We start from the raw sequence: 54,536 nt of genomic DNA, 5'->3' as shown, positions 1-54,536 counted from the left end.
GGGCTCCGGCGGCCTTGGCCCGGTCCATGGCGGCGTGGCGGTGGGCCCGCTCGGCGGCGTTGATCCGCGGGGTGCTGGTGTCGATCATGTGGTCGGCGTTCATGAAGACGCCGCCGTCCCGGACGAGACCGGCGAGCTGCCCGTAGAGGGCCGTCAGGGGCTCGCTGTGGAGCCAGTGGAGGGCGGTGGCGGTCAGCACGGCGTCGTACGCGCCGTGGGGCAGCCTCGCGGTCCACTCCGGGTCCTTGAGGTCGGCCTCCACCAGGGTGACGCGGGGGTCCCCGGCGAAGTGCCCCCCGGCGATGGCCAGGAGCGCCGGGTCGAGATCCACTCCAGTGCTGGTCGAATCGGGGAACCTCCGGAGGAGCCGATCCGTGATACTTCCCGTACCGCAGGCGAGGTCGAGCACGCGGGGTTTCGGCCCCACGACCGCTTCGACCATGTCGAGCATGACGCGGAACCGCTCCTCGCGGTCCGGCATGTACCACTCCTGCTGACGGTCCCAGCTCTGCTGCCAGGCCGCCCAGTCGGTTCCGGTCATCGCCGCACCGTCCCTTCCCCTTCGTAATACCCTCGAAGGGGACACAGCCGTTACCCAGCCGTTACCCCTCACGACCGAGACCCTAGCCCGCCGGAGTAAGGACTACAAGTGGAACTGGCCTATTACTCGGACTATGCCGTGCGTCTGGTCAACACCGAGGAGCCGGCTCGCAACAAGGACACCCTGACCTCCGTCGAGGTGATCCGGGAGCTCTTCGGCCCCGCCACCCAGATGGCCCGGCGGGTCACCGACCCGGACGTCGCCCGCTTCCGGGCCGTGCGCGCCCGGCTCCGCGCGGTCTTCGCCGCGGCCGACGAGGACGACCACACGGGCGCCGTCGACCTGCTGAACTCGCTCCTCCTGGAGTTCCCCGTCAGCCCCCAGATCTCCGGCCACGACATCCTCGACGACGAGGGCCGCCCCCGCTGGCACATGCACCTCGCCGACCACCCCTCGAACCCCACCGCGGGGTACGCGGCGATCGCGGCCATGGGCCTCGCCTTCCACCTCACCGAGTTCGGCGCCGACCGGCTCGGCCTGTGCCAGGCACCGCCCTGCCGCAACGCCTACCTCGACACCTCCACCAACCGCTCCCGCCGGTACTGCTCCGACCGCTGCGCCACCCGCGCCAACGTCGCCGCCTACCGCGCCCGCAAGCGCCTGGAGGCCGAGCGGTCCGGCCACACCGGCCTGACGGCCGACACGAGCCAGGAGAGCGTCACCGCGGCCGACCGCTGACGCCCCGGCGTCACCGGCCGGTACCGGGCCCGCACCCGCCCGAGGACCAGTTCGGGCGGTACGGCCCCGAAGACCCTGCTGTCCCCCTCGGCGGCCGGGTTGTCCCCCAGCACCCACCAGCCGCCGTCACGTCGCTCGATCAGCCGCTTCACGATGAGCAGATCCTGCTGGAGCGGATGGCGCAGCACGGCCACGCATCCCGGCCGCAGCCGCCCGCCGTAGTGCACGAGCAGCCGGTCCCCGTGGAGCAGCGTCGGCACCATCGACACCCCCGTTACCTCGGCGATCCCGAACGGCGCCCCGGCCTCCGCCACCTGCTCCCGCCCCGATTCCCTCATCCGGCACCTCCCGGTCCGCCCGCGCGCCCGCTCGTCCACTCGTACACGAGTCCCATGGTGACCCTGGACTTTTGGCCTAAGCCCCAGGGGCGCCCGCGAAAACGCCCTTCTCACCGAGTAATGTCCCACCTGAGAAGACGATCACGAGGAAGGACGGCTCAATGCTCTCCCGCCTGTTTGCCCCCAAGGTGACGGTCAGCGCCCACTGCGACCTCCCCTGCGGCGTGTACGACCCCGCCCAGGCCCGCATCGAGGCCGAGTCGGTCAAGGCTGTCCAGGAGAAGTACCTGGCGAACGAGGACGCGCACTTCCGCGCCCGCGCCACGGTCATCAAGGAGCAGCGCGCGGAGCTCGCCAAGCACCACGTCTCGGTGCTCTGGAGCGACTACTTCAAGGCCCCGCACTTCGAGAAGTACCCCGAGCTCAACCAGCTGGTCAACGACACCCTGAAGGCCCTCTCGGCCGCCAAGGCGTCCACCGACCCCAAGACGGGCGAGAAGGCGCTGGAACTCATCGCCGAGATCGACCGCATCTTCTGGGAGACCAAGAAGGCTTGATCCGAGCCTCTCCCGCACACCCGAAGGGGCCCGGCCGCACCACGGCCGGGCCCCTTCGGCGTGTCCGGACACCCCCTGGGTCCGGCCGTGCCCGTCACGGCGCGGTCGTCCGCGACGGGGGCAGGCCGCGTGTTTCGGTGAGCACGGCGCCGTCGAGCCGGGCGTTCGTGAGGTCGGCGCCGGTCAGGTTCGCACCGGTGAGGTCCGCACCCGTCAGATCCGCGCCGGCCAGGTCGACTCCGGAGAGGTCCGCCGCCGTCAGGTCCGCGGTCCGCAGGGAGGCGCACCGGCCTTCGGAGGCGGGGTCCTCGCCACCGACGCGCTGCAGGAAGACGTCCGAGCAGAACACCGCCTTCCGCAGGTCCGCGCCGGGGAAGGAGGCTCCGGAGAGGTCCGCTCCGGAGAGGTCCGTGCCCGTCAGTTCGGCGCACTGGCCGGAGTCGAGGCAGAACCGGACGTCCGTGAGGTCCGAGCCGTTGAAGGCCGTGTCGCGCAGCCGCGCCCGTTCCAGGGACGCCTCCGCGAGGTTCGTGAACGTCATGTCGGCGCCGCTGAGGTCGGCGTGGTCGAGTTCGGCGCCGCGGAGGTCGGCGTCGAGGAACTCCGTGTCCCGCGGGTCCGCGCCCGAGAGCACGGCCTCGCGCAGGTGGACGACGCGGCGGGCGCCCGCGGCGATCGGCTGGGCCGGGGCCCAGCCGCGCAGGTTGACGCCGCTCAGCACCACCGAGAGCCCCTGGTCGTGCTCGGGCCTGCGCCGTACGAGCACGTTCATGGCGGCGACGGCGTCGACGGACGGGTCGGACGGCGCGCCTCCGGGCCGCACCGGGGAGTGGCGCCGCATGTACGCCGACAGGACGGAGACCACGCTGCCCTGGTCCGGGGGCGAGTCCTTCATGATGCGTTCGAGTGCGTAGATCCCGCCCAGCCGGACATCGACGGAGTCGGACCCCAGGTTCACGACGGCGGTGTTGAAGCGGGTGGTGATCTGGCCCTCCTCGATGATCCGCAGCTCCTTGCCGGTCTGACCGACCTGGAGCCAGGTGAAGAGCAGGGCGGCCACCGCGGCGAGGCCCGGCAGGCTGAGGAGCAGCAGGGAGAGGCGGGAGGGGGCGTCGCCGGTCCCGCCCCGTTCCGGACCGGGGCGCCGGGAGCCGCGCCGCCGCAGGATCCGGTGGAGTCGTCCGTTGCTGGGCCTGTCGGTCATGTCCTCATTGGCCCACGTGCCACCGGCCCGTCCCCGGCACCACACCGGGACCCCTCACCCTCGGGAGCCGCGGCCCACGCGATCAGGGGGTGGCGGGGAGGGTGTAGCGGCGCTTCTCCCGGGAGCCGGCGCCGAGGCGGTCGTAGAAGCGGATGGCGCCTTCGTTCCAGACGGGGGTCTGCCATTCGATGCGGGGGAGGCCGAGGGCGCGGGCCTCGGCGCGGACGGCGGCGACGAGGAGCGGGCCGAGGCCGTGGCCGCGGGACGCCTCGGCGAGGTAGAGGCAGTCCATGTGGAGGTAGGCGGCGCCGTCCCAGGTGGAGAGCTCGGGGGCGCAGGTGGCGTAGCCGGCGAGGGTGCCGTCCGGGAGGGCGGCGACGAGGCAGCGGAGGCGGGCCGGTTCGGGGCCGAAGAGGAGGCCGGCGAGGCGGTCGGCGAGACCGGGTGCCGGGGGCGCGGCCTTCTCGTACGCGGCGTGCTCGGCGACGAGTTCCACGACCCGGGGCAGGTCCTCGGGGTCCGCGTGTCGTACCACTGCCCGGCCGGGGCCGCCCTCGTGTGCGCTCATACGGTCATCATGCACGGTCCCACGGACAGCTCGGCGGCGGTCCCCTGGCGGCGCAGCCACTCGCGGTAGGGGGCCGCGCGGAGGGCCACCTCCCGGTAGGCCGCGGCGAGTTCCGCGTACAGCAGGTCGAGGGGCGCGCCGGGGCGGGCGTACAGCAGGAGGCGGACGGCCAGCGGGTCGCCGCGGAGGGGGCGGATGGCCATGTCGTCGCGCGGGCCCGAGGTCGGCTGGCAGGGGGCGACGGCCTCGCCGAGCACGATGAGCGAGGCGGCGGTGTGGTAGTCGCCGTGGAGGAGGGGCGGGTCGATGCCCGCGGCGCCGAGGACCCGGCGCAGGCCGTCCCATTCGCCGTCCACGGTGGGGTCGACCATCCAGTGGTCGTCGGCGAGGTCGGCGAGGTCCACGACGGGGCGGCCGGCGGTGGGGTGGTCGGGGGACATGGAGATGAACTGCGGTTCGCGGGCGACGAGGACCCGTCCGTCGAGGCCGTCGGGGACGCGTAAGGGGCAGCCCTCGACCTCGTGGACGAACGCCACGTCGAGCTGGCCGGCGGCGACCGCCCGCAGCAGCGCGTGGGCGGAGACGTCCATGCGGAGGCCGATGTCGGTGTCCGGAAGCCGCTGGCGGAGCCGGCGCAGCCAGCCGGGGAGGGCCCGGCTGGCCGTGGAGCCGACGCGGAGTCCGGGGCCGTCGGTGCGGGCGGCGGCGGCGCGGGTCTCGGTGACGAGCGCGGCCATGTCCGCGACCAGGGGGCGGGCCCGGCTGAGCAGGGAGCGGCCGATCGGGGTGGGGCGGCAGCCGGTGCGGCCGCGGGAGAACAGTTCGGCACCGAGCGCGTTCTCGATCCGGCGCAGTTGGGTGGTCAGCGAGGGCTGGCTCATGCCGAGTTGCCGCGCCGCCTTGTGCAGGCTGCCCGTGTCGGCGATCGCGCAGAGCGCGCGCAGGTGTCTCACCTCCAGCTCCATCCCCCGAGGGTAGGGCGGCGGCCGGGCGTCGCACCAGATATCCGGAACCCTTCAATCGCCTTGCTTTCCAAGGCAGTTGGGGAGATCGAGCCGGGGTGATGCGGTGGAGCTATCGGGGGTTGGCATCATCCCCGCGCGCCCCGGCTGCCCCGAGACTCTCTCCGACCCCAACAGGAGGAGCCCCCCATGCGTCACCCCAAGGTCCTCACCTCCGTACTGACCGCCACCCTCGGTCTCGGCCTCGCCGCCTCCCTCGGCACCGCTCCGGCGGCCGCCACGGCGCCGGCCGTGACCGCCGGCAGCGCCACCGCGGCGTACGCCGGTTCGGCCGAGGAGGCCAAGGCCAACCAGGCGTTCTTCGACGCCGTCGTGAAGTCGGTGGCGAAGAAGCGCGCCGCCGCCCCCGGCGCGGCCGCCGTCACCGTCGTCTACAGCTCCGCCAACGCGCCGAGCTTCCGCACCCAGATCGCCCGCTCGGCGCAGATATGGAACAGCTCGGTCGTGAACGTCCGGCTGGTCGAGGGAAGCAACCCGGACTTCCGGTACTACGAGGGCAACGACTCGCGCGGCTCGTACGCCAGCACCGACGGCCACGGCGGCGGCTACATCTTCCTCGACTACCGGCAGAACCAGCAGTACAACTCCACCCGCGTGACGGCGCACGAGACCGGTCACGTGCTCGGCCTGCCGGACCACTACAGCGGCCCGTGCAGCGAGCTGATGTCGGGCGGCGGCCCCGGCACGTCCTGCCAGAACGCCCAGCCGAACGCGCAGGAGCGCTCCCGCGTGGACCAGTTGTGGCGCTACGGCCTCACCTCCGCGTTCAAGACCTCCTGAACCGGCGGGACCGGCCGGTGACCACCCGGTGACCGGCCGGCCCGGCAGCGCGTGAACGACGGACGGCGGCGGCCCGCGAAGGGGCCGCCGCCGTTCCGTTCGGGTCCCGCCCGCCGTCAGGCCGTCTGGAGGAGGCGGCGGCCGAAGTCCGCGCCGGGCGGCAGCTGACGCCGGACCCGGTCGAGCGCTCCCTCGAAGTCGCCGCCGGCGACGCACGCCTCGAAGGCCGCGCCGCCGTAGTGCAGGGTCAGGCTGAGGTCCCCCCGCTCACCGAGCGTCAGCAGGCAGGCGAGGGTGGCCTGTTGGGCCGTGCCGTCCAGGACGACGGGGAGGGGCAGGTCCCACTCCAGGACACAGCCGGTGAGGGGACGGGCGCTCGCGCCCTCCCCGGTCGCGCTCAGCGTGGCGAAGCCCTCGCCCGCGTACTCGACCCCCCTGATCCGGGTGGCGACGTGCCGCCCGTCGGCCGTGATGACGATCGCTTCCGCGCCGCTGCGGTCCCGGTACCAACCGGTCCAGACTTCTGTCGACTCCGATGACATGCGCGGACTGTAGCCGTATGACCGGCTCCGGCGCGCGGCCGGTCACCCCGGGGCCGGACTTCTCCCGATCTCGCCGTTCTTGCCGGTCACGTGCGGGGTCGTCGCTTCCGGGGCCTCGTACAGCTCGCACTCCGGATTGCGGCAGGGCTGCGCCTCCCACTCCGGCACCCAGACCCCGAGGACCTTGTGCCGGGTGGCCAGGGTGGCCCGCGGAACGCCGCAGGCCGGGCACTTGGGCTCGATCCCGGGGTCCCGTGTCGTCCGCACCGCCTCGTCACCCATGCATCCAGGGTAGGACGCCCCGCCGGGGCGCGCGTCCCGGCGGTCCGCGCCCTGTCGGCGGCCGTGCGCGGGGGGGGCTACCGCTTCCTGGTGTACGTGCGGACGAGCACGCCGTTGTCGAAGGTGCGCACCTCGCCGAGCTCGAAGTCGCGGGGCTCGAAGCCGGCGCCGAACATCGGCATGCCGGTGCCGTAGACCTGGGGGTACGTCTTGATGATCAGCTCGTCGATCTCCTCGATGAGCTCGCCGGCGATCGTGGAGCCGCCGCACAGCCAGATGTCCAGCGGGCCGTCCTCCGCCTTGAGTTCGCGCACGCGGCCGACGAGGTCGTCGGAGATCAGCTCGACGCGGGGGTCGGGCGAGTCGGTCAGCGAGCGGGTGGCGACGAGCTCGCGCAGGTGGCTGTACGGGCTGGTGACGCCGATGTCCAGCGCGAGGCGGTACGACCCCAGGCCCTGGATCACGGTGTCGAAGTGCCTGTTGTCGGCGCCGTCGACGCCCAGGAACGCGCGGGCCTGGGTGGGGATGCTCTCCGGGTACTCGGTGCCCATCCACTGGGCGTAGGCCCCTTCGGTGAACGCGAACATGCTGGTGGCGTCCCCCTCGGGGTCGCCGATGAAGCCGTCGATGGTGCAGGCGATGTAGTAGGTGAGCTTGCGCAAACCGGTCCTCTTCCTCGGGGTGGCGTGGCCGCGTCCGCAACCACGACAGTTATAGTGCTTCACCTGTAGTGGTTAAGCAAGCCCTATGTTCGAAGAGAACGCGCCCAGCCCGAGAAGGAGCCCGACGTGGCGAGGAACCCGGAACGCAGAGCCGCACTGCTCGACGCCGCGATCGAGGTACTGGCGGACGAAGGCGCCCGCGGACTGACCTTCCGGGCGGTCGACGCCCGGGCGGGGGTCCCCACGGGCACCTCGTCCAACTACTTCACCGACCGGGACCAGCTGCTCTCCCAGGTGGGCGACCGGATCTTCGTCCGGCTGACCCCGGCTCCGGACGCCCTGGAGACCGCCCTGCTGCCGACACCCGGACGGGAGCTGGTCCTGGAGCTGATGCGCTGGGTCGCCCGGCGGCTGGCGGCCGAACGCACCTGCTACCTCGGGCTCTTCGAGCTCCGGCTCGAAGCCGTGCGCCGCCCCGAACTGCGCACCCAGCTCACCAAGGTGCTCCGCTCCGACCTGGACGAGAACATCCGCGGGCACCTCGACGCCGGGATGCCCGGGGACGCCGACACCGTCCGGCTCCTCTACTTCGCCCTCACCGGGCTGCTGCTCGACCACTTCACGGTCCCGGAGCTCCACGGCGACCGGGATCTGGACGACCTGATCGAGACCGTGGTCGCCCGGATCGTCCCCGCGGAGTGAGCGGCGCGGCCGGGGTCAGCGCGTGCGGCGGGTGACGAACTCCGCGAGGGCGAGCAGATCCCCGGCCGCCGCCAGGTCCGGCACCGCCTGGGCCAGGTGCTCCACGGCGCGGCCCATGCGCTCGGCCGCCTGGGCCTGCGCCCAGTCGCGCCCGCCGGCCCGCTCCACCGCGTCCGCCGCCGCCCGCACCGCCGCGGCGTCGAGGGTCGGACGGGCGTAGAGCGCGGCCAGCTCGTCGCCCGCAGGGGTGCCCGAGGCGAGCGCCGCCACCACGGGCAGCGACTTCTTGTGCGCGACGAGATCGGCCCCGGCGGGCTTCCCCGTGCGGTCGGGGTCCCCCCAGATCCCGATGAGGTCGTCGATCAGCTGGAAGGCGAGGCCGGCCTCCCGTCCGAAGGCGTCCATGGCCGCGACCTCCTCCTCGCCCGCGCCGGCGTAGAGCGCGCCGACGGCGCAGGCGCAGCCGAGCAGCGCCCCGGTCTTGGCGGTCGCCATGGCCAGGCACTCGTCGAGCGAGACCTCGCGCGGGCCGCGCTGCTCGAAGGCGCAGTCCGCCTGCTGGCCCGCACAGAGCTCGATGATGCAGGCGGCGAGGCGCGCGGAGGCCGCCGCGGATGCGGGGTGCGGATCCTCGGCGAGCAGCCGCAGGGCCAGCGCGCTCATCGCGTCCCCGGCCATGAGGGCGTCCGGGATGCCGAAGACGGTCCAGGCGGTGGGCCGGTGCCGCCTGGTCGGGTCCTCGTCGACGATGTCGTCGTGGAGCAGCGTGAAGTTGTGCGCGAGCTCGACCGCGGCCGCCGCCTTCACGGCCTGGGCCGTCTCGGCGCCGAGGGCGCGGGCCGCCGCGAGGACGAGCGCGGGCCTGATCGCCTTGCCCGTCTGTCCCGCGTCCGGGGTGCCGTCGGCTCTCTCCCAGCCGAAGTGGTACATCGCCACCCGCCGTATGGAACCCGGCAGGGTCTCGACGGTCGCACGCAGTTGGGGATGGACGGCGGCACGCGTCTGGTCCAGGAGCCGCACGGCCCCCTGGCCGTCGGTCGCGGCGTCCGCGCTGGTCACGGTCACGGTCTCTTCCTTCGCATCCTTCGCGGCAGCGGGTCGGGCGGCGCCCGGGGGCGGGAGGGTCCGGCCCCCGCCCCCGGGGCGTCGCGGGTTCAGCGCCAGCGGCTGACCTCGACGTTCTCCAGGACGCCGAGGGCGTCCGGGACGAGGATCGCCGCCGAGTAGTAGGCCGTGACGAGGTACGAGATGATCGCCTGCTCGTCGATGCCCATGAAGCGGACGGAGAGGCTGGGCTCGATCTCGTCGGGCAGGCCGGTCTGGTGGAGGCCGATCACGCCCTGGTCGGCCTCGCCGGTACGCATGCAGATGATCGAGGTGGTCCGGGCGTCGGAGACCGGGATCTTGTTGCACGGGTAGATCGGCACGCCGCGCCAGGTCGGGATGCGGTTGCCGTTGACGTCGATGGTCTCCGGCACCAGGCCCCGCTTGTTGAGCTCGCGGCCGAAGGCGGCGATGGCGCGGGGGTGGGCGAGGAAGAGCTTGGAGCCCCGGCGGCGGGAGAGCAGCTCGTCCATGTCGTCGGGGCTGGGGGCGCCGTCGTGCGGCTGGAGCCGCTGCCCGTAGTCGCAGTTGGCGAGGAGGCCGAACTCCTTGTTGTTGATGAGCTCGTGCTCCTGGCGCTCGCGGAGCGCCTCGACCGTGAGCCTCAACTGCTGCTCGGTCTGGTTCATCGGCTGGTTGTAGAGGTCGGCGACGCGGCTGTGGACCTTCAGCACGGTCTGGGCGACGCTCAGCTCGTACTCGCGGGGCGAGGCGTCGTAGTCGACGTAGGTGTGCGGGACGACCGCTTCGCCGACGTGGCCGGCGGAGAGGTCGATGGCCGCCTCGCCGTAGGTGTTGGTCCGCTGGTCGGGCAGGGCGGCGACGGTCGCCAGGTGGGCGGCGAGCGAGACGGCCCGGTCCGCGAGGTTGCGCACGTCGTCCCGGGTGAGCTCGAGGACCGTGCAGGCCGTGGCGGCGCGGGCGGTCCACTCCCAGGTGGCGTCCTCGCCGACCAGGGACGCCTCGCCGAGGTAGGCGCCGTCGGCGAGGACGCCGAGGACGGCCTCGTCGCCGTAGGGCCCCTCGCCGATCTGCTCGATGCGGCCGTGGGCGAGGAGGTGGACCCGGTCGGTGGGGGTGCCCGCGGTCGCGATGACCTCGCCGGCCGCGTACTCCCGCTGGGTGCAGCGGGAGGCCAGCTCGGTCAGGGCGTCCTCGTCCTCGTACCCCCGCAGGGCCGGGAGCTCGCCGAGCTCGGCGGGGATGACCGCGACGCGCTCTCCGGTCTGGACGAAGGTGACGCGGCCGTCACCCACGGAGTAGCTGAGCCTCCGGTTCACCCGGTACGTGCCGCCCTGCACCTGGACCCACGGCAGCGTCCGCAGCAGCCACCGGGAGGTGATCTCCTGCATCTGCGGAGCCGACTTGGTGGTCGTGGCGAGGTTCCGCGCGGCGGCGGTGCCGAGACTCTGCTGCGGCGCCTGCTGCTCCGCGCGGACGTCGTCGCCAACCGAACCAACGGACATGGAACTCCCTCTCGTATGACTGAGTTGCGAGTCGAAGCCTTTCAGCACGGAGCGTGTCGGCGCCATTACACAATCGGGTGGGACTGTTCGACGATCTTCGGGGCATGTCACGTGATTTCCATCCGAACAGCCGAACCCCGCGCCACCCCGTGACGCGCTGTCCGGATCGGCTCGCACGCGGTCCGAACGCATGGCGGCGGAGGGGCGGAATCCGGTACTCCGGAAGTTCACCCGTCCCTTGAAGGGAGTCCGCCATGGCCACACCCATGACCGCGAGCAGGTTCCTCCACGCACTGCGCGAGGAGGGCCTCACGGTCGTCCAGGTCGGCGACTGGTCCACCCACAACCGCAACCACAAGGGGCCCTGGGGCCCGGTGCACGGCGTGATGATCCACCACACCGTGACCCGGGGCACCGCCGCGACCGTTCGGATCTGCCGTGACGGCCACGCGGGCCTGCCGGGGCCGCTCTGCCACGGCGTCATCGCCAAGGACGGCACCGTCCACCTCGTGGGCTACGGGCGCGCCAACCACGCCGGGCTCGGCGACGACGAGGTGCTCAGGGCGGTCATCGCCGAGCGTCGCCTGCCGCCGGACGACGAGGCCACCACCGACGGCAACCGCCACTTCTACGGCTTCGAGTGCGAGAACCTCGGGGACGGCGTGGACCCGTGGCCCAAGGTCCAGCTGGAGGCCATCGCGAAGGCCGCCGCCGCCCTCTGCCGGGTGCACGGCTGGACGCACCGCTCGGTCATCGGCCACCTGGAGTGGCAGCCGGGGAAGGTGGACCCGCGGGGCTTCACGATGGGCTCGATGCGGGAGCGGATCGCCGACCGGCTGCGCTGACCGGGCCGCCCGCGCGGACAATGGCCGGGTGAACGCGTTCGACCTCTCCCGCCTGCGGCCCCGGCTCCCCTCGCCCCTGGAGCCGGTGGAGGACGAGCGCTTCGCCCGGCACGGGCTGACGCTGCTGCTCAAGCGGGACGACCTGATCCACCCGGACCTGCCGGGCAACAAGTGGCGCAAGCTCGCGCTCAACCTGCGCGCGGCCGACGGGCGGCCGGTGCTCACCTTCGGCGGCGCCTACTCCAACCACCTGCGGGCGACGGCCGCCGCCGGCCGGCTGCTCGGCTTCCCCACGGTCGGCGTCGTGCGCGGCGACGAGCTGGCCGGACGGCCGCTCAACCCCTCCCTCGCGCGGTGCGCGGCGGACGGGATGCGGCTGGAGTTCGTGGACCGGGCCACGTACCGCGCGAAGCACGAGCCGGCCACCCTCGCGGCGCTCCTGGAGCGGGCCCCCGCGGGCGCGTACGTGGTGCCCGAGGGCGGCAGCAACGCGCTCGCCGTCCAGGGCTGCGTGGAGCTGGGCCGCGAGCTCGTCGGCGAGGCGGACACCGTCGCCGTCGCCTGCGGCACGGGCGGCACCCTCGCCGGTCTGGCGGCCGGGCTCGGGCCCGGGCAGCGGGCGCTGGGCGTTCCGGTGCTGCGGGGCGGCTTCCTGGGCGGGGAGGTCCGGGCGCTCCAGGACGCGGCCTTCGGCGGTCCGCGGGGCGCGTGGGCGCTGGACGAGCGCTTCCACGGCGGGGGCTACGCGCGCACGTCCCCCGAGCTGGAGGCGTTCGCGCAGGATTTCGAAGCGCGGCACGGACTCGCCGTCGAGCGGCTGTATGTGGCCAAAATGCTGTTCGGCCTCGTCGCCTTGGCGCACGAGGGCGCGTTCCCGGCGGGTACCCGGCTCGCGGCGGTGGTGACGGGGGCGCCCGAACCGGCCTGACCGGCGGGACTCAGTCCGTCTCCCGGTAGGCGGCCGCCTCCTCCAGGTCGAGCCGGCGGAGCAGGGTCCGCATCATCTCGTCGTCGATCCGGCGCTCGTCGCGCAGCTGTACGAACACCTCGCGTTCGGCGTCGATCATCTCGCGCGAGAGGCGCCGGTAGGTGTCGTCGGCGGTCTCGCCGGTCACCTCGTTGACGGCGCCGAGCCGTTCCCACACCGCGTTGCGGCGCCGCTCCATGACGGTCCGCAGCCGGTCGGCCAACGGCTCGGGCAGGGCGTTGCGCTCGTCCTCCAGCAGCGCGTCGAGGCGCTCCTCGGCCGCCCTGGACGCCTCGCTCTGGGCCTGTGCCTCGGCCAGCGTCTCGGCGTACGTGTCCCGCCCGGGCAGCTTCAGGAGCCGGATGAGGGGCGGCAGGGTGAGCCCCTGCACCACCAGGGTGCCGATGACGGTGGTGAAGGTGAGGAAGAGGACGAGGTTGCGGGCCGGGAACTCCACGCCGTCGGTGACGACGGGGATGGAGAACGCGATGGCCAGGGAGACCACCCCGCGCATGCCGGCCCAGCCGACGACGAGGGGCGCCTTCCAGTCGACGCCCGGCTCGCGCTGCCGCACCCGGTCCGACAGCCAGCGGGGCAGGAAGGTCGCCGGGTAGACCCAGACGAAGCGGACGACGACCACCGCGACGAAGACCCCGGCCGCGTACCAGGCCGCCTCGCCGATGCCGTACTGGCCCAGGCCCTGGACGACGTACGGCAGCTGGAGTCCGATCAGGGCGAAGACTGCGGACTCCAGGACGAAGGCGACCATCTTCCAGACGGCCTCCTCCTGGAGCCGGGTCGCGAAGTCGACCTGGTAGGCCCGGTGGCCGAGGAAGAGGCCGACCACGACGACCGCGAGGACCCCGGAGGCCCCGACCTCCTCGGCCGCCGCGTAGGCGACGAAGGGGATGAGGAGGGAGAGGGTGTTCTGCAGGAGGGCCTCGCCGAGGCGGCAGCGGAGCCAGTGGATCGGGAGCATGAGGACCAGGCCGACGCCGACGCCGCCGATCGCCGCGAGCCCGAACTCCCGGAACCCGCCCGCCCAGCTGACGCCCTCGCCGACGGCTGCCGCGAGGGCGACCTTGTACGCGGTGATCGCGGTGGCGTCGTTCACCAGCGACTCGCCCTGGAGGATCGTCGTGATCCGGTGCGGCAGGCCCAGCTTGCGGGCGATGGCCGTGGCGGCGACGGCGTCCGGCGGCGCGATCACCGCGCCGAGCACCAGCGCGGCGGTCAGCGGCAGGTCGGGCACGAGGACGTACGCGAGCCAGCCCACGGCCACGGTGGCGAAGAGGACGTACCCGACGGAGAGCAGGGCGACGGGCCGGATGTTGGCCCGCAGGTCCAGGTACGAGGAGTCGAGGGCGGCGGTGTAGAGCAGCGGCGGCAGGATCAGCGGGAGCACGATGTGCGGGTCGAGCGTGTAGTCCGGCACCCCGGGCAGGTACGAGGCGGCGAGGCCGACGGCGACCAGCAGCAGCGGGGCGGGCACGGGGGTCCTGCGGGCGAACCCCGCGACGGCGGCGCTCGCCGCCACCAGTGCCACCAGCTGCAGTGCGTCCATGCCCGACCCCGTCCCGTGCCGCAACGTAACCTGGCCATCATGAGCGAGTGCCCGCACGTTGCCGAAATGCCGCGCCCCGAACCGGCGCCGGTGGCCGCCACCTGTCCCCAGTGCCTGGCGGACGGCACGCACCCGGTGCAGCTGCGGCTCTGCCTGACCTGCGGCCACGTGGGCTGCTGCGACTCCTCGGCGGGGCAGCACGCGACGGGGCACTTCGCGTCGACCGGCCACCCGGTGATGCGGACGTTCGAGCCGGGCGAGGCATGGCGCTGGTGCTTCGTGGACGGCTCGATCGTCTGATCGCCCCGGGGCGCGGCGGGCCGGGAAGCGGGCCGTCGCGGACACCGTTCGCACGGGGGACGGTTCGACCGGCGCGCGGTTGGGTACGTCCTCCCTCCGCCGGTCGCTCGGTTTCGCTCTTCGCACGCCCCCGGCCACCGTCCGCGCCCGTGGGCCTACCATGGGTGACGAGCGTGATCGGGGGTCGAGGGGCTCACGGCGACACGGCGGGACGGATCGCGATAGCGTCACGGCGGACCGCGCAGCCCCCTGCGTACCGCCCGGTTCGGGGGCCTCTCCCCCCGAACCCCGAATGAGCTTGTGCCACCTTGGAGGTGAGGGTGTCCCAGATCGCAGGCGAGCCCGGGACCCAGGACTTCGTGGAAGTCCGGCTGCCCGCTGCGGGTGCCTATCTGTCCGTGCTGCGTACGGCCACGGCCGGCCTCGCGGCGCGCTTGGACTTCACCCTCGACGAGATCGAGGACTTGCGGATCGCGGTCGACGAGGCGTGCGCCATCCTGCTCCAGCAGGCCGTGCCGGGGTCCGTCCTCAGCTGTGTCTTCCGGCTGGTCGACGACTCCCTGGACGTGACGGTGTCCGCACCCACCACGGACGGCCGGGCGCCGGAGCGGGACACCTTCGCCTGGACGGTGCTGTCGGCGCTGGCCGGGAAGGTGGAGTCGTCGGTGGCCGATGACCGTACGGTCTCGATCAGCCTCTACAAACAGCGCGGCGCGGGGCCAGGCCCGGCGTGAGGAGCGGGGACGCGACGGCCGGCATCCCTGAGCAGCAGGCGCGGCCGCATGAGGTCGCTACGGAGCAGGCGGACCAGATGAGCGAGCACGAGCAGCACCACGAGGTTCCCGGCGTCCCGGAGGCCCCCGGGACGCCCGAGGGCGCCGCCACGCTGCCCGGGCTGCCCGGGCAGCCCGGGAGCGAGCAGGCAGGGCAGGGCGAGGCGGCCGGGACCGAGGAGAAGGCCGAGCAGGCCGACGACGCGGACGAGGCCGACGAGCTGCCCGAGCCCGTCCCGAACCCGCACGACCGGAGCGGCGCCCGCGCCCTCTTCTTCGAGCTGCGCGAGCTGCCGGAGGGCTCCCCCGAGAAGGCGGAGCTGCGCAACCGTCTGGTGCGGATGCACCTGCCGCTGGTGGAGCACCTGGCCCGGCGCTTCCGCAACCGCGGCGAGCCGCTGGACGACCTGACGCAGGTGGCCACCATCGGCCTGATCAAGTCGGTCGACCGGTTCGACCCGGACCGCGGGGTCGAGTTCTCGACGTACGCGACGCCCACGGTCGTCGGCGAGATCAAGCGGCACTTCCGCGACAAGGGCTGGGCGGTCCGGGTGCCGCGCCGGCTCCAGGAGCTGCGGCTCTCCCTGACCACGGCGACGGCGGAGCTGTCCCAGCAGCACGGCCGGTCGCCGACCGTGCACGAGCTGGCCGAGCGGCTCGGGATCTCCGAGGAGGAGGTCCTGGAGGGGCTGGAGTCGGCGAACGCCTACTCGACGCTCTCCCTGGACGTCCCCGACACCGACGACGAGTCGCCGGCGGTGGCGGACACCCTGGGCGCGGAGGACGAGGCCCTGGAGGGGGTCGAGTACCGCGAGTCGCTCAAGCCGCTCCTGGAGGACCTGCCGCCCCGCGAGAAGCGGATCCTGCTGCTGCGCTTCTTCGGGAACATGACCCAGTCGCAGATCGCGCAGGAGGTCGGCATCTCGCAGATGCACGTCTCCCGGCTGCTGGCGCGGACCCTGGCGCAGCTGCGGGAGAAGCTCCTCGTGGAGGAGTAGGTCAGACCTCCTGGCCGGGGCGCCGGACGCCGAGCGCCTCGGTCGTGGCCGGGTTCACCAGCAGGACGAGCCCGGCGACCGCGAGGGCGGCGAGGGCGCCGCCGGCGGGGACGATCACGCCGTCGGCCCGGAGCATCTGCCAGGCGACCGGCAGCGCGAGGATCTGGGTGATGACGGCCGGGCCGCGGCTCCACGAGCGGCGCAGCCAGAGGCCGCGGGCCGCGGCGAGCGGGATCAGGCCGAGGGCGGCGAGCGTCACCGCTCCGGTCAGGGCCCCGGTGAGGTCGCCGGACGACTCGGTCAGGGCGTGCACCAGCATGTACACAGCCCCGGCGAGGAGCCCGAGGGCCTCGATGCCGGCCACGACCGCCGCGGCGGCGAGACGGGTGGGGCGGGGGGTCTGCTCCGTACTGCTCATAGAGGGCAGGGTAGCCGGGGTGGGCGCGGGGCCGGACGGCCCGGGTGCGGGCGCCCTGCGACGGCCTGGCCTGCGCCGGGTACCGCCGGGTAGGTACGCTGGCGGGCATGCGCGCACTTCTCGTGGTCAACCCGGCAGCCACCACCACCAGTGCCCGCACCCGTGACGTGCTCATCCACGCGCTCGCGAGCGAGATGAAGCTGGAGGCGGTCACCACCGAGTACCGCGGGCACGCGCGCGACCTGGGCCGACGGGCCGCGGACGCGGGGAACATCGACCTGGTCGTGGCCCTCGGCGGCGACGGCACGGTCAACGAGGTGGTGAACGGGCTGCTGCACGGCGGGCCCGATCCGGACCGGCTGCCGGGGCTCGCGGTGGTCCCCGGCGGTTCGACGAACGTCTTCGCCCGTGCGCTGGGTCTGCCGAACGACGCGGTGGAGGCGACCGGCGCGCTGCTGGACGCGCTGCGCGAGCGCCGGACACGCACGGTGAGCCTCGGGCTCGCATCGGGGACGCCGGGCACGGAGGACGAGGGAGTTCCGTCCCGCTGGTTCACCTTCTGCGCCGGGCTCGGATTCGACGCGAGTGTCATCGGTCGAGTCGAACAGCAGCGGGAGCGCGGCAAGAGATCCACGCACGCCCTCTATCTGCGTCAGGTGGCGCGCCAGTTCCTGGAGGAGCCGCACCGCCGGCACGGCACGATCACCCTGCAGCGCCCGGGGGCCGAGCCCGTCGAGGATCTGGTCCTCTCCATAATCTGCAACACCTCCCCCTGGACCTACCTGGGCAATCGTCCGGTGTACGCGTCCCCGGAGGCGTCCTTCGAAACCGCGCTCGACGTGCTCGGACTGAGCCGTCTGTCCGCTCCGGCGGTGGCCCGGTACGCCACTCAGCTGCTCACCTCGACCCCGGAACGGGGCCCGCGGGGCAAGCACGCGGTGACTCTTCACGACCTGACCGACTTCACCTTGCATTCGAAGGTCCCCCTCCCCCTGCAGATGGACGGAGACCACCTGGGACTGCGTACGAGCGTGACGTTCACAGGCGTACGCCGTGCACTGCGTGTGATTGTGTGAGTGGAAGGGCCCAAAGTCCTTTCACTCGAACGTTTAGGCGCGCATCCACCCCTTAGAAGTACGGCTGTGACCTAGCCGACACCGAGGAATCAAAAAAAACTTTCCGGAAGGGGTTGTATCCGTTGCTGGGGTTTGGGAGTCTCTTCTTGGCGATCGGGACGGCCCGCAAGACCGGCCTCCACTGAGAGCCAGAACCCCTCCTCAGCAACAAGGACCACACCAGTTCACCTGGCAGTCGGCCCTTCCCTTGCGGGGGGATTCGTGAAAGCGTTCACATTCACAAGCAACTGGCACGTAACACTGAGAGAGGTAGCAGCCATGGACTGGCGTCACAACGCCGTTTGTCGTGAGGAAGACCCCGAGCTGTTCTTCCCCATCGGCAACACCGGTCCTGCGCTGCTGCAGATCGAGGAAGCCAAGGCCGTCTGCCGCCGCTGCCCCGTCATGGAGCAGTGCCTGCAGTGGGCGCTCGAGTCCGGCCAGGACTCCGGCGTCTGGGGTGGCCTCAGCGAGGACGAGCGCCGCGCGATGAAGCGCCGTGCCGCTCGCAACCGGGCGCGTAACGCAAGCGCCTGAGCCACCTGCACAGCCTGAGGCACGCGGCGCGTACACCGTGTACGCAATCACCGCTCCCGAGCCGCAGCGCGCAGCAGTAACCCACAGCATTCGAGCCCCGGACCGATCACCTCGGTCCGGGGCTCGCTGCTGTGAACGGCCCGGCCGCCGCTACTTCTGCGGCTGCACGGGAATGTCGAGAACCACCTTCGTCCCGCGCTCGGCACCCGGGAGCATGTCGAAGGAACCGCCCAACTCCCCTTCCACCAGGGTCCGTACGATCTGGAGGCCGAGATTGCCGGCCCGCTGCGGGTCGAATCCCTCGGGCAGTCCGCAGCCGTCGTCCTGGACCGTGATGAGCAGCCGGGCGTCGACCCTCGGCTCACCGCGCACGGCGGAGACCTCGACGGTGCCCTGCTCGCCCTGGGCGAAGGCGTGTTCCAGCGCGTTCTGCAGGATCTCGGTGAGGACCATGGAGAGCGGGGTCGCGACCTCGGCGTCGAGGATGCCGAAGCGGCCGGTGCGCCGGCAGGTCACCTTGCCCGGGGAGATCTCGGCGACCATCGCGATGACCCGGTCGGCGATCTCGTCGAACTCGACGCGCTCGTCCAGGTTCTGGGACAGCGTCTCGTGCACGATGGCGATCGAACCGACGCGCCGCACGGCCTCGTTGAGCGCCTCGCGGCCGCGGTCGGAGTCCATCCGGCGCGACTGCAGGCGAAGCAGGGCGGCCACCGTCTGGAGGTTGTTCTTCACCCGGTGGTGGATCTCCCGGATGGTGGCGTCCTTGGTGATCAACTCTCGCTCGCGACGGCGCAGTTCGGTGACGTCACGGAGCAGGACGAGCGAACCGATCCGGGTGCCCTTGGGCTTGAGCGGGATGGCCCGCAGCTGGATCACCCCGCCGTTGCCCTCGACCTCGAACTCGCGCGGCGCGTAGCCGGAGGCCAGGGTGACCAGCGCCTCGTCCACCGGCCCCCGGGAGGGGGCGAGTTCGGCGGTGATCTGGCCGAGGTGCTGGCCGACGAGGTCGGCGGCGAGCCCGAGCCGGTGGTAGGCGGAGAGCGCGTTGGGCGAGGCGTACTGGACGACGCCCTCGGCGTCGAGGCGGACCAGACCGTCGCCGGCGCGGGGCGAGGAGTCCATGTCGACCTGCTCGCCCGGGAAGGGGAAGGTCCCCGCGGCGATCATCTGGGCGAGGTCGGAGGCCGACTGCAGGTAGGTGAGCTCCAGCCGGGAGGGGGTGCGCACGGTCAGCAGGTTGGTGTTGCGGGCGATGACGCCGAGGACCCTGCCCTCGCGGCGCACGGGGATCGACTCGACGCGCACCGGGACCTCCTCGCGCCACTCGGGGTCGCCCTCGCGGACGATCCGGCCCTCGTCGAGCGCGGCGTCGAGCAGCGGACGGCGGCCGCGCGGGACCAGGTGGCCGACCATGTCGTCCTGGTAGGAGGTGGGGCCGGTGTTCGGCCGCATCTGCGCGACGGAGACGTACCGCGTGCCGTCGAGGGTCGGGACCCAGAGGACGAGGTCGGCGAAGGACAGGTCGGAGAGCAGCTGCCACTCCGACACCAGCAGGTGGAGCCACTCGAGGTCGGAGTCGCTCAGGGCGGTGTGCTGGCGCACGAGGTCGTTCATGGAGGGCACGGTGCGAGCGTACCCGCGGAATTCGGAGGCGGTGAACCTGGATCTCCGGCGCTCCGTGTTGGAGGATGGGCCGGGAAGCACCGCGTTCCTGTGGATGGACAGACAAGAATGGTCTAGTCCACAATGAACGCGATAGACCTCCACTCTCCCCGCACAGGAGAGTGGACGAGGTACCCGACGCTCTCTGCCCTGACTGCGTCGAGACCTCCCCACGGCCGAGGGACCGCACACCCCCGGCCGAGTAACTCCGGGCTGCGGTGCCGGACGGGCTGAGGGTCCCGTCAGGCGCCGCGGCCCGCGGGTGTTTCCGGGGCCGTTCCGCCGCCCCGTCACGGCCGAGGGTTCGCGCTCGCCCACCCCGCACTCCCCGGCTCCGTCGGCCGCTCACGGGCCGCACCACTCCCCCGCCGCCGCTGCCCCCGTCGCAGCTACTCCCCCGCGGGCCAGGCGCGCATCGCCGCCTCGGCCACGGCCGTGAGCTCCTCCGCCGTCGCGCCGTCGCGGGCCTGCTGGGAGAGGCCCTGGAGGACGGCGCCGCTGAAGCGGGCGAGGGCGACGACGTCCGTGTCCGGGGGCAGCTCGCCCGACTCCACACCCCGGCGGATCCGGTCCTCGAAGGACGCCAGGTTGGCGTTCCGGCGATCCCTGAGGGCTTCCTCCACCTCGGGGGTCGAGCAGTTGACCGCGGCCGAGATCATCAGGCAGCCGCGGGGGTGGCCGGGCTCGGTGAAGAGCGTGGCGGCCTCGCGCAGGACTCGGCCGACGGCGGCGCGGGCGGTCGGCTCCTCCGCGAAGGCCCGGCCGCCGTAGGCGCCGTAGGACAGCACGTACGCCTCGACGACCTCCTCGAAAAGGGTCTTCTTGTCGCCGAACGCCGAGTAGAGGCTCGGCGCGCTGATGCCCATGGCCCGGGTGAGGTCGGCGACGGAGGTCGTCTCGTAGCCGTGCTCCCAGAAGGCCATGGTCGCCTGTTCCAGCGCCGTGAGGCGGTCGAAGGAGCGGGGGCGGCCGCGGGGTCTCGTCACCATGGAGTGAATTCTATAGCGCGCGCTACGAAAGGTGGGGTACGGTCATTTTCGTAACGACCGCTAGGAAATTGAGGGGGCGTGCCATGAGCGTGCGCGCAGCAGGGTCCACGGGGAAGCTGGCCGGGAGGACGGCGCTGGTCACGGGTGGCGGCCGGGGCATCGGACGGGGGATCGCCGAGCGGCTCGGCCGCGAGGGCGCACGGGTCGCGGTGCACTACGGATCCGACGAGGCGTCGGCGAAGGCGACGGTCGCGTCGATCGAGGAGGCCGGCGGCGCGGCCTTCGCGATCGGCCAGGAGCTGGGGGTGCCGGGGGACGCGGCGGCTCTGTGGGAGGCGTTCGACGCCCACGCGGACGGCCTCGACATCCTGGTGAACAACGCGGGGATCGGGGCGTCGCGACCGTTCGCGACGATCGAGGAGGCGGAGTACGACCGGATCTTCGCGGTCAACACCAAGGCGCCGTTCTTCCTGGCGCAGCTGGGCGCGGAGCGGCTGCGGGACGGCGGCCGGATCGTCAACGTCTCCAGCGGGCTGAGCAAGGCGGCGGCGATGCCGGAGCTCATCGCGTACGCGATGTCCAAGAGCGCCCTGGACGCCTTCACGCGCTATCTGTCGAAGGTCCTGGGGCCGCGCGGGATCACGGTGAACGCGGTGGCGCCCGGGATCGTGGACACCGACATCAACGCGGGCTGGCTGCGGGGCGACGCGGACGCCTGGGCCGGGGCGGCGGCGATGGCGGCGCTCGGTGGGGTCGGGACGCCGCCGGAGATAGCGGACGTGGTGGCCTTCCTGGTCTCGGACGACGCCCGCTGGGTGACCGGCGACTGGATCGACGCGACCGGGGGCTCGCTGGCCTGAGGGCGGACCGGGCGGGCCCCACGGTGTGACGGGAGGGCTTCGAGTGGCTGGGGGGTCAGGGGCGGCAGACGATGGAGTCGGCGGCCGTCCGTGGGGTGGAACGGCATGAGGAGAAGGGCTCTCCTCTGCTAGATTTGGCCTTAGATTGGTCTATACCACACGACCCCTCACCAGCCCCTCACCAGATCGGCAGGCACAGCGTGGAAGTTGTCATCGTCAAGGACGCCAAGGCGGGCGGCGAGCTCATCGCGGACGGCATCGCCGGCCTCCTGCGCCGCAAGCCCGACGCGCTGCTCGGCGTGGCCACGGGTTCGACTCCGATCCCGATCTACGACGCCCTTGTCGCCCAGGTCACGGCTGGTTCCGTGGACGCCTCGCGGGCCCGGATCGCCCAGCTGGACGAGTACGTCGGCCTCCCCGCCGGCCACCCGGAGTCCTACCGCTCCACGGTGCTGCGCCAGGTCGTCGAGCCCCTCGGGCTCTCCCCGGAGGCGTTCATGGGCCCCGACGGTTCGGCCGAGGACGTCCAGGCTGCCTGCGAGGCTTACGACCGGGCGCTGACCGAGGCCGGCGGTGTGGACCTGCAGATCCTCGGGATCGGCACCGACGGGCACATCGGCTTCAACGAGCCGTGCTCCTCGCTCGCCTCCCGCACCCGGATCAAGACGCTCACCGAGCAGACCCGGGTGGACAACGCGCGCTTCTTCGACGACGACATCGAGCAGGTGCCGCACCACGTCATCACCCAGGGCATCGGCACCATCCTGGAGGCCCGTCACCTGGTGCTGCTCGCCACCGGCGAGGGCAAGGCCGAGGCCGTGGCGCAGACCGTCGAAGGCCCGGTGGCGGCGCTGGTGCCGGCCTCCGCGCTCCAGCTACACCCGCACGCCACGGTCGTCGTCGACGAGGCCGCCGCGTCCAAGCTGAAGCTCGCCGAGTACTTCCGTCAGACCTTCGCCGCCAAGCCCTCCTGGCAGGGCATCTGAGCCGGCCGGCTCCCCGGGGTCCCGCCGACGGGAGACCCCCGGACCACCGAAGGGGCCCGGCACCTGTCCAGGTGCCGGGCCCCTTCGCGTACGGGCGACGGGAGCGCCGGTCAGGCGCCGGTTCCCACCACGGCCTCCGCGGCGGCGCGGCCGCAGACGCGGGCCGCACCGTGCGTGGCGATGTGCAGGGCCCCGCGGGGCTCCGCCTCGTTGAGGCCCATCTCGACCACGACCGTGTCCGGGCGGGCGGCGAGGAGGGCGTCCAGCGCCCCCGTCATCCACGCGTACCGGTGGACGTCCCGGACGACCGCCACGATGCGCCGCTCCCCCGCGGCGGCGAGCACCGTGTCCACGGCAGACGACTCGTCGTACGAGCCGGTCTCCGTTCCGGGCAGCAGGCGCTCCAGCTCCGCCGCGATGCCCCAGGGCGTCTCGTCGCCGACCGCGAAGTTCGCGACCGGGGTGAAGGAGGCCACGTAGGGGGCGTCGGTGAGCGGCGTGTGCGGGTGCGCCCCGCGGGTCACCTTCAGGGCCCGGCGGGCGGCGACGAGTCCGATGTCGGTGCCGGGCGCGGTCCCCTCCTGCACTGCCGCGCCCGACACCGTCTCAGCCCCGCCCCCAGCCCGGTGCGCCTGGGTCCAGGCCGCCAGGGCGCGCACGCGCGCCGCGGCGTCGGCCAGCCGCTCCTCGGGCAGTTCACCGGTCCGTACGGCGTTCACCAGCGCGTCGCGCAGTCGCAGCACGGTGTCCTCGTCGCACAGCCCGCCGCCGACGCAGATGGCGTCGGCGCCCGCGGCGATCGCGAGGACCGATCCGCGCTCGATGCCGTACGTCGCCGAGACGGCCTGCATCTCCATGCCGTCGGTGACGATCAGCCCCTCGAAGCCCAGCTCCTGGCGCAGCAGACCGGTGAGGATCTGCGGGCTCAGGGTGGCCGGACGGTGGGGGTCGAGCGCGGACAGAAGGATATGCGCGCTCATGACCGCTTTGGTACCCGCGGCGATGGCGGCGCGGAAAGGTACCAGCTCACGGGCGTGCAGTGTGGCGAGGTCCACATCGATCCGGGGCAGCGCGTCGTGGGAGTCCACGTTGGTGTCGCCGTGTCCCGGGAAGTGCTTCGTGCAGGCCGCGACCCCGACGCCCTGGAGGCCGTCGACGTACGCCACGGTGTGCCGGGCCACCAGGTCCGGGTCCGGCCCGAAGGACCGGACGCCGATGACCGGGTTCTCGGCGTTGGAGTTGACGTCCGCCGAGGGCGCCCAGTTGAGGTCGACACCGCACTGGACGAGCCGGCGGCCCAGCTCGCGGGCGACGGCCCGGGTGAGCTCGACGTCGTCGACGCTGCCGAGGGCGTAGTTGCCGGGGAAGGACGAACCCTCCTTGACCTCCAGGCGGGTCACGTCGCCGCCCTCCTCGTCGATGGCGACGAGGACGTCGTCCCGCTCGGCCCGCAGCTGCGCGGTGAGCGCGGCGAGCTGGCCGGGGCCGACGATGTTCCGGCCGAAGAGGCCGACCGAGGACAGGCCCTCGCCGATGCGGCGGAGCAGCCAGTCGGGGGCGGTGGTTCCGACGAAGCCGGGCTGGAGGACCGTGAGCGCGTCACGCGTCAGGGTGTCCGAGCCGTGTACGAGAGTGGTCATGGGGCTCGGTTATCCCTTCACCGCGCCGGCGGTCAGGCCGGCGGCCATCTTGCGCTGGACGAGCAGGAAGAGGATCACGATGGGGACGGCCATCATGGTCGAGCCGGCCATCATCGGGGCGTACTCGGTGCCGTTCTTGGTGATGAAGTTGCTGAGCCAGACGGTGGCCGTCTGGTTCTGCTGGCTCATCAGCATGAGGGCGTAGAGGTACTCGTTCCACGCCTGGATGAAGCCGTAGACCGAGGTGGCGACCATGCCCGGGGCGAGCAGCGGGAAGACGACCCGGACGAAGGCGCCGGTGCGGGTGCAGCCGTCGACCATGGCCGCCTCCTCCAGCTCCTTCGGGATGTTGACGATGAAGCCGCGCAGCGTCCACACCGTGAAGGGGAGGATGAAGGTCAGGTACGTGATGATCAGGCCGCTGAGCCGGTCGTACTGGCCGAGGTCGTTGAGGAGCAGGAAGACCGGGATGATCATGGCGACCAGCGGGACCATCTGGACCGCGAGGATGCCGACGATCACGATCTTGCGGCCGCGGAAGGCGAACCGGGAGATGGCCAGGGCGGCGAGCAGTCCGACCGCGATGCCGATGACGACCACGACGAGGGAGACCACGAGGCTGCGGAAGACCGGGCCCCAGAAGTCCGCGATGTCGAGGGCACGCTTGAAGTTCTCCAGCGTGAAGGTCGACGGGAAGAAGTGCGGGTCGGGGTCGATCGCGTCCTTGGCCGGCTTGAAGGCCGTGTTGATCATCCAGTAGACCGGGAAACCGGCCGTGAGGACGACGAGCAGACCGAGGAGGTTCCAGCCGAGCTTGGACTTGCGGCGGTGGGTGACGGCGGGCGCCGGCGACTTGGCCGGGGCTGCCGCGGCGTTGGCGGCGCTCACTCCACATCTCCGATCTTGAGCATCTGGCGCATGTAGACGGCGACGACGCCGAGCAGCAGCAGGACCGTGACGAGCGCGATCGCGGAGCCGGTGCCGTAGTCGTTGACGACGAACGCCCGGTCGAAGGAGTACGTGGTGAGCAGCTGGAACTCGGGCTCCGGGTGGCCGTTGCGCATCACGTAGACCTGCGGGAAGACGCCCATGTCCCAGATCACCGACAGCGTGGTCAGCATGACGATGATGGGCTTGAGGATGGGCAGGGTGACGAAGCGGAAGACGCCCCAGGCGCCGGCTCCGTCGAGACGGGCCGCCTCTTCGAGCTCCTTGGGCACCTGCGTGAGGCCGGCGCTCAGGGTGATGACCACGAAGGGCACGGCGCCCCATACGACGAGCAGCATGATCACGGCGAGACCCTGCGGGCCGCTGGCGAACCAGTTGTGGCCGATCATGTCGACGCCGGGGATGCGGCTGAGCAGCCAGTTGAGGACGCCGTAGTCGGCGTCGAAGAGCCACTTGAAGATGGCGGTGGCGACGATGATGGGCATGCCCCAGCTCGCCACGAGCACGATGTTGATCAGGGCCTTGACCCAGCCCGAGACCTTCTGCAGCAGCAGGGCGATCATCATGCCGAGGACCATGGTGACGATCACCGCGCCGCCCGCGAAGAGCACGGTGCGCAGGACGACCGACCAGAACTCGGAGTCACCGAGGATCTTGGTGAAGTTGTCGAAGCCGGCCGACTCCGCTTCCTGGAAGCCCCACAGCTGGGGCTGGCCGAACTTCTGGAACGAGAGGGTGACCAGGCGGACCAGCGGATAGCCCAGTACCAGGAGCAGGACGAGGAGACATGGCGCGAGCAGCAGCCATGGGACGCCTGCCCCGCCGTTCTTCTTGCCGGGCTTCCCCGGGCCGCCGGCTGTGGAGCCGGAGGGTGGCGATTGCCGCACCGGCGGCACCTTCGCGGTGGTTGTGTCTGCGGCACTCATCCCGTGCTCCTCAGCGATCCCTCTCCTGGTACGGGCGGCAGGGCCCCGTCCTGAGACGGGGCCCTGCCCATAGGTCACTTGGTGTTGATGACCTTGTCGATCGCGGTGTCGGCGGCCTTGGCGGCCTCCTCGACGGACTTGCCCTTGGCGATGTCGATGAGCATCGTCTTGAGGATCTGGGCCTTCTCGACCTGGCCCCAGCCCGGAGCGGTCGGGACGAAGTAGCTCGACTCGGCGGCGGTGGCCGCGACGGTCGTGGCCGGGTCGCTCTTCAGCGGCGCGAGGTCGGCCTTGTTGTTGGGCAGGTTGCCCTTGGCGATGAGGCCCTTCTGGCCCTCGGCGCCGGTGAAGGCGGCGATCCACTCGCCGGCGACGCCCTGCGCCTTGGACTTGACCGGGATGGCCAGGTCCGAGCCGCCGAGGAAGACCGGGAGGTTCTTGCCGGACGGGCCGGGCATCACGAAGTTCTCGAGCTTGTCCGCCAGGCCGCCGACCTTGTCGGTCTTCGGGTCGGCCGCGGTGGCGCCCTCCCAGCCGGCGGCGAAGATCGTCGCGGACTTGCCCTGGCCGAAGACGACGGGACGGTCGGACTCGTCCTTCGTCTTGTCGCCGTGCATGTACTTGTCGAGGATGGCCTTGTACGCCGTGAGGCCCTTGAGGGACTCGGGCGAGGACAGGTTCGACTTCCAGGTCTCGCCGTCCTGCTTGGCGATGGAGCCGCCCGCGTCGTAGACGAAGGACATGGCGGCGTACCAGTCGGGCGACGGCTGGTACCAGGCGCTGAACTTGTCGCCCTTCTTCGCCTGGATGGCGTCGAGGGCGGCGGTCAGCTCGGCCCAGGTCTTCGGGGCGGCCTTGACACCGGCCTCGGCGGCGACGTCCTTGCGCCAGGTGCCCACGCGGCCACCGGCGTAGTAGGGGACACCGTAGGTCTTGCCGTTGTAGGTGACCGAGTCCTTGAGGGCGTCGAGCCACTTGTCGGAGTTGTCGAACTTCGACGCGTCGACCTCGGCGAAGGCACCCTTGGCCATGTAGCTGATCATCTCGGAGTTGCCCATCTCGACAACGTCCGGGGCCTTGTCCGTGGCGAGCACCGCGTCGAGCTTGGTGTTCTTGTCCGGCCAGCCGTAGTACTCGTGCTTGATCTTGATGCCCGGGTGCTTCTTGGTCACCGCGTCGTCGGCGGCCTTGACCAGCTCGGGCCAGTTGTTCTGGGCGTCGACCGTCAGCCAGACGGTGAGCTCCTTGGCGTCGCCGCCGGCGTTGTCTCCGGACTTGCCGTCGGAGCCCCCACACGCCGCGATCGAGACCATCATGCCCGCGACGCCGATCGCCGCGATGAGCTTGCGCTTCACGCCACCCTCCTCAGGGATGCCTGCAACCCCTGCCCACCGCGCGAAGACATACGTCGGGTAGTGCTCGTGGGGCTGGGACCTGGTCTTTAATGGTTTAGACCAGTACCCGGAGCTTGGCCTAGACCTTTTGGGGTGTCAAGAGTGTGTAAGACGGGTAGTGGCGTCCGTTATCGGACCGACACCTCACCCCGGCGCGGCTCGCGCGGGTGGCCGGCGGAGGCCGGTGGAGGAGGCGCTCACCTCTCGGCCGGAATGGCCTAGACCAACGGGGCGTCCCTCGGTGTATAAGAAGCAGGGAACGACTCCTCCTCGCCGAACCGGCACATATCGGCAGGAGAAACGGTGAGGGCACACGAACCGTGCCACCATGTGAGCCGCGACAGACGGAGGAGCCGGTGACGGCAGCAGCACAGGAGTCGGGAAGGCAGGCCATGGCCACGGACGCGGGCGGCACAGAGACAGAGGGCGGGGCAGTCACCCGCACCGCGCGCGTGCCCAAGTACTACCGGCTGAAGCGTCACCTGCTCGACATGACGGAGACCCTGCCGCCCGGCACGCCGGTGCCCCCGGAGCGCACCCTGGCCGCCGAGTTCGACACCTCGCGGACCACCGTGCGCCAGGCCCTCCAGGAGCTGGTCGTCGAGGGGCGCCTGGAGCGCATCCAGGGCAAGGGCACCTTCGTGGCCAAGCCCAAGGTCTCCCAGGCCCTCCAACTCACCTCGTACACCGAGGACATGCGGGCCCAGGGGCTCGAACCGACCTCCCAGCTCCTCGACATCGGCTACGTCACCGCGGACGACACCCTCGCCGGCCTCCTCGACATCTCGACCGGCGGCCGCGTCCTGCGCATCGAGCGGCTGCGGCTGGCGAGCGGCGAGCCGATGGCCATCGAGACCACCCACCTCTCGGCCAAGCGCTTCCCCGCGCTGCGCCGTTCGCTGGTGAAGTACACCTCTCTCTACACCGCCCTCGCCGAGGTGTACGACGTGCACCTCGCCGAGGCCGAGGAGACCATCGAGACCTCCCTCGCCACCCCGCGCGAGGCCGGGCTGCTCGGCACGGACGTCGGCCTGCCGATGCTGATGCTCTCCCGCCACTCCCTGGACGGCCAGGGCGAGCCCGTGGAGTGGGTGCGCTCCGTGTACCGCGGCGACCGGTACAAGTTCGTCGCCCGCCTCAAGCGCCCGAACGGCTGATCCCCCGCGCCACCCGGCCCGCCGCTTTCCACCACCCGGCCCGCCGCTCCCGCATCCCGGGACGGCGGGCCGGACTGCGTCCGGAACCGGCCATCATTGGTCTAGACCCTGGCGATTCCGCTTCCCGCCGCAGCGCGCGACACGGAAGGCGACACGGAAGGCGTCACGGAAGGCTCCGCGGAAAGGCCGCGGGCGCCCCGGAGCAGCCGGTTGTGACGAATTCCCGAAGAATCGACTCCGTTATGCGGACGGGGGTTCCCTGCGGCGAACGCGTCCCCTAGATTTCCCCAGCATTACCGAGGTGATCAGCGAGGGGACGAATCGCCATGTCAGAAGCGACACAAGGGAAACAACCGGCCATCACCCCCTTGAGGGTGGTGATCGGGCTCTGCCTCTTCGCCCCGTTCGTGGCGATGCTCTGGGTGAGTTCCTATGCGAAGACCGAACCTCTCTTCGCCGGAATTCCGTTCTTCTACTGGTACCAGATGCTCTGGGTGCTGATCTCCACCGCGCTCACCATGGTCGCGTACAAGCTGTGGCAGCTGGACCAGCGTGCCCGCAAGGGAGGTGACGCGCGATGAAGGACGGCGTGAACGGCGTGGCGCTCGGCGTCTTCGTCTTCTTCTTCGTGGCCGTCACGGTCATGGGCTTCCTGGCCGCGCGCTGGCGCAAGGCCGCGGACGAGCAGAGCCTCGACGAATGGGGCCTGGGCGGCAGATCGTTCGGCACCTGGGTGACCTGGTTCCTGCTGGGCGGCGACCTCTACACCGCGTACACCTTCGTCGCCGTCCCGGCGGCCATCTACGCGGCGGGCGCGGCCGGCTTCTTCGCCGTGCCGTACACGATCCTGGTGTACCCGCTGATCTTCACCTTCCTGCCCCGCCTGTGGTCGGTCTCGCACAAGCACGGGTACGTGACCACCTCCGACTTCGTCCGCGGACGCTTCGGGTCCAAGGGCCTGTCGCTGGCGGTCGCGGTCACCGGCATCCTCGCCACCATGCCGTACATCGCGCTCCAGCTCGTCGGCATCCAGGCCGTCCTGGACGTGATGGGCGTCGGCGGCGGCGAGAACACCCACTGGTTCGTCAAGGACCTGCCGCTGCTGCTCGCCTTCGGCGTCCTCGCGGCGTACACGTACTCCTCCGGCCTGCGCGCCCCCGCGCTCATCGCCTTCGTCAAGGACACGCTGATCTACATCGTCATCGCGGTGGCGATCATCTACATCCCGATCAAGCTGGGCGGCTTCGACGAGATCTTCGCCAAGGCCGGCGAGGCGTACGCGCAGACGAACCCGGCGACCGGCAAGCCGCGCGGCACGCTCGTCCCCGGCGACGCGGGCCAGTGGACGTACGCGACGCTCGCCCTCGGCTCGGCGCTCGCGCTCTTCATGTACCCGCACTCCATCACGGCGACCCTGTCGTCCCGGAGCCGCGAGGTCATCCGCCGCAACACCACGATCCTCCCGCTGTACTCCCTGATGCTGGGCCTGCTCGCGCTCCTCGGCTTCATGGCGATCGCCGCCGGGATCCAGGTCAAGAACGGCCAGCTCGCCATCCCGCAGCTCTTCGAGACCATGTTCCCGGACTGGTTCGCGGGCGTCGCGTTCGCCGCCATCGGCATCGGCGCGCTCGTCCCGGCCGCGATCATGTCGATCGCCGCGGCCAACCTCTTCACCCGCAACATCTACAAGGACTTCATCAAACCGGACGCCACCCCGGCCCAGGAGACCAAGGTCTCCAAGCTGGTCTCGCTCCTGGTGAAGGTCGGCGCGCTGGTCTTCGTCCTCACCATGGACAAGACGGTCGCGATCAACTTCCAGCTGCTCGGCGGCATCTGGATCCTGCAGACCTTCCCCGCGCTCGTCGGCGGCCTGTTCACCCGCTGGTTCCACCGCTGGGCCCTCCTGGCCGGCTGGGCCGTCGGCATGGTCTACGGCACCTTCGCCGCGTACGGCGTCGCCAGCCCGACCCAGAAGCACTTCGGCGGCTCCTCCGCCGAGATCCCCGGCATCGGGGAGATCGGCTACATCGGCCTCACCGCCTTCGTGCTCAACGTCGTCGTCACCGTCTTCCTCACCTTCGTCCTCAAGGCCGTCAAGGCCCCCGAGGGCGTCGACGAGACCTCGCCGTCGGACTACACCGCCGACGCCGGCGACCCGGGCGTGGAGAAGGAGCTGCCGAAGCTCGGCTCCACGACGCACTGACCCGACGAACATCCGTCCGCACAGGGCCCGGGACCTCGCCAGGAGGTCCCGGGCCCCTCGCGTGGCCCGCGGGGGGAGACTGTCCCCATGGACTTCACGATCAGGGCGGTACGGCCCGAGGAGCACGAGGAGCTCGGCGAGCTCACCGCGGGCACCTATCTGAACGACGGGCTGCTGAAGTACGGGGCCGAGGACTCGTACCTGCACGTGCTGCGGGACACCGCGCGGCGGGCGCGCGAGAGCGAGGTGCTCGTCGCCGAGGACGGCGAGGGGCGGATGCTCGGCGGGGTGACCTTCGTCCGGGGCGCCACCCCCTGGGCCGACATCGCGGTCGAGGGCGAGGCCGAGTTCCGCATGCTGGTGGTCTCGCCGGAGGCGCGCGGCCGGGGTGTCGGAGAGGCCCTCGTGCGGGCCTGCGTCGAGCGGGCGCGGGAGCTCCCGGGGTGTGCGCGTCTCGTGCTCTCCACGGACGTCTCGATGGCCGCCGCGCACCGGATCTACGAGCGTCTGGGCTTCGTCCGCACCCCGGAACGGGACTGGGAGCCGATCCCCGGTCACTCTCTGCGCACCTACGCCCTGGAGTGGTGAGCCGAGGCGACGACACAACATGTGGGGGGTGCCAAGAGCGGCGCCCCCCACATGTATGCTCGTCCTCGCTGTCGACGCAGGGGAATCCGGCGCGAATCCGGAACTGTCCCGCAACGGTGTGCTTCGTGCGGATTCGTACGGAGTGAGTCCGAGGACCTGCCGACGGCGCGCCCGGTCCTTCCGTTCCGGGTGCCACTGACTTCCGGGCCTCGCGGAGTGGGCCGGTGGACACGGCGCGTCCGACGACCCAGGACGTCCCCCTGCCCGCCTTCCCCCGTCGCGGCCCCGGCCGAGCGAGGGAGAGCCCCCACGTGACCATCGCGCCCGCCGATCCGGCTTCGGCCGAGGCTTCCGCGGTCGAGAGCGACGGCCCCGGGACCGTACTGCTGCGGACCCTGACCGACCTCACCGCCGATCTCCCCGACACCGACCCCGGCAAGGTCGCCGCCGCCGCGCTCCGCGGCCGCAGCGCCGCGTCGGACGAGGCGGAGCTGCGCGAGCTGGCCACCGAGGCGGCCGCGGGCCTGATCGCCGAGGACCCGGCGTACTCCCGGCTCGCCGCCCGGCTCCTGACGATCACCATCGCCGACGAGGCCGCCGGCCAGGGCTCGGTCACCTTCTCCTCCTCCGTCGCCGTCGGCCACCGCGAGGGCCTGATCGCCGACCGCACCGCGGAGTTCGTCACGCGGCACGCCGAGCGGCTCGACGCGACCATCGACGCGGCCGGCGACGACCGCTTCGGCTACTTCGGTCTGCGCACCCTCTACTCGCGCTACCTGCTGCGCCACCCGATCACCCGTCAGGTGATCGAGACCCCGCAGCACTTCATGCTCCGCGTCGCCTGCGGCCTGGCCGAGGACGACAGCGTCCGCGCGCTCGACGAGGTCGCCGCGCTGTACGGGCTGATGAGCCGCCTGGACTACCTGCCGTCCTCCCCCACGCTCTTCAACTCCGGCACCCGCCACCCGCAGATGTCCTCCTGCTACCTGCTGGACTCCCCGCAGGACGAGCTGGACTCCATCTACGACCGCTACCACCAGGTCGCGCGCCTCTCGAAGCACGCCGGCGGCATCGGGCTCTCCTACTCCCGCATCCGCGCCCGCGGTTCGCTGATCCGCGGCACCAACGGCCACTCCAACGGCATCGTGCCGTTCCTGAAGACCCTCGACGCCTCCGTCGCCGCGGTGAACCAGGGCGGCCGCCGCAAGGGCGCCGCCGCCGTCTACCTGGAGACCTGGCACGCGGACATCGAGGAGTTCCTGGAGCTCCGCGACAACACGGGCGAGGACCAGCGCCGTACGCACAACCTGAACCTGGCGCACTGGATCCCCGACGAGTTCATGCGCCGGGTCAACGCGGACGGCGAGTGGTCGCTGTTCTCCCCGGCGGACGTCCCCGAGCTGGTCGACCTGTGGGGCGACGAGTTCGACGCGGCCTACCGCGCCGCCGAGGCCAAGGGCCTGGCCCGCAAGACGATGCCGGCCCGCGACCTGTACGGCCGGATGATGCGGACCCTGGCGCAGACCGGCAACGGCTGGATGACCTTCAAGGACGCGTCGAACCGGACCGCCAACCAGACGGCCGAGCCGGGCACCGTCGTCCACTCCTCGAACCTCTGCACCGAGATCATCGAGGTCACCGACGACGGCGAGACGGCCGTCTGCAACCTCGGCTCGGTCAACCTCGGGTCCTTCGTGACCGGCGGGGACATCGACTGGGAGCGGCTGGACGCGACCGTCCGCACGGCCGTCACCTTCCTCGACCGGGTCGTCGACATCAACTTCTACCCGACCGAGCAGGCCGGGCGTTCCAACGCCCGCTGGCGTCCGGTCGGCCTGGGCGCGATGGGCCTCCAGGACGTCTTCTTCCAGCTGAAGCTGCCGTTCGACTCGGCCGAGGCGCGCGCGCTGTCCACCCGTATCGCCGAGCGGATCATGCTCGCGGCGTACGAGGCGTCCGCCGACCTCGCCGAGCGCAGCGGCCCGGTCCCCGCCTGGGAGCAGACGCGTGCCGCCCGCGGCGTGCTGCACCCGGACCACTACGACGTCGAGCTGAACTGGCCGGAGCGCTGGGCCGCGCTGCGCGAGCGGATCGCCGCCGTGGGCCTGCGCAACAGCCTGCTGCTGGCGATCGCGCCGACCGCGACGATCGCCTCGATCGCCGGTGTCTACGAGTGCATCGAGCCCCAGGTCTCCAACCTCTTCAAGCGCGAGACGCTGTCGGGCGAGTTCCTCCAGGTCAACTCCTACCTCGTCGACGAGCTGAAGAGCCTCGGCGTGTGGGACGCGCAGACCCGGGACGCGCTGCGCGACTCCAGCGGCTCGGTGGCCGGCTTCACCTGGATCCCCGCCGAGGTCCGCGAGCTGTACCGCACGGCCTGGGAGATCCCGCAGCGCGGCCTGATCGACATGGCCGCGGCCCGCACCCCCTTCCTGGACCAGTCGCAGTCGCTGAACCTGTTCATGGAGACGCCGACGATCGGCAAGCTGTCGTCGATGTACGCGTACGCCTGGAAGCAGGGTCTGAAGACGACGTACTACCTGCGCTCCCGCCCGGCGACCCGGATCGCCCGCGCCGCGCAGGCGTCGACGACGGCCGCTGCCCCCATCCCCGTCCAGCAGGCGGCCTCCGACGCGGACGCCCTCGCCTGCTCCCTGGAAAACCCCGAGTCCTGCGAGGCGTGCCAGTAATGAGCTCCACCGAACAGAAGAACCTCCTGGACCCGGGCTTCGAGCTGACCCTCCGCCCGATGCGCTACCCGGACTTCTACGAGCGGTACCGGGACGCGATCAAGAACACCTGGACGGTGGAGGAGGTCGACCTGCACTCCGACGTCGCCGACCTCGCCAAGCTGACGCCGGCCGAGCAGCACATGATCGGCCGTCTGGTCGCGTTCTTCGCGACGGGCGACTCGATCGTCTCGAACAACCTGGTGCTGACGCTCTACAAGCACATCAACTCCCCGGAGGCGCGCCTGTACCTGTCGCGCCAGCTGTTCGAGGAGGCCGTGCACGTCCAGTTCTACCTGACGCTGCTCGACACCTACCTGCCCGACCCGGACGACCGCGCCGCCGCGTTCGACGCGGTCGAGGAGATCCCCTCCATCCGTGAGAAGGCGCAGTTCTGCTTCCGGTGGATGGACTCGGTCGAGAAGATCGAGCGCCTGGAGACGGCCGCCGACCGCCGCCGCTTCCTGCTGAACCTGATCTGCTTCGCGGCGTGCATCGAGGGCCTGTTCTTCTACGGCGCCTTCGCGTACGTGTACTGGTTCCGGTCGCGCGGTCTGCTGCACGGCCTGGCGACCGGCACCAACTGGGTGTTCCGCGACGAGACGATGCACATGAACTTCGCCTTCGAGGTCGTGGACACCGTCCGCAAGGAGGAGCCGGAGCTCTTCGACGACGAGCTCCGCGGGCAGGTCACCGACATGCTGCGGGAGGCCGTCGAGGCCGAGCTCCAGTTCGGCCGCGACCTGTGCGGCGACGGCCTGCCCGGCATGAACACCGAGTCGATGCGCGAGTACCTCCAGTGCGTCGCCGACCAGCGCCTCCAGCGCCTCGGCTTCGCCCCGGTGTATGGCTCGGAGAACCCGTTCGCGTTCATGGAGCTCCAGGGCGTCCAGGAGCTCACCAACTTCTTCGAGCGCCGTCCGTCCGCCTACCAGGTGGCGGTCGAGGGCTCGGTGGACCTGGACGAGGACTTCTAGGCCGGACGAGGAAGGGCCCCGCACTCGGCGAGTGCGGGGCCCTTCCCGTTTCGCGTCGCGTCCGGCGCGGGAGCGCATAGGGTGCCCGGCATGGGCGATCTCGTGCGGGTGCGTGTCCTGGCCGGGGGCGCCGCCCTGGCGACCGTCGGGGCGGGGCTGGGGATCAGGGCGACCGGGTCCGGGGACCTCGCCAAGTACGCGGGGGACGCGCTCTACACGGTGCTGGTCGCGGCCCTGGTCGTGCTGGTCGCGCCCCGGGTGCGGCCGGCGGTCTCGGCGGGGGTCGCCCTGGGGTTCAGCTGGGGGATGGAGCTGTTCCAGCTGACGGGCGTACCGGCCGAGCTGGCCCTGCGCAGCACGATGGCGCGGCTGGTGTTCGGTACGACGTTCAACGCGCCGGACCTGTTCTGGTACGCGATCGGCGCGGCGGTCGGCTGGGCCGGCCACCGCGCCGTGTGCGCGAGGAGCGACGGGCGCCGTCAGGCGTTGGGGACCGTGTCGTAGCGCGGGGTGCCCTCTTCCATCTGGCGCAGGGCGTCCTTGCGGTCGCGCTTGGAGAGGCGGTCGATGTACAGGTAGCCGTACAGGTGGTCCGTCTCGTGCTGGAGGCAGCGGGCGAAGTAGCCGGTGCCGCGGACCTTGATCGGGTTGCCCTGGGCGTCCTGGCCGTGGACCTCGGCGTAGTCGGGGCGGGCCAGCTCGGCGTAGGCCGTCGGCACGGAGAGGCAGCCCTCGTTGGACTCGTCGAGGACGCGCAGCTCGGCGGGGAGCTCCTGGAGGACCGGGTTGACGACGACGCCGGTGTGCCGGACGCCCTCGTCGTCGGGGCAGTCGTAGACGAAGACCTTGAGGTCCACGCCGATCTGGTTCGCGGCCAGGCCCACGCCCTCGGCGGCCTTCTGGCTGGCGAACATGTCGTCGATCAGCTGCGCGAGTCCGGCGTCGAACTCGGTGACGTCCTTGCACTCCTTGTGGAGCACGGGGTTGCCGACGACCGTGATCGGGCGGGCCGTGCCGCGCTCGCGGTAGGCGAGCTCACGCGCCTCGCAGTCCTCCGTGTCCACGACGAAGCCGTCGTTGATCGCCTGCTCGTCCGTCTCCTGCTGCGCCATGTCCGGCCGCGCCCTTCTGAAAACCCGATTCCGTCGGAGGACAGCCTACGGGCCCGCGGCCGTGGCCTCAGCAGACCTCTTCGAGATCACGCCACTCCCGGCTGTCAGGGCTGTCCGCCACCCAGCCGTCCAGCAGTCCGCGGACCAGGCCCGCGGGGGCCGCGATGCCGCACTCCCGCTCGGGCACCCACAGCTCGCCGGGCGAGCGGTGGCCGAGCGGCCCGGGGTGCCCCGGCTCGCTGTGGTCGTGCGGGTCGGAGTGCTCGCCCTCGCCCTCGGCGCTCGGCATGGTCGACTCGGAGCAGGCGCGACAGAGCAGCCGCACGGACGAGGACCAGTCCTCGGCGGCGAAGCCGGCCTCGGCGGCGAGCTGCTCCAGGGCGTCCCGGTCGTCCTCGGTGGCGGCCTCCAGGAGGACGACCCAGGTGGGTACGGGGGACGGCGCCCACAGCTCGATCTCGTCGAAGACCGGGTAGGAGGGGCCGGCGGTGGTGGTCCGCTCGCCGTTCGGCACGCCGTCGTGGAGGACGACCTCGCCCCAGCGGCGGCCCGAGGACGGCAGCGGGATGGAGAGGACCTCGATGCGGGCCGGGTCGAGGCGGCGGCCCCACACGACCTCGGCCTCGCCCTCCGGGGAGAGCCGCACGGCGGCACTGCCGAGCTCCATGCCGGCGGGCTCTCCCGTGCCGGCGGCGGCCCCGGGGACCTTCAGTCCGTACGCCTGCCAGGCCCGGCGGGCCAGCGGCCAGTCCTGGAGGGCGGTGGCGGCGATGCCGACGTTCCACCAGTCGGGGGCGCCGCTCTCCTTGTCGAGCAGCGCGACCGCGCGCAGGCCGGCGGCGCGTGCCTGCTCCCAGTCGTGGCGGAACTTGTGCAGCAGCGCGAGGTTGAACCAGGACTCCGAGAGCCAGGGCTCCAGGTCCGCCGCGCGGGTCAGGAGCGCGCCCGCGTCCTCGTACCGGCCGTCGCCGATCAGCGTGAACGCGCGGTCGGTGGCCTGCCGCCATGAGGCGGAGGGCCGATGCCGTACCTTCCCGAAGATCTTCACGATTCCCGCCTGCCGGTCGCTTCACCCTCTTGTTCGCATCCAACCATGCCCGGTCGGACGCGCGCTCATTACCCATGGGTTACCCCGTGGGGACGGAGGTCACCCCAGTGGCTCCGCCCCGTGCGAGGACCCTGGCCAGGCATTCGACCACATCCGGGTGATAGTCGCGGGCGGTGCCCAGTCTCAGGCGTTCGAGCGCGGCCAGGGCCGCGCCCGCCCCGTCGCCCGCGAGGTCGTCGTAGGCGTTCACCGCGCGGACGATCCGGGCGGGCACCGGCTGCTCGCGGTAGGGGTCCGCCTGCCGCTCGACGATCACCGCCACGGAGACGGGGACCCCGGTCCTGCGGACGACCTCGCCGCCCAGGAGGGCGATCCTGCGCTGCTCCTCGGCGGGCAGGAGGGCGGTGGCGCCGCCGGTGACCGGGTCGACGAGGGAGAGCTGTCCGATGTCGTGCATCAGCGCAGCGTGTTCGAGGACGGTCAGCTCGGGCCCGGACAGGCCCAGCTCGCGCCCGACGGCGGTGCTGAGGGCGGCGACCCGGCGGGCGTGGCCGGGCGGGGTGCAGCCGGCGATCTCGGTGGCACGGGCGAGGGACGCGATGGTCTGCCGGTTGACGGTCCGGACCGACTCGTAGCGCCGGAAGGAGACCTGGGTGAGCAGCAGGGGCACGGCGAGGACGGGCAGGGCCCACAACCCGGCGGCGGCGACGCCGAGCGCCATGACGGCGCCGGTGGCGCAGACGGCGGAGCCGATGCCGAGGAGGGCGCGCAGTTCGTCGCGGAGGAGGGGGCCGTACGGGAATCCGCTGCGGGCACGGAGCAGGAGGGCGGCGAGGACGGCGTCGCACAGGGCGGTGAGGGCGAGCAGGAGGAGCAGGAAGACGGCGTAGCCGGGGCCGTGGCCGAGGTACCGGACGACGGCGCCCGTGTTGTAGAGGGGCTGGAAGCAGAGCGCGGCGAAGCCGACGGTGAGGACGCGGCGGGCGAGGTGGTCGAGGCCCGCGCGGCGGCCCCGGGCGAGATGGGGGACGAGCCCGGCGAGGCCGGCGGCGACGACGACGGCGGTGATCTGGAGGACGCCGTGGGTGGTGGCGGTGCCCGCGCTCTGGCCGAGGAGGGCGTAGGCGAGGGCTCCGGCGGCGGCGAGCGGTGCGGGCTCCCTGGCCGGGGGCTCGTCGGCGGCGGTCCCGCTGCGGGGCTCGGCGCCCCAGCGGGCGAGTTCGCCGAGGAGGACGAGGATGCCGAAGGCGAGCGCGTTGCCGGGCTCGTCGACGCCGTACCAGAGGGTGGAGCCGAGGCCGGCGAGGCTCAGCAGCAGCGCGGCCCCGTGCACGGCCCCGACGGTGCCGGTTCCGGGCCTCACGCGCGCTCCTTCGACCGGGTCTGCGCGGGGTCGGCCCCGCGGGGCGTGGGCACCCGGTCGGTGGTCGCGGTCTCGTCGGCGGTGACGGCGGGCCGCCAGCCGTGCCGGTCCAGGGCGCGGACGAGGGCGGCGACCATCCGGGGGTCGAAGTGGGTGCCGGCGCACCGCTCCAGTTCGGCGACGGCGGTCGGCACCGGGCGGGCCCGGCTGTACGAGCGGGTGGAGGTCATGGCGTCGAAGGCGTCCGCGACGGCGACCACCCGGGCGAATTCGGGAATCTGCTCGCCGTGCAGTCCGTACGGGTAACCGCTGCCGTCCATGCGTTCGTGGTGGTGGAGGATCGCGGCCCGCGCCTCGCCGAGGAAGCCGATGCCGCGGACCATCTCGTGGCCGTACTCGGGGTGGAGTTCGATGATCCGGCGCTCCTCGGGGGTGAGGGGGCCGTCCTTGCGGAGCACCCGGGTGGGCACGCCGAGCTTCCCCACGTCGTGCAGGATGCCGGCGAACCGGACGACGTCGAGCCGGTCCTCGGCCAGGCCGAGCTCACGGGCGATCAGGACGGAGGCGTGGCCGACCCGTTCGCTGTGGCCCCGGGTGTAGCGGTCCTTGATGTCGACGGCCTGCACGAGGGCGCGGATGGTGGCCTGGTGGGCGGCGCGTTCCCGGTGGTACTGGGCGAAGACCCAGCAGGAGATGTACATGGGGAGCAGGACGAACAGCGCCGCGACCGGTCCGTACGTGCTGCGCCAGAGCACGGCCATCATCAGTCCGGCCAGGCCGTGCACGGCGTGCGGGGCGAGCGCCCGCCCGAGCAGGCCGCGCCAGGCCGTCCGCGGCGGGATTCCGTCGGCGGTGGCCCGGATGCCGCCGTCGAGTGCGGTGAGGACCAGGCAGAAGGCGAGCGCGGCGGCGCCGGCGGGCAGCAGGGCGTACGGCAGGTCGGGGGCGTCCGGCCCGCGGCCGAGGGCGGCCGGCCCGCCGAGGGCGCCGGCGGTGACCGCGGCGGCCCAGACGGCGAGTCCCGTCGCGGCGGCCCGCCAGACGCGGCGCGGCCCGGCCGGGGGCTCCTCGACGCGGGCGAGGAGACTGCCGGGCAGCGCGGTGAGCACGGCGGCGGCGGGCGGCAGGAGGAGGGCGGCGGTGAGCAGGACGGGGAAGAAGGAGCCGGTGCCCAGGGGGACGGAGCCGCCGAGCGCGCGGCCCAGGAACGGGCAGCGGGCGGGCAGTTCGCAGAGCGCGTAGAGGGCCGCGAGGAGGGCGACGGTGACCCAGGGGACGGGCGCACCGGGTCGCAGCGCGGGCAGGGCGCAGGCCCCGGCGCCGGCCAGGGCGCAGCCGATGTACACGCGGGCCGCTCGCGGAATGCCCTTCACGCCCATCACGGCTGTCACGCTAGCGAGTCGGGGGGCGCGGGACGGCGCGGTACGAGCTATTCGCACCATCGGGTGATACAAGCTGATGTATGCGCGGAGCCGCCGCGATCGTGTCGCGACGGCTCTCCACTCCTCGGCGGGAGTGCTACTCCTGGGGGGCCGGCGTCGCCGGGGCGCTCGCCGTGATCTCCTGCTCGGGCACCGTGTGCCCGGCGCGGATCAGGTCGATCCGGCCCATCACCTTGGCCCTGAGGTCGGTGGGGACGTCGTCGCTGCCGCAGCAGCGCTTGACGAGCTTCTTCACCGCCTGCTCCAGGCCGTACTTCTCCAGGCAGGGGGAGCACTCCTCGAAGTGCACCTCGAACTTGGTGCAGTCACTGTCGGGCATCTCGTTGTCGAGGAACTCGTAGAGATGATCCAGGACCTCTGAGCAATCCGTCTCGTGCGGCTCTCCGCAGCTCATGAGCCCGAGCCTTTCAGATCGTTCGACGACTCTCCGGCGCCCGCGGGTACCAGCCCGCGGTCGCGAGCGTAGTCCTCGAGCATGCCGCGCAGCTGGCGGCGTCCCCGGTGCAGTCGGGACATCACCGTACCGATGGGTGTCCCCATGATGTCCGCGATCTCCTTGTACGCAAAGCCCTCGACATCGGCGAGATAGACGGCGATGCGGAACTCCTCGGGAATCGCCTGCAGCGCTTCCTTCACGTCGGAGTCGGGCAGGTGGTCGAGGGCCTGCGACTCGGCGGAGCGCAGACCGGTCGACATGTGCGACTCGGCGCGGGCGAGCTGCCAGTCCTCGATCTCCTCGGCGGCGCTGCGCTGGGGCTCACGCTGCTTCTTGCGGTACGAGTTGATGAAGGTGTTCGTGAGAATCCGGTACAGCCACGCCTTGAGGTTGGTGCCCTCGCGGAACTGGTGGAAGGAGCCGTACGCCTTGGCGTAGGTCTCCTGCACCAGGTCCTCCGCGTCCGCGGGGTTGCGCGTCATGCGCAGCGCGGCGGAGTACATCTGGTCGAGGTAGCCGAGGGCGTCCCGCTCGAAGCGCGCGTTGCGCTCAGCGGTCGTCTCCTCGGGGCCGTCGTCGGTCCCTGTGTCGGTCCCAGTGACCGGACCCACCTCCTCCAGCGCGGCGGCGAGCCCGGGGGCGGACCCGCTCGTTTCGGAGGATAGACGAGGAAGCACTCCGCCCGCCGCCCGAATCGGGGCGGCCTTGGGCGCGGGCAGCACTGTCCAGTCGAGGTCAGCGGCCTGCGCACGCTCCGGGCAGATGGTCGAACCCATGCGACGGACTCCCTCTTCCTTGCTCTCAACCGACGCACCGAACAACCACGGCCCCCCGCTCGGCATTCCCGCGCGGCGGCGGCATGTCAGCGGAGTCCGGCGGTCCACTCCGCGACCGCGTCCACCAGGAGACCCAGCGCCTCCTCCTGGCCGAGGGGCGCCCGCTTGGGCAGCGCGAAGCCGTGGTCCCCGTGCGGGATCTCCACGAGTCCGTACGGTCCTTCGGGGTACTCGTCGGGCCGGCCGAAGGGGTCGTTGCCGCCCTGCACGACGAGGGTGGGCAGGCCGGTGCCGAGCAGTTCGTCGGCGCGGGACCGCTCCGGCCTGCCCGGCGGGTGCAGCGGGAAGCTCAGCGCGAGGACGGCGTGCGCGCCCAGTTCGCGGCCGGTCCGGCAGGCGACCCGGGCCCCGGCGCTGCGGCCGCCCGCGATCACGGGGAGGCCCGGCTCCACGAGGGCGGGCCACACCCCGCGCCAGCCGGTGTCGAGGGTCCTGGGCGCGGGCGCCACCTTCTTCCCGGCCACCCGCCACGGCTGCTCGACGAGGGCCACGGTCACCCCGCGCGCGGGGAGCGCGCCGGCGAGCGCCTGGAGGTCGCGGGCCTCGACGCCGCCGCCGGCGCCGTGTCCGAGGGCGAGCACGGCCCACGGCCGCTTCCCCGGATGCCAGTGGACACGGGCCTCGCCCGCGTCGGTGGCGACGGTCTCGTACTGTGTCACGTCCTTGGTCACGCCCCCATCCTGCCGCCCGTCCCACCCGGACCGCGGGAACCCCGGACGGTCAGAACAGGGTGCCGACCTCGGGGCCGTCCAGCTCCGTCAGGAGCTCGGGGCCGTTGTTGCGGACGTTGCTGACGGCGGTGGCCACGGGATAGGCCCGCATCAGTCCCTCCGGCGGCGGGGCGAGCAGCCCGTGCAGCTCCTCCGGGTCCGTGCGCGCCGGATCGAGCCAGGCGTCCCAGCGCTCCGGGGTCAGCATCAGCGGCATCCGGGGGTGGATGTCCCCGAGCGAGCGCGGGCCCTCGGCGGGGGCCACGCCGAGCGGCCCGGTCTCGGCCTCGGTGGTGATCACCGAGCAGGTCACCCACCAGGCGGACGGGTGCCCGGCGGGCATCGTCGCGTCCCGCCAGAACTCGTAGAGCCCGGCCATCGCGAAGACGGCGCCGTCGACGGGGGTCACGAAGTACGGCTGCTTGCGCGCCCGCTTCCGCTTCCCCTCGACCTCCAGGTCCCGCTCCTGTGCGCCGGTCACCCATTCGTAGTAGCCGTCGGCGGGCAGGATGCACCGGCGCGAGGCGAACGCCTGCTTGAAGGAGGGCTTCTCGTGCACGGTCTCCGCGCGCGCGTTGATCATCCGGGCGGCGCCCTCCGGCGACTTCGCCCAGGACGGCACGAGCCCCCACTTCAGGGCGCGCAGCTGGCGAACCGGCCGCGGCGATCCGGCGTCTTTCACAGGACGTTCCAGCACGGCCCAGACGTCCTTGGTGGGAGCCACGTTCCAGTCCGGGGCCAGGGCCTCCGCCGGTTCCCACTTCTCGATCCCGAAGACTCCGACCAGGTCCTCGGGCCGCCGACTCGCTGCAAACCGTCCGCACATACGTGCCACACTGCCACGATCCCGCACACCACCGAGGAGCCGTCCGAGAAATGACCGAGATCCTCGGAACCCAGCCCGCTCCCGACCTGTGGCTGGTCTGCGCCACGGCCGCCTGCGCCCTGGCCCTCGTGCTCTTCCGCGGTCTGTGGCTGCCGGCGCGCAACGCGATCACCATCGCCCACGAGGGCGGCCACGGCCTCGTCGCGATCGCCACCGGCCGCCGTCTGGAGGCGATCCGGCTGCACTCGGACACCAGCGGCCTGACCGTGACCCGGGGCCGGCCGACCGGCGTCGGCGTGGTCCTCACCCTGGCCGCCGGCTACCCCGCGGCCCCCCTGCTCGGCCTCGGCGGCGCCGCCCTGCTCGGCACCGGCCGCACCACCCTGCTGCTCTGGGCCGCGACGGCCCTGCTGCTGGCGATGCTGGTCATGGTCCGCAACGCGTACGGCGTCCTCACCGTCGTCCTGACGGGCGCGGCCTTCCTCCTCGTCGCCTGGCTGACCGGCCCCGACGTGCAGTCGGCCTTCGCCTACGCGGTGGTGTGGTTCCTGCTGATCGGCGGCGTCCGCCCGGCCTTCGAACTCCAGGCGAAGCGCCGTCACGGCGGGGCCCCCGACTCGGACGCCGACCAGCTCGCGCGGCTCACCCACGTGCCGGCCGGGGTGTGGCTCCTCTTCTTCCACACCGTCGCGATCTGCTGTCTGATCGGCGGCTGCCGCTGGCTCGTGCGCTTCTGACACCCCCGTACAGTGAGTCCATGACCGCAGCAGCTTCCGCGCACACCGACCCGTCCACCGACCTCTGGCCCGCCCCGTACGCCCGCGGCGCCGTCGACGCGACCGTCACCGTGCCCGGATCGAAGTCGGTCACCAACCGGGCCCTGGTGCTCGCCGCGCTCGCCTCCGAGCCCGGCTGGCTGCGCCGCCCGCTCCGCTCCCGCGACACCCTGCTGATGGCCGAGGCGCTGCGTACCCTCGGCGTCCGCATCGAGGAGGGCGTCGGCCCCGACGGCACCGGCGAGGCATGGCGGATCATCCCGGCCCCGCTCCGCGGCCCCGCGACCGTCGACGTCGGCAACGCGGGCACGGTCATGCGCTTCCTGCCGCCGCTCGCGGCCCTCGCCGACGGCCCGGTCCGCTTCGACGGCGACCCCCGCTCCCACGAGCGGCCGCTGCACGGCGTGATCGACGCGCTCCGCGCGCTCGGCGCCCGCATCGACGACGACGGCCGGGGCGCGCTCCCGATGACCGTGCACGGCGCCGGCGGCCTGGACGGCGGCACCGTCGAGATCGACGCCTCCTCGTCCTCCCAGTTCGTCAGCGCCCTGCTGCTGTCCGCACCCCGCTTCAACCAGGGCGTCGAGGTGCGGCACGTGGGCACCCGGCTCCCCTCCCTGCCCCACATCCGGATGACCGTCGACATGCTGCGCGCCGTCGGCGCCCGGGTCGACGAGCCGGAGCACGGCGGCGCCCCGGACGTGTGGCGGGTGGGTCCGTCCGCGCTGCGCGGCCGGGACCTGGTCGTCGAGCCCGACCTGTCCAACGCCCAGCCGTTCCTGGCGGCCGCGCTGGTGACCGGCGGCCGGGTGACCGTCCCCGACTGGCCCGAGCGGACCACCCAGCCCGGTGACGCGCTGCGGGAGATCTTCACCGAGATGGGTGGCTCCTGCGAGCTGACCGACGCCGGCCTGACCTTCACCGGCACCGGCCGGATCCACGGCATCGACGTCGACCTCGGCGAGGTCGGCGAGCTGACCCCCGGCATCGCGGCGCTCGCGGCGCTCGCGGACTCCCCCTCCACCCTGCGCGGCGTGGCCCATCTGCGGCTCCACGAGACGGACCGCCTGGCGGCGCTCACCAAGGAGATCAACGAGCTGGGCGGCGACGTGACCGAGACGGAGGACGGTCTCCACATCCGCCCGCGGCCGCTGCACGGCGGCGTCTTCCACACGTACCACGACCACCGCATGGCGACGGCGGGCGCGCTCATCGGCCTCGCGGTCGAGGGCGTGGAGATCGAGGACGTGGCGACGACGGCGAAGACCTTGCCGGACTTCCCGGGGATGTGGACCGAAATGCTCGGGGCCTGAACCATGCGGCGTTACGGCAAGCACACCGACGAGGACGACATCCGCCAGCGGCCCAACCGCAAGGGCACCCGTCCCCGCACGACCATCCGCCCCAAGCACGAGGACGCCGTCGAGGGCATGGTCCTCACCGTCGACCGGGGCCGGCTGACCTGTCTGGTCGACGACCGGATCATCACCGCGATGAAGGCCCGCGAGCTGGGCCGCAAGGCCGCCGTCGTCGGCGACCGGGTCTCGATCGTGGGCGACCTCTCCGGCGAGAAGGACACCCTGGCCCGGATCGTGCGGATCGGGGAGCGCAGCTCCGTCCTGCGGCGGACGGCCGACGACGACGACCCCTTCGAGCGGGTGGTCGTGGCCAACGCCGACCAGCTGGCGATCGTCACCGCGCTCGCCGACCCCGAGCCCCGCCCCCGGCTGATCGACCGCTGCCTGGTCGCCGCCTACGACGGCGGCCTCTCCCCGCTGCTCGTGCTGACCAAGTCGGACCTGGCCCCGCCGGACGCGCTCCTGGAGATGTACGGCGCGCTCGGCGTGCCGCACGTGGTCACCACCCGCGACGAGTTCGTCGACGGGGTGGCCGCCGAGCGTGTCCACGAGCACCTCAAGGGCCGTACCACCGCCTTCGTGGGCCACTCCGGCGTCGGCAAGACGACGCTGGTCAACGCTCTGGTCCCGGCGGACCGGCGGCGGACCACCGGTGTGGTCAACGCGGTGACCGGCCGCGGCCGGCACACCACCACCTCGGCGCTGGCGCTGCCGCTGAACGACAAGGAGGGCGGCTGGGTCATCGACACCCCCGGCGTGCGCTCCTTCGGTCTGCACCACGTGGACCCCTCGCGGGTGATCCTCGCCTTCCCCGACCTCGTCCCGGGGACGGAGAACTGTCCGCGCGCGTGCAGCCACGACGAGCCGGACTGCGCGCTCGACGCGTACGTGGAGGAGGGGCACGCCGATCCGGCGCGGCTGTACTCGCTGCGCCGTCTGCTGGCGACCAGGGAGCGACGCGAGGGCGACTGAGCCGCCGCGGGTTTACGGCCGTCCGCCGCAGGTAAGGGCATAATCGCACCAAGTGCGACGAAGCAGTCACCGACGGCGTGGGAGGCACTGACGATGGCGTGGCTGCTGGTGGTGGTCGCCGGGCTCCTGGAGACGGGGTTCGCGGTCTGCCTCAAGCTCTCGCACGGCTTCACGCGGCTGTGGCCGACGATCGCCTTCGCGGCCTTCGCCCTCGGCAGCTTCGGTCTCCTCACCCTCGCGCTGCGCAAGCTGGACGTGGGCCCCGCGTACGCCGTGTGGACCGGGATCGGCGCGGCGGGGACGGCGATCTACGGCATGGTCTTCCTCGGTGACGTGGTCTCCACGCTCAAGATCGTCTCGATCAGCCTGGTGATCGCGGGGGTCATCGGACTCCAGCTCTCCGGCTCGGCGCACTGACCGGACACCGGCGGCGCCGGTGCGACGACATGGCTGAGGGCGAGCCGTACGACGAGTTCGCAGACCGGCGCCCATCGCTCCCCCGCACAGGCCGCGGTCTGCTCCACGAGTTCGCCGGGCGCCGGCGGCCCGGCGTCGGCGCGCCGCTGGGCGGGGACGGGCGCGGGCCGGGCGCCGGGCCGGGCCGGCCGGGGCTCGGGCAGCCGTTCGCTCCAGGCGCCGGTGAGCAGGGCCCGCAGTATCGGGCGGGTGGCGGCGCGGGACACGATCCACTCGGCGACGGCGACGACGTTCCGTTCGGGCGGTGCCGGGGCGGCGAGGAGCCGCCGGACGTCCTGGAGGTAGGCGTCGGCCTCCCGGCGCACGAGGGCCCGGGCGAGCCCCTCCTTGCTGCCGAACTCGTTGTAGAGGGTCTGGCGGGAGACGCGCGCCGAGGCGGCGAGGTCGGCCATGCGGATCGCGGACCAGGGGCGGTGCGTGAGCGCGGCGAGCGCGGCGTCGAGCAGGGCGTCGCGGGCGTTCGCCATCGTCACCTCCCGGAGGGAACGGTTCTCCGCTCAGCGTCGGCAGCCGCCCCCACCGTGTCAAGAGCTCTCCCGGCGGGTCGCGGAGGCGTCCTTGGACGGCCCTCGTGGACGGTTCTCCGCGCGTTCACGCAGCGGGGATAGAGTGCCGACCATGGCCGATTACCACGATGATCTGCGTCTCGCCCACGTCCTCGCGGATGCCGCCGACGCGGCCACCATGGACCGATTCCAGGCGCTGGACCTGCAGGTCGAGACCAAGCCGGACATGACCCCGGTCAGCGAGGCCGACAAGGCCGCCGAGGAGCTGATCCGCGGTCAGCTCCAGCGGGCCAGGCCGCGTGACGCGATCCTCGGCGAGGAGTACGGCGTGGAGGGCTCGGGCCCGCGCCGCTGGGTGATCGACCCGATCGACGGCACCAAGAACTACGTGCGCGGGGTGCCCGTCTGGGCGACCCTGATCGCGCTGATGGAGGCCGGCGAGACCGGCTTCCAGCCGGTGGTGGGCGTGGTGTCGGCCCCCGCGCTCGGCCGGCGCTGGTGGGCGGCGAAGGGCAGCGGCGCGTACACGGGCCGCAGCCTGGCCTCGGCGACCCGGCTCGGGGTGTCGAAGGTCGCGTCCCTGGCGGACGCCTCCTTCGCGTACTCCTCGATCGGCGGCTGGGAGGAGCAGGGCCGGCTCGACGGCTTCCTGGACCTCACGCGCGCGTGCTGGCGGACCCGCGCGTACGGCGACTTCTGGCCGTACATGATGGTCGCCGAGGGCTCGGTGGACCTCTGCGCGGAGCCGGAGCTCTCGCTCTGGGACATGGCCGCGGTGGCGATCGTGGTCCAGGAGGCGGGCGGCACGTACACCGGCCTGGACGGCCGCCACGGTCCGCACAGCGGGAACGCCGCCGCGTCCAACGGCCTGCTCCACGGCGAACTGCTGAGCTACCTCAACCAGGAGAGCCCGCAGGACTGAGTCCGCGGCCTCGCTCCCGGGGCGCCCGGCGCGGGGCGGGCCCGCCCGCCGCACCCCCCGGGAGCGCCTCGCGCGCCCCCTTGTCGGCCCTGTCCCCCGGTGCCACTCTGAGAGTCCCCCCACTTGTGAACTTGTGAATTCCTTCTTCTTGAAGGTTCACCAAGGAGGTGGCTCCGTCCATGCTCGTCCGTGACGCCATGAGCACCGTGGTCCTCACCATCGGCCCCGCCCACACCCTCCGTCAGGCGGCCCGCCTGATGTCGGCACGCCACGTCGGCGCGGCCGTCGTCCTCGACACCGACGCCGGCGGGCTCGGGATCCTCACCGAACGCGACGTCCTCAACTCCCTCGCCCGCGACCAGGACCCCGACCTCGAGACCGCCGGCTCCCACACCACCCGCGACGTCGTCTTCGCCGCGCCCTCCTGGACCCTCGCGGAGGCGGCCGAGGCCATGACGCGCGGCGGCTTCCGCCACCTGGTGGTCCTCGACGACCTGGGGCCGGTCGGCATGGTCTCCGTCCGGGACATCATCCGCTGCTGGATCCCGGTGCACAGCGTCACCGGCTGACACGAGAGCGGGCCGGACTCCCGTACGGAAGTCCGGCCCGCCCTCTATCCACGGCAAGCGGTCTCAGCCACGCAGGGCCTGGACCGCGGCCTCCAGCCGCTTGCCGAAGTCGCCGTCCGCCTGGCGGAAGTTGTCGATCGCCCGCTCGGCGATGTCGTCGCGCGAGACCTTGGCGATGAAGCCGGCCAGGTTCCCGACGAGGCGGCCCTTCTCGTCCTCGGACATCAGGCGGTAGAGGGTGCCCGCCTGCACGAAGTCGTCGTCCTCGGAGTGGACCGGGGCCGCGTGGTCGCCGGTGACACCGGTGACCGGGACGGGCTGCCACAGCGGACGGTCCGTCTGGAACGGGCCGCCGAAGCTGTTCGGCTCGTAGTTCTTCGCGCCCTTGTGGCGGCCGTCGTACAGGTGGCCGTCACGGGAGTTGGTGCGCGCCTCGGTGGCGTGCGGGCGGTTCACCGGCAGGTGGTCGGCGTTGATGCCGACGCGGTAGCGGTGGGCGTCGCCGTAGGCGAAGAGGCGGCCCTGGAGCATCTTGTCCGGGGACGGGCCGATGCCGGGCACGAAGTGCGCCGGGGAGAAGATCGACTGCTCGACCTCGGCGAAGACGTTCTCCGGGTTCCGGTTGAGCTCCAGCTTGCCGATCTCGATCGGCGGGTAGTCCTCGTGCGGCCACACCTTGGTGAGGTCGAACGGGTTGAAGCGGTACGCCGCCGCGTCGGCCGCGGGCATGATCTGGACCTGCACGGTCCAGGTCGGGAAGTCGCCGCGCTCGATGGCCTCGCGCAGGTCGCGCTGGTGCGAGTCCGGGTCCTCGCCGGCGAGGCGGTTGGCCTCGTCCTGGGTGAGGTTCTTGATGCCCTGGTCGGTCTTGAAGTGGTACTTGACCCAGAAGACCTCGCCGGCCTCGTTGTTCCACTGGAACGTGTGCGAGCCGTAGCCGTTCATGTGCCGGTACGAGGCGGGGATGCCGCGGTCGCCGAAGAGCCAGGTGACCTGGTGGGTCGACTCCGGGGAGAGGCCCCAGAAGTCCCAGACGTTGTCCGCCTCCTGCGAGCCCGAGTACGGGTCGCGCTTCTGGGTGTGGATGAAGTCGGGGAACTTGATGGCGTCCTTGATGAAGAACACCGGGGTGTTGTTGCCGACGAGGTCGTAGTTGCCCTCCTCGGTGTAGAACTTCAGCGCCCAGCCTCGCGGGTCGCGCACCGCGTCGGCCGCGCCGAGGTTGCCCGCGACGGTGGAGAACCGGAGGAAGGTCTCGGTCTCCTTGCCGACCTCGGAGAGGAACGCGGCGCGCGTCCACTGCGAGACGTCCCGGGTGAGCGTGAAGGTGCCGTAGGCGCCCGCACCGCGCGCGTGGACCACGCGCTCCGGAATGCGCTCGCGGTTGAAGTGGGCGAGCTTCTCCAGGAGGAGCTGGTCCTGGACGAGGACCGGACCGCCGACGCCCGCCGTCTCGCTGTTCTGGTTGTCGGCGACCGGCGCTCCGGCCTCCGTGGTGAGCGGTCCCTGCGTCACGTGCGCCTCCTGCGTCATTACTGCGAGTCCTGTCCGTCGGCCCCGGGTCGAGCCTGCCCTGACCCTTGGCCAATGCCGGGTTCGATCCTACGATAGACAATGTCTAAGTCAAGTGAACTTCCAAAGTCACACCCGTTCGGGGCCCAGGCCCCCCGACTGTTAGGCTGGCCCCCATGAGTGACCTGTTGGAACGACTCCGCGGACGCGGCTGGCGGATGACCGCGCAGCGGCGCGTCGTGGCCGAGGTCCTCGACGGGGACCACGTACACCTGACCGCCGACGAGGTCCACGCCCGCGCGGTGTCGCGGCTGCCCGAGATCTCGCGCGCGACCGTGTACAACACGCTGGGCGAGATGGTCACCCTCGGTGAGGTCATCGAGGTCGCGACCGACGGGCGCGCCAAGCGGTACGACCCCAACGCCCACCGGCCGCACCAGCACCTGGTCTGCGGTCGCTGCGGCGCGATCCGCGACGTCCACCCGGCCGGCGACCCGTTGGCGGACCTCCCGGACACCGAGCGCTTCGGCTTCACCATCTCCAACGTCGAGGTGACCTACCGGGGCGTCTGCCCGAGCTGCGCCACCACCGCCTGAGACCCGCGCGCGCAAAGGCCCCCGCCGTCGGCGGGGGCCTTTGCCGTGTCCGGACACCCGCCGCACCGCGAGGCGGGAACGACGAAGGCCCGGATCCGAGAGAATCGGATCCGGGCCTTCGTGCTACTGAGTAGCGGGGACAGGATTTGAACCTGCGACCTCTGGGTTATGAGCCCAGCGAGCTACCGAGCTGCTCCACCCCGCGTCGGCGAACACAACCTTACGGCTCACCCGTCACCGACGCAAATCCGTTAACGCGGAGCGGGCCAGGAGCGGCCCTACGCGGTCAGCTCCTGGTGGAGCGCCTCGCTCAGACGGGCCGCCCGCTCGGCGACCTCGGCGGGGCCCAGCTCGACGGCGCGGGCGCACCAGTGGCGGCCCTCGGTGAGCTCACCCCGGCGTGCCGCGAGCAGCGCCAGCCGGAGCGCGGCGCGGCCGTGGCCGGCCCGGGCGGCGCGGGTCCACCAGAGGGCGGCCTCGCGCTCGCTGCCCTCGCGGGCGAGGAGCAGGCCGAGGTTGAAGGCGCCGTTGCGGCTGCCCGCCTCCGCCGCCTCCCGGTACCAGCGGTCGGCCTCCGCGAGGTCGCCGCGCCCGGCGGCGAGCATCCCGACCCGCACCTGGGCGCGCCGGTGGCCCTGCTGGGCGGCCCGCTCGTACCACTCCTCGCACTCGCTCTTCTCCTCGCGGGGCGCGCCGAGGACGGCGGGGCCGGGCTCGGGGCGGCGCGCGTCGAGGACCGAGGCCAGCCGGAAGGCCGCCTCGGCGCTGCCGCCGCCGGCCGCGCACCGCAGATGGCGCTCGGCGGTCCGCTCGTCGCCGTCCCTGAGGGCCGCGATGCCCACCTGGAGCGCCGCCTCGGTGTGCCCGGCGGCCGCGGCCCGCTCGTACCAGACCAGGGCCGTACGGTCGTCGTCGCGGCCCGCGTGGAGGATGCCCAGGTTGAAGGCGGCGTCCACGCTGCCGGCCTCGGCGGCCTTGGAGAACCAGGGCTCGGCGCCGTTGGCGTCGCCGGCCTGCAGCAGCAGGACGGCGAGGGCGTTGGCGGCCTCGCGGTGGCCCGCGTAGGCGGCGCGGCGGTACCACTGCTCGGCCTGCGGGATGCGGTCCTGGGCGGCGCAGAGCAGCCCGAGGTTGTAGGCGCCGTTGACGTCGCCGGCGTCCATGGCGGCCCGGTACCAGCGCTCGGCGGTCTGCTGCTCGCCTCGGGCCGCGTGCAGGGCTCCCAGGGCGTTGGCGGCGTTGCCGTCGCCGTCCTGGGCGGCGCGCAGCCACCACACGGCGGCGCTCTCCTCGTCGCCGGCGTCACGGAGCAGGAAGCCGAGGGCGCAGGCGGCCTTGGCCTCGCCCTCCTTGGCGGAGCTGAGGTACCAGCGGCCGGCCTCCTTGAGCTCGCCGCGGTGCTCCAGGATCGCGCCGAGGTGCAGCGCGGCCCGCCGGTGACCGCGCGCGGCGGCCTGGCGGAACCACTGCTCGGCCTCGGCCGGCTCTGCCCCGGGCTCGCCGGCGGTCAGGCCGGGCGCGGGCACCGGCGGTCCGCCGTCGGCGGCCGTGGCGGCCGGTACACGGAGCCGGGTGCCGGTCTCGTGGGGGCCGCGGACGGTCTCGGTGGCGCGGCGCTCCAGGGCGAGGGCGAGGCGGTAGGCGGCCTCGCGGTGGCCCTGCTCCGCGGCGGCGCGCAGCCAGCGCTCGGCCCCGACGTCGCTGCGGTGCTCCAGGAGGTCGGCCAGGGCGTACGCGCCGAGCGCGTGGCCCTGCTCGGCGGCCTGGCGCAGCCAGTACTCGGCGGCCGGCTCGTCGCCGCGCTCGCGGTGGTGGCGGCCGAGCGCGTGGGCCGCGGGCGCGGAGCCGGCGACGGCGGCGACCCGCCACCAGCCGGCGGCCTCGTCGGCGTATCCGCGCTGGTGCAGCAGGACGCCCAGGTTGTTGGCGGCGGCACGGTCCCCCTCGGCCGTGGCGCCGCGCAGGAAGGGCTCGGCGCCGTCGAGGTCGCCGCGGCGCAGCAGCAGCGCGCCGAGGGCGCTCATCGAGGCGAGGTCGCCGCGCTCGGCGGCGCGGCGGTGCCGGGCCTCGGTCTCGGTCTCGTTCTCCGCGTCGGCGTCGCCGGTGGCGTTCGTGGCGGTGGTGTCGACGACCGCATCGACGGCCCCTGCTGCCTCGATGATCTCGTCTGCGGCATTTCTGGCGTGCCGCTGCACAAACCGCCCTGTCTCCAACAGAGTTGCCCTGTCCCCCATAAATACCATCGTCGCACCACCCGCAACCCGAGCACACCTGGTATAGCCCAGCCAGTGAGGTCACTCAGCGTTTTGTCGACATGCCCACAGAGAGACAAGTCAAACACGCCTCACGCGAACTCGCCCCTTCCGTACCGCTCTTCGCCGCCCCCATGCAACGCCGACACACGACGAGGGCCCGGATCCTTATGGATCCGGGCCCTCGTCCTCTGAGTAGCGGGGACAGGATTTGAACCTGCGACCTCTGGGTTATGAGCCCAGCGAGCTACCGAGCTGCTCCACCCCGCGTCGGTGAACCAACAGTATCACGACGCGGAGTGGAAACCCTCAGGTCAGCCGCCCGACGGGGTCGGCTTCGGCTTCGCCCCGGCCTCGGCGGCCCGCTGGAGCGCCGCCTGCAGGTCCTCCTGGGCCTTGCCGTACGCGGTCCAGTCGCCCTTCTGGAGGGCGGCCTCGCCGGCGTCGTACGCCTTCTGGGCGTCCGCGATGGCCTGCTGGAGCGCGGCGTCGCCGGTCGCCGGCGGCTGGGTCGTGCCGGGCGGCTGGGTGGTGCCCGGCGGGGTCGTCGGCGTGGTGGGCGCCTCCACCCCGAAGACCGCGTTGAGCGCCTTGGTGAGGTTGTCCTCGAACACCGTGGTGTCCTTGGTCGTGTCACCGTCCGGCTGGTCCGCGTCCACGTACGACACCGCGACCTTCTTCAGGAGCGGGTAGAGCGCGTTGCGTCCCTGGGCGTAGACCGGCTCGACGTACAGGAACCCGCCGTCGAGCGGCACGGTCAGCAGGTTGCCGTACTGGATGTCGGAGTCGGCGCCCTTCATGTCCCGGACGAAGGTGGCCACGGAGGGCAGACCGTTGAGCTTGCTCTGCACCTGGGCCGGGCCCGGCACGTCCTCGGTGACCCGCAGCAGTCTCAGCCGGCCGTACTCCTTGCTGGTGGCGTCGGCGTCGACCGCCATGAAGCCGCCCAGGTTGGGCCGGCCGTTCGGCGTGAACGTCGTCGTCAGCGAGAAGCGCTGGGACGTGTCCCCGGGCATCTTCATGCTCAGGTAGTACGGCGGGACCGCGTTGCCGTCCTTGTTGGTCGGGTCGTCCGGCACCTGCCAGGCGTCCGAGCCGCTGTAGAACTGCGCGGGGTCGGTGACGTGGTAGCGGGTGAGCAGCTCGCGCTGGACCTTGAACATGTCCTGCGGGTAGCGCAGGTGCGCCATCAGGTCGCCCTTGATCGCGGACTTCGGCTTCACCGTGTCGGGGAACGCCTTCATCCAGGTCTTGAGGACCGGGTCCTGCGTGTCCCACTCGTAGAGGGTCACCGTGCCGTCGTAGGCGTCGACGGTGGCCTTCACCGAGTTGCGGATGTAATTGACCTGGTTCTGCTGGGCGACGACGGCACGCTGCTGGTTGCCGACGGTCAGCGAGTCGGCCGTGGTGTCGCCGAGCGTGGTGCGCGAGGCGTACGGGTAGCCGTTGGTCGTCGTGTAGGCGTCGATGATCCACTGGATCCGGCCGTCGACGACCGCCGGGTAGGCGTCGCCGTCGATGGTCAGCCACGGCGCGACCGCCTCGACGCGCTCCTTGGGCGTGCGGTTGTAGAGGATCCGGGAACCCTCCCCGATGGCGCCCGAGTAGAGGATCTGCGGCTCGCTGAAGGCCACCGCGTACGCGGCGCGGTTGAAGGTGCTGGAGAGGCTGACGCCGCTCTTCTCCTTGTAGCTGGTGGTCTTCTCGCCGTTCTCCTCGTAGTCCAGCTCCTTCTGCG

Annotated in this window: 57 protein-coding genes, 2 tRNA genes and 1 riboswitch (2 of these 60 cut by a window edge); of the genes, 27 read left to right on the top strand and 32 right to left on the bottom strand. The window is 72.2% G+C overall.

The features are described 5' to 3' along the window. Positions 1-541, bottom strand: partial view of a class I SAM-dependent methyltransferase gene (locus AB0424_RS20810; protein WP_366307482.1) — the 5' portion only. The gene continues 209 nt to the left of window position 1, outside the view; the window shows 541 of its 750 coding nt (coding positions 1-541); its start codon is at positions 539-541; its stop codon lies off the left edge, out of view. 108 nt (positions 542-649) lie between these two features. Between AB0424_RS20810 and AB0424_RS20805 the strand changes: the two genes are divergently transcribed. After that, positions 650-1,279 carry a CGNR zinc finger domain-containing protein gene (locus AB0424_RS20805; protein WP_366307480.1) on the top strand — a complete coding sequence of 210 codons (630 nt, stop codon included), beginning with the start codon at positions 650-652 and terminating at the stop codon, positions 1,277-1,279. Here the strand turns inward: AB0424_RS20805 and sodX are convergent. Then, positions 1,183-1,617: a nickel-type superoxide dismutase maturation protease gene (gene sodX, locus AB0424_RS20800; RefSeq protein WP_366307478.1), complete on the bottom strand. Its 435-nt coding sequence runs from the start codon at positions 1,615-1,617 to the stop codon at positions 1,183-1,185. The genes AB0424_RS20805 and sodX overlap by 97 nt on opposite strands. Positions 1,618-1,778: 161 nt before the next feature. On the opposite strand from sodX, the gene sodN reads away from it, so the two are divergent. Beyond that, complete coding sequence (gene sodN / locus AB0424_RS20795; RefSeq protein WP_360786109.1) at positions 1,779-2,174, top strand: superoxide dismutase, Ni; 396 nt, start codon at positions 1,779-1,781, stop codon at positions 2,172-2,174. 94 nt (positions 2,175-2,268) lie between these two features. On the opposite strand, the gene AB0424_RS20790 is transcribed toward sodN, so the two are convergent. The 3 genes from AB0424_RS20790 to AB0424_RS20780 form a co-directional block, all read right to left on the bottom strand. After that, the gene (locus AB0424_RS20790; protein ID WP_366307476.1) at positions 2,269-3,378 is read right to left on the bottom strand and encodes a pentapeptide repeat-containing protein; all 1,110 of its coding nucleotides are present in this window, start codon (positions 3,376-3,378) and stop codon (positions 2,269-2,271) included. An 82-nt stretch (positions 3,379-3,460) separates the two neighbouring features. Next, on the bottom strand, positions 3,461-3,946 hold the full coding sequence (locus AB0424_RS20785) for a GNAT family N-acetyltransferase (RefSeq protein WP_366307474.1): 486 nt from the start codon (positions 3,944-3,946) through the stop codon (positions 3,461-3,463). Next, positions 3,943-4,911 (bottom strand): LysR family transcriptional regulator, encoded by a 969-nt coding sequence (locus AB0424_RS20780; protein WP_366307472.1) that lies wholly within the window; start codon positions 4,909-4,911, stop codon positions 3,943-3,945. Before AB0424_RS20780 ends, AB0424_RS20785 begins: the two co-directional genes overlap by 4 nt. Positions 4,912-5,097: 186 nt before the next feature. On the opposite strand from AB0424_RS20780, the gene snpA reads away from it, so the two are divergent. Next, positions 5,098-5,748, top strand: a complete 651-nt coding sequence (gene snpA / locus AB0424_RS20775; RefSeq protein WP_366307470.1) for a snapalysin — start codon at positions 5,098-5,100, stop codon at positions 5,746-5,748. Positions 5,749-5,864: 116 nt separating this feature from the next. On the opposite strand, the gene AB0424_RS20770 is transcribed toward snpA, so the two are convergent. From AB0424_RS20770 to AB0424_RS20760, 3 genes are all read right to left on the bottom strand, one after another. Beyond that, positions 5,865-6,290, bottom strand: a complete 426-nt coding sequence (locus tag AB0424_RS20770; RefSeq protein ID WP_366307468.1) for a DUF6304 family protein — start codon at positions 6,288-6,290, stop codon at positions 5,865-5,867. Positions 6,291-6,332: 42 nt separating this feature from the next. Further along, a complete protein-coding gene (locus AB0424_RS20765) occupies positions 6,333-6,572 on the bottom strand; it encodes a hypothetical protein (RefSeq protein ID WP_366307466.1) in 240 nt (79 codons plus the stop codon). Between the two features lie 77 nt (positions 6,573-6,649). After that, positions 6,650-7,234: a dihydrofolate reductase family protein gene (locus tag AB0424_RS20760; protein ID WP_366307464.1), complete on the bottom strand. Its 585-nt coding sequence runs from the start codon at positions 7,232-7,234 to the stop codon at positions 6,650-6,652. Positions 7,235-7,360: 126 nt separating this feature from the next. Between AB0424_RS20760 and AB0424_RS20755 the strand changes: the two genes are divergently transcribed. After that, entirely contained in the window at positions 7,361-7,936 is a 576-nt protein-coding gene (locus AB0424_RS20755; RefSeq protein ID WP_366307462.1) for a TetR family transcriptional regulator, read from the top strand. A gap of 15 nt (positions 7,937-7,951) precedes the next feature. On the opposite strand, the gene AB0424_RS20750 is transcribed toward AB0424_RS20755, so the two are convergent. Both AB0424_RS20750 and AB0424_RS20745 read right to left on the bottom strand, forming a co-directional pair. Next, positions 7,952-9,001 (bottom strand): family 2 encapsulin nanocompartment cargo protein polyprenyl transferase, encoded by a 1,050-nt coding sequence (locus tag AB0424_RS20750; protein ID WP_366307460.1) that lies wholly within the window; start codon positions 8,999-9,001, stop codon positions 7,952-7,954. Positions 9,002-9,090: 89 nt separating this feature from the next. Continuing rightward, positions 9,091-10,506 (bottom strand): family 2B encapsulin nanocompartment shell protein, encoded by a 1,416-nt coding sequence (locus tag AB0424_RS20745; protein WP_366307458.1) that lies wholly within the window; start codon positions 10,504-10,506, stop codon positions 9,091-9,093. A gap of 254 nt (positions 10,507-10,760) precedes the next feature. Between AB0424_RS20745 and AB0424_RS20740 the strand changes: the two genes are divergently transcribed. Then, the gene (locus AB0424_RS20740) at positions 10,761-11,351 is read left to right on the top strand and encodes an N-acetylmuramoyl-L-alanine amidase (RefSeq protein WP_366307456.1); all 591 of its coding nucleotides are present in this window, start codon (positions 10,761-10,763) and stop codon (positions 11,349-11,351) included. A 28-nt stretch (positions 11,352-11,379) separates the two neighbouring features. Continuing rightward, the gene (locus AB0424_RS20735) at positions 11,380-12,279 is read left to right on the top strand and encodes a pyridoxal-phosphate dependent enzyme (protein WP_366307454.1); all 900 of its coding nucleotides are present in this window, start codon (positions 11,380-11,382) and stop codon (positions 12,277-12,279) included. 10 nt (positions 12,280-12,289) lie between these two features. Here the strand turns inward: AB0424_RS20735 and AB0424_RS20730 are convergent, their stop codons facing one another. Beyond that, a complete protein-coding gene (locus AB0424_RS20730; RefSeq protein ID WP_366307452.1) occupies positions 12,290-13,882 on the bottom strand; it encodes a Na+/H+ antiporter in 1,593 nt (530 codons plus the stop codon). 39 nt (positions 13,883-13,921) lie between these two features. On the opposite strand from AB0424_RS20730, the gene AB0424_RS20725 reads away from it, so the two are divergent. The 3 genes from AB0424_RS20725 (at position 13,922) to AB0424_RS20715 (ending at position 15,953) form a co-directional block, all read left to right on the top strand. Next, positions 13,922-14,182 carry a UBP-type zinc finger domain-containing protein gene (locus AB0424_RS20725; protein ID WP_366307450.1) on the top strand — a complete coding sequence of 87 codons (261 nt, stop codon included), beginning with the start codon at positions 13,922-13,924 and terminating at the stop codon, positions 14,180-14,182. Positions 14,183-14,502: 320 nt separating this feature from the next. Beyond that, a complete protein-coding gene (locus AB0424_RS20720) occupies positions 14,503-14,916 on the top strand; it encodes an anti-sigma regulatory factor (RefSeq protein WP_019889334.1) in 414 nt (137 codons plus the stop codon). Beyond that, the gene (locus AB0424_RS20715) at positions 14,913-15,953 is read left to right on the top strand and encodes an RNA polymerase sigma factor SigF (protein ID WP_366307448.1); all 1,041 of its coding nucleotides are present in this window, start codon (positions 14,913-14,915) and stop codon (positions 15,951-15,953) included. The genes AB0424_RS20720 and AB0424_RS20715 overlap by 4 nt, the downstream gene beginning before the upstream one ends. 1 nt (position 15,954) lies before the next feature. Here the strand turns inward: AB0424_RS20715 and AB0424_RS20710 are convergent, their stop codons facing one another. Beyond that, positions 15,955-16,371, bottom strand: coding sequence for a hypothetical protein (locus AB0424_RS20710; RefSeq protein WP_366307446.1), 417 nt, complete (start codon positions 16,369-16,371; stop codon positions 15,955-15,957). 107 nt (positions 16,372-16,478) lie between these two features. Between AB0424_RS20710 and AB0424_RS20705 the strand changes: the two genes are divergently transcribed. Both AB0424_RS20705 and AB0424_RS20700 read left to right on the top strand, forming a co-directional pair. Then, a complete protein-coding gene (locus tag AB0424_RS20705) occupies positions 16,479-17,447 on the top strand; it encodes a diacylglycerol kinase family protein (RefSeq protein WP_366307444.1) in 969 nt (322 codons plus the stop codon). A gap of 318 nt (positions 17,448-17,765) precedes the next feature. Then, on the top strand, positions 17,766-18,023 hold the full coding sequence (locus tag AB0424_RS20700) for a WhiB family transcriptional regulator (protein ID WP_003953983.1): 258 nt from the start codon (positions 17,766-17,768) through the stop codon (positions 18,021-18,023). Between the two features lie 150 nt (positions 18,024-18,173). On the opposite strand, the gene AB0424_RS20695 is transcribed toward AB0424_RS20700, so the two are convergent. Together AB0424_RS20695 and AB0424_RS20690 are read right to left on the bottom strand one after the other, a co-directional pair. Next, positions 18,174-19,640 (bottom strand): PAS domain-containing sensor histidine kinase, encoded by a 1,467-nt coding sequence (locus AB0424_RS20695; protein WP_366307442.1) that lies wholly within the window; start codon positions 19,638-19,640, stop codon positions 18,174-18,176. 437 nt (positions 19,641-20,077) lie between these two features. Further along, positions 20,078-20,677 (bottom strand): TetR/AcrR family transcriptional regulator, encoded by a 600-nt coding sequence (locus tag AB0424_RS20690; RefSeq protein WP_366307440.1) that lies wholly within the window; start codon positions 20,675-20,677, stop codon positions 20,078-20,080. A gap of 83 nt (positions 20,678-20,760) precedes the next feature. Between AB0424_RS20690 and AB0424_RS20685 the strand changes: the two genes are divergently transcribed. Further along, complete coding sequence (locus AB0424_RS20685; protein ID WP_366307438.1) at positions 20,761-21,537, top strand: SDR family oxidoreductase; 777 nt, start codon at positions 20,761-20,763, stop codon at positions 21,535-21,537. Positions 21,538-21,737: 200 nt separating this feature from the next. Continuing rightward, positions 21,738-22,523 (top strand): glucosamine-6-phosphate deaminase, encoded by a 786-nt coding sequence (gene nagB / locus AB0424_RS20680; RefSeq protein WP_366307436.1) that lies wholly within the window; start codon positions 21,738-21,740, stop codon positions 22,521-22,523. Positions 22,524-22,633: 110 nt separating this feature from the next. Here the strand turns inward: nagB and AB0424_RS20675 are convergent, their stop codons facing one another. The 4 genes from AB0424_RS20675 to AB0424_RS20660 form a co-directional block, all read right to left on the bottom strand. Beyond that, complete coding sequence (locus AB0424_RS20675; RefSeq protein WP_366307434.1) at positions 22,634-24,163, bottom strand: glycoside hydrolase family 3 N-terminal domain-containing protein; 1,530 nt, start codon at positions 24,161-24,163, stop codon at positions 22,634-22,636. A 9-nt stretch (positions 24,164-24,172) separates the two neighbouring features. Then, positions 24,173-25,051: a carbohydrate ABC transporter permease gene (locus tag AB0424_RS20670; RefSeq protein WP_366307432.1), complete on the bottom strand. Its 879-nt coding sequence runs from the start codon at positions 25,049-25,051 to the stop codon at positions 24,173-24,175. Continuing rightward, the gene (locus AB0424_RS20665; RefSeq protein ID WP_366307430.1) at positions 25,048-26,037 is read right to left on the bottom strand and encodes a sugar ABC transporter permease; all 990 of its coding nucleotides are present in this window, start codon (positions 26,035-26,037) and stop codon (positions 25,048-25,050) included. The genes AB0424_RS20670 and AB0424_RS20665 overlap by 4 nt, the downstream gene beginning before the upstream one ends. Positions 26,038-26,111: 74 nt before the next feature. Then, on the bottom strand, positions 26,112-27,392 hold the full coding sequence (locus AB0424_RS20660; protein WP_366307428.1) for an extracellular solute-binding protein: 1,281 nt from the start codon (positions 27,390-27,392) through the stop codon (positions 26,112-26,114). 431 nt (positions 27,393-27,823) lie between these two features. Here AB0424_RS20660 and AB0424_RS20655 point away from each other — a divergent pair, with 431 nt between their 5' ends. From AB0424_RS20655 to AB0424_RS20625, 7 genes are all read left to right on the top strand, one after another. After that, positions 27,824-28,588, top strand: coding sequence for a GntR family transcriptional regulator (locus AB0424_RS20655; protein WP_366307734.1), 765 nt, complete (start codon positions 27,824-27,826; stop codon positions 28,586-28,588). 326 nt (positions 28,589-28,914) lie between these two features. Beyond that, a complete protein-coding gene (locus AB0424_RS20650; protein WP_366307426.1) occupies positions 28,915-29,169 on the top strand; it encodes a DUF3311 domain-containing protein in 255 nt (84 codons plus the stop codon). Continuing rightward, a complete protein-coding gene (gene mctP / locus AB0424_RS20645) occupies positions 29,166-30,791 on the top strand; it encodes a monocarboxylate uptake permease MctP (protein ID WP_366307424.1) in 1,626 nt (541 codons plus the stop codon). The genes AB0424_RS20650 and mctP overlap by 4 nt, the downstream gene beginning before the upstream one ends. A gap of 87 nt (positions 30,792-30,878) precedes the next feature. Beyond that, positions 30,879-31,379 (top strand): GNAT family N-acetyltransferase, encoded by a 501-nt coding sequence (locus AB0424_RS20640; protein WP_366307422.1) that lies wholly within the window; start codon positions 30,879-30,881, stop codon positions 31,377-31,379. A gap of 38 nt (positions 31,380-31,417) precedes the next feature. After that, positions 31,418-31,558, top strand: a riboswitch (cobalamin riboswitch). A 132-nt stretch (positions 31,559-31,690) separates the two neighbouring features. After that, positions 31,691-34,069 carry a ribonucleoside-diphosphate reductase subunit alpha gene (locus tag AB0424_RS20635; RefSeq protein ID WP_366307420.1) on the top strand — a complete coding sequence of 793 codons (2,379 nt, stop codon included), beginning with the start codon at positions 31,691-31,693 and terminating at the stop codon, positions 34,067-34,069. Further along, positions 34,069-35,085: a ribonucleotide-diphosphate reductase subunit beta gene (locus AB0424_RS20630; protein ID WP_366307418.1), complete on the top strand. Its 1,017-nt coding sequence runs from the start codon at positions 34,069-34,071 to the stop codon at positions 35,083-35,085. Before AB0424_RS20635 ends, AB0424_RS20630 begins: the two co-directional genes overlap by 1 nt. A gap of 90 nt (positions 35,086-35,175) precedes the next feature. Next, the gene (locus AB0424_RS20625) at positions 35,176-35,589 is read left to right on the top strand and encodes a DUF2809 domain-containing protein (RefSeq protein WP_366307416.1); all 414 of its coding nucleotides are present in this window, start codon (positions 35,176-35,178) and stop codon (positions 35,587-35,589) included. Here AB0424_RS20625 and def read toward each other — a convergent pair. From def to AB0424_RS20585, 8 genes are all read right to left on the bottom strand, one after another. Further along, positions 35,565-36,197 (bottom strand): peptide deformylase, encoded by a 633-nt coding sequence (def, locus tag AB0424_RS20620; RefSeq protein WP_366307414.1) that lies wholly within the window; start codon positions 36,195-36,197, stop codon positions 35,565-35,567. The two genes, AB0424_RS20625 and def, sit on opposite strands and share 25 nt — an antisense overlap. A 67-nt stretch (positions 36,198-36,264) precedes the next feature. Further along, on the bottom strand, positions 36,265-37,245 hold the full coding sequence (locus AB0424_RS20615; RefSeq protein WP_366307412.1) for a hypothetical protein: 981 nt from the start codon (positions 37,243-37,245) through the stop codon (positions 36,265-36,267). 79 nt (positions 37,246-37,324) lie between these two features. Then, positions 37,325-38,608, bottom strand: a complete 1,284-nt coding sequence (locus tag AB0424_RS20610) for an HD domain-containing protein (protein WP_366307410.1) — start codon at positions 38,606-38,608, stop codon at positions 37,325-37,327. Next, on the bottom strand, positions 38,605-39,981 hold the full coding sequence (locus AB0424_RS20605; RefSeq protein ID WP_366307732.1) for an HD-GYP domain-containing protein: 1,377 nt from the start codon (positions 39,979-39,981) through the stop codon (positions 38,605-38,607). The genes AB0424_RS20610 and AB0424_RS20605 overlap by 4 nt, the downstream gene beginning before the upstream one ends. Positions 39,982-40,126: 145 nt before the next feature. Further along, positions 40,127-40,444, bottom strand: coding sequence for a mycothiol system anti-sigma-R factor (gene rsrA, locus AB0424_RS20600; RefSeq protein ID WP_366307408.1), 318 nt, complete (start codon positions 40,442-40,444; stop codon positions 40,127-40,129). Continuing rightward, positions 40,441-41,097 carry a sigma-70 family RNA polymerase sigma factor gene (locus AB0424_RS20595; RefSeq protein WP_352186978.1) on the bottom strand — a complete coding sequence of 219 codons (657 nt, stop codon included), beginning with the start codon at positions 41,095-41,097 and terminating at the stop codon, positions 40,441-40,443. The genes rsrA and AB0424_RS20595 overlap by 4 nt, the downstream gene beginning before the upstream one ends. Positions 41,098-41,348: 251 nt before the next feature. Next, on the bottom strand, positions 41,349-41,993 hold the full coding sequence (locus tag AB0424_RS20590; RefSeq protein WP_366307406.1) for an alpha/beta family hydrolase: 645 nt from the start codon (positions 41,991-41,993) through the stop codon (positions 41,349-41,351). A gap of 49 nt (positions 41,994-42,042) precedes the next feature. Beyond that, positions 42,043-42,858 carry an SOS response-associated peptidase gene (locus AB0424_RS20585; protein WP_366307730.1) on the bottom strand — a complete coding sequence of 272 codons (816 nt, stop codon included), beginning with the start codon at positions 42,856-42,858 and terminating at the stop codon, positions 42,043-42,045. 50 nt (positions 42,859-42,908) lie between these two features. Between AB0424_RS20585 and AB0424_RS20580 the strand changes: the two genes are divergently transcribed. From AB0424_RS20580 to AB0424_RS20565, 4 genes are all read left to right on the top strand, one after another. Continuing rightward, on the top strand, positions 42,909-43,595 hold the full coding sequence (locus AB0424_RS20580) for a M50 family metallopeptidase (protein ID WP_366307404.1): 687 nt from the start codon (positions 42,909-42,911) through the stop codon (positions 43,593-43,595). Between the two features lie 20 nt (positions 43,596-43,615). Next, positions 43,616-44,947 (top strand): 3-phosphoshikimate 1-carboxyvinyltransferase, encoded by a 1,332-nt coding sequence (gene aroA, locus AB0424_RS20575; RefSeq protein ID WP_366307402.1) that lies wholly within the window; start codon positions 43,616-43,618, stop codon positions 44,945-44,947. A 3-nt stretch (positions 44,948-44,950) separates the two neighbouring features. After that, positions 44,951-45,964: a ribosome small subunit-dependent GTPase A gene (gene rsgA / locus AB0424_RS20570; RefSeq protein ID WP_366307400.1), complete on the top strand. Its 1,014-nt coding sequence runs from the start codon at positions 44,951-44,953 to the stop codon at positions 45,962-45,964. A gap of 93 nt (positions 45,965-46,057) precedes the next feature. After that, entirely contained in the window at positions 46,058-46,381 is a 324-nt protein-coding gene (locus AB0424_RS20565; RefSeq protein WP_366307398.1) for a multidrug efflux SMR transporter, read from the top strand. Here AB0424_RS20565 and AB0424_RS20560 read toward each other — a convergent pair. Further along, on the bottom strand, positions 46,273-46,908 hold the full coding sequence (locus tag AB0424_RS20560; RefSeq protein ID WP_366307729.1) for a TetR/AcrR family transcriptional regulator: 636 nt from the start codon (positions 46,906-46,908) through the stop codon (positions 46,273-46,275). The two genes, AB0424_RS20565 and AB0424_RS20560, sit on opposite strands and share 109 nt — an antisense overlap. Before the next feature lie 151 nt (positions 46,909-47,059). Between AB0424_RS20560 and hisN the strand changes: the two genes are divergently transcribed. Both hisN and AB0424_RS20550 read left to right on the top strand, forming a co-directional pair. Then, positions 47,060-47,869: a histidinol-phosphatase gene (gene hisN / locus AB0424_RS20555; protein WP_366307396.1), complete on the top strand. Its 810-nt coding sequence runs from the start codon at positions 47,060-47,062 to the stop codon at positions 47,867-47,869. 179 nt (positions 47,870-48,048) lie between these two features. Further along, positions 48,049-48,438 (top strand): CBS domain-containing protein, encoded by a 390-nt coding sequence (locus AB0424_RS20550; RefSeq protein WP_366307394.1) that lies wholly within the window; start codon positions 48,049-48,051, stop codon positions 48,436-48,438. A gap of 63 nt (positions 48,439-48,501) precedes the next feature. Here the strand turns inward: AB0424_RS20550 and AB0424_RS20545 are convergent, their stop codons facing one another. Continuing rightward, positions 48,502-49,971 (bottom strand): catalase, encoded by a 1,470-nt coding sequence (locus AB0424_RS20545; protein WP_366307392.1) that lies wholly within the window; start codon positions 49,969-49,971, stop codon positions 48,502-48,504. A gap of 155 nt (positions 49,972-50,126) precedes the next feature. Between AB0424_RS20545 and AB0424_RS20540 the strand changes: the two genes are divergently transcribed. After that, entirely contained in the window at positions 50,127-50,546 is a 420-nt protein-coding gene (locus AB0424_RS20540; protein ID WP_366307390.1) for a Fur family transcriptional regulator, read from the top strand. 131 nt (positions 50,547-50,677) lie between these two features. Here AB0424_RS20540 and AB0424_RS20535 read toward each other — a convergent pair. The 4 genes from AB0424_RS20535 to AB0424_RS20520 form a co-directional block, all read right to left on the bottom strand. Further along, positions 50,678-50,751: transfer RNA gene (locus AB0424_RS20535), tRNA-Met, on the bottom strand. 73 nt (positions 50,752-50,824) lie between these two features. After that, positions 50,825-52,789 (bottom strand): tetratricopeptide repeat protein, encoded by a 1,965-nt coding sequence (locus AB0424_RS20530; protein WP_366307388.1) that lies wholly within the window; start codon positions 52,787-52,789, stop codon positions 50,825-50,827. A gap of 205 nt (positions 52,790-52,994) precedes the next feature. Continuing rightward, a tRNA-Met gene (locus AB0424_RS20525) sits at positions 52,995-53,068 on the bottom strand. A 44-nt stretch (positions 53,069-53,112) separates the two neighbouring features. Next, positions 53,113-54,536, bottom strand: partial view of a UPF0182 family protein gene (locus AB0424_RS20520; RefSeq protein ID WP_366307727.1) — the end only. 1,480 nt of this gene lie beyond the right edge of the window; 1,424 of the gene's 2,904 nt are visible here — the last part of the coding sequence; its start codon lies off the right edge, out of view; the stop codon is at positions 53,113-53,115.

Source organism: Streptomyces sp. NPDC051180 (genome assembly GCF_040689545.1).
GTDB lineage: Bacteria > Actinomycetota > Actinomycetes > Streptomycetales > Streptomycetaceae > Streptomyces.
The sequence above is the reverse complement of the archived record's forward strand: the minus strand, read 5'-3'. Positions and strand labels throughout refer to the sequence as shown.

What these genes read in the sequence shown, in the direction of transcription:
- sodX (WP_366307478.1), bottom strand. Translation starts at nt 1,617, where the DNA reads ATGAGGGAATCGGGGCGGGAGCAGGTGGCGGAGGCCGGGGCGCCGTTC.
- sodN (WP_360786109.1), top strand. Translation starts at nt 1,779, where the DNA reads ATGCTCTCCCGCCTGTTTGCCCCCAAGGTGACGGTCAGCGCCCACTGC.
- AB0424_RS20790 (WP_366307476.1), bottom strand. Translation starts at nt 3,378, where the DNA reads ATGACCGACAGGCCCAGCAACGGACGACTCCACCGGATCCTGCGGCGG.
- AB0424_RS20785 (WP_366307474.1), bottom strand. Translation starts at nt 3,946, where the DNA reads ATGAGCGCACACGAGGGCGGCCCCGGCCGGGCAGTGGTACGACACGCG.
- AB0424_RS20780 (WP_366307472.1), bottom strand. Translation starts at nt 4,911, where the DNA reads ATGGAGCTGGAGGTGAGACACCTGCGCGCGCTCTGCGCGATCGCCGAC.
- snpA (WP_366307470.1), top strand. Translation starts at nt 5,098, where the DNA reads ATGCGTCACCCCAAGGTCCTCACCTCCGTACTGACCGCCACCCTCGGT.
- AB0424_RS20770 (WP_366307468.1), bottom strand. Translation starts at nt 6,290, where the DNA reads ATGTCATCGGAGTCGACAGAAGTCTGGACCGGTTGGTACCGGGACCGC.
- AB0424_RS20765 (WP_366307466.1), bottom strand. Translation starts at nt 6,572, where the DNA reads ATGGGTGACGAGGCGGTGCGGACGACACGGGACCCCGGGATCGAGCCC.
- AB0424_RS20745 (WP_366307458.1), bottom strand. Translation starts at nt 10,506, where the DNA reads ATGTCCGTTGGTTCGGTTGGCGACGACGTCCGCGCGGAGCAGCAGGCG.
- AB0424_RS20740 (WP_366307456.1), top strand. Translation starts at nt 10,761, where the DNA reads ATGGCCACACCCATGACCGCGAGCAGGTTCCTCCACGCACTGCGCGAG.
- AB0424_RS20730 (WP_366307452.1), bottom strand. Translation starts at nt 13,882, where the DNA reads ATGGACGCACTGCAGCTGGTGGCACTGGTGGCGGCGAGCGCCGCCGTC.
- AB0424_RS20725 (WP_366307450.1), top strand. Translation starts at nt 13,922, where the DNA reads ATGAGCGAGTGCCCGCACGTTGCCGAAATGCCGCGCCCCGAACCGGCG.
- AB0424_RS20710 (WP_366307446.1), bottom strand. Translation starts at nt 16,371, where the DNA reads ATGAGCAGTACGGAGCAGACCCCCCGCCCCACCCGTCTCGCCGCCGCG.
- AB0424_RS20705 (WP_366307444.1), top strand. Translation starts at nt 16,479, where the DNA reads ATGCGCGCACTTCTCGTGGTCAACCCGGCAGCCACCACCACCAGTGCC.
- AB0424_RS20700 (WP_003953983.1), top strand. Translation starts at nt 17,766, where the DNA reads ATGGACTGGCGTCACAACGCCGTTTGTCGTGAGGAAGACCCCGAGCTG.
- AB0424_RS20695 (WP_366307442.1), bottom strand. Translation starts at nt 19,640, where the DNA reads ATGAACGACCTCGTGCGCCAGCACACCGCCCTGAGCGACTCCGACCTC.
- AB0424_RS20690 (WP_366307440.1), bottom strand. Translation starts at nt 20,677, where the DNA reads ATGGTGACGAGACCCCGCGGCCGCCCCCGCTCCTTCGACCGCCTCACG.
- AB0424_RS20685 (WP_366307438.1), top strand. Translation starts at nt 20,761, where the DNA reads ATGAGCGTGCGCGCAGCAGGGTCCACGGGGAAGCTGGCCGGGAGGACG.
- AB0424_RS20675 (WP_366307434.1), bottom strand. Translation starts at nt 24,163, where the DNA reads ATGACCACTCTCGTACACGGCTCGGACACCCTGACGCGTGACGCGCTC.
- AB0424_RS20665 (WP_366307430.1), bottom strand. Translation starts at nt 26,037, where the DNA reads ATGAGTGCCGCAGACACAACCACCGCGAAGGTGCCGCCGGTGCGGCAA.
- AB0424_RS20655 (WP_366307734.1), top strand. Translation starts at nt 27,824, where the DNA reads ATGGCCACGGACGCGGGCGGCACAGAGACAGAGGGCGGGGCAGTCACC.
- AB0424_RS20650 (WP_366307426.1), top strand. Translation starts at nt 28,915, where the DNA reads ATGTCAGAAGCGACACAAGGGAAACAACCGGCCATCACCCCCTTGAGG.
- mctP (WP_366307424.1), top strand. Translation starts at nt 29,166, where the DNA reads ATGAAGGACGGCGTGAACGGCGTGGCGCTCGGCGTCTTCGTCTTCTTC.
- AB0424_RS20640 (WP_366307422.1), top strand. Translation starts at nt 30,879, where the DNA reads ATGGACTTCACGATCAGGGCGGTACGGCCCGAGGAGCACGAGGAGCTC.
- AB0424_RS20630 (WP_366307418.1), top strand. Translation starts at nt 34,069, where the DNA reads ATGAGCTCCACCGAACAGAAGAACCTCCTGGACCCGGGCTTCGAGCTG.
- AB0424_RS20625 (WP_366307416.1), top strand. Translation starts at nt 35,176, where the DNA reads ATGGGCGATCTCGTGCGGGTGCGTGTCCTGGCCGGGGGCGCCGCCCTG.
- def (WP_366307414.1), bottom strand. Translation starts at nt 36,197, where the DNA reads ATGGCGCAGCAGGAGACGGACGAGCAGGCGATCAACGACGGCTTCGTC.
- rsrA (WP_366307408.1), bottom strand. Translation starts at nt 40,444, where the DNA reads ATGAGCTGCGGAGAGCCGCACGAGACGGATTGCTCAGAGGTCCTGGAT.
- AB0424_RS20585 (WP_366307730.1), bottom strand. Translation starts at nt 42,858, where the DNA reads ATGTGCGGACGGTTTGCAGCGAGTCGGCGGCCCGAGGACCTGGTCGGA.
- AB0424_RS20580 (WP_366307404.1), top strand. Translation starts at nt 42,909, where the DNA reads ATGACCGAGATCCTCGGAACCCAGCCCGCTCCCGACCTGTGGCTGGTC.
- aroA (WP_366307402.1), top strand. Translation starts at nt 43,616, where the DNA reads ATGACCGCAGCAGCTTCCGCGCACACCGACCCGTCCACCGACCTCTGG.
- rsgA (WP_366307400.1), top strand. Translation starts at nt 44,951, where the DNA reads ATGCGGCGTTACGGCAAGCACACCGACGAGGACGACATCCGCCAGCGG.
- AB0424_RS20565 (WP_366307398.1), top strand. Translation starts at nt 46,058, where the DNA reads ATGGCGTGGCTGCTGGTGGTGGTCGCCGGGCTCCTGGAGACGGGGTTC.
- AB0424_RS20560 (WP_366307729.1), bottom strand. Translation starts at nt 46,908, where the DNA reads ATGGCGAACGCCCGCGACGCCCTGCTCGACGCCGCGCTCGCCGCGCTC.
- hisN (WP_366307396.1), top strand. Translation starts at nt 47,060, where the DNA reads ATGGCCGATTACCACGATGATCTGCGTCTCGCCCACGTCCTCGCGGAT.
- AB0424_RS20550 (WP_366307394.1), top strand. Translation starts at nt 48,049, where the DNA reads ATGCTCGTCCGTGACGCCATGAGCACCGTGGTCCTCACCATCGGCCCC.
- AB0424_RS20545 (WP_366307392.1), bottom strand. Translation starts at nt 49,971, where the DNA reads ATGACGCAGGAGGCGCACGTGACGCAGGGACCGCTCACCACGGAGGCC.
- AB0424_RS20540 (WP_366307390.1), top strand. Translation starts at nt 50,127, where the DNA reads ATGAGTGACCTGTTGGAACGACTCCGCGGACGCGGCTGGCGGATGACC.
- AB0424_RS20530 (WP_366307388.1), bottom strand. Translation starts at nt 52,789, where the DNA reads ATGGTATTTATGGGGGACAGGGCAACTCTGTTGGAGACAGGGCGGTTT.